Here is a 56,724-nt window from a genome sequence, read left to right as displayed (position 1 = left end):
ACGCCGAGCGCAACGGCCGCAACCCGGAATGGGCCGAGCGCGCGGTGCGCGAGGCAGCCAATCTCGGCGCCGAGGAGGCGCTGTCGCGCAACGTGATCGACGTCGTTGCCACCGATATCGACGATCTGCTGGCCCAGCTCGACGGCCGCGACGTCATGCTGGCCGACGGTGAGCACCGGCTGGCGACGGCGGGGCTCGACCTGACGCGTGAGGGGCCTGCCTGGCGGACCGCGTTGCTCTCTCTCATCGCCAATCCCACCGTGGCCTACGGACTGCTGCTGCTCGGCTTCTATGGGCTGGTGTTCGAGCTTGCCAGCCCCGGCCTGCTGGTGCCCGGGGTGGTGGGCGGCATCAGTCTGATGCTGGGACTTTTTGCCTTCCAGGTGCTGTCACTCGACTTCGCCGGACTGGGGCTGATCCTGCTGGGTCTGGCGATGATTGTTGCCGAGGCGTTCATTCCGAGCTTCGGTGCGCTGGGGGCGGGCGGCATTGCGGCGTTCTCGATCGGCTCCATCATGCTGATGGACGGCGCCGAAAGCTCCCTTGCCTGGCCGCTGGTCGGCGGTACCGCGGCGGTGGCGGCAGGTTTTCTGCTCTGGGGCGTGCTGCGCCTCTATCAGATGGGTCGCCATCTGCCGCGAACCGGCCGCGAGGAGATTATCGGTGCCAGCGCGGAGGCGCTCACCGACTTCACCGGTGGCCGCGGCAAGGTCCTGCTCCACGGCGAGCGCTGGCACGCGCGCAGTGAGGCCCCGGTCGCTCGCGGCGACGCCCTGCGTGTCATCGCCCTCGACGGTCTGGTGGTGACGGTAGCGCCGCCAAAGACGACGCCGGAAGCGGTGCGTCGACGCCGCACGTCCCGCTAGCGGCCCCATCGACACGCAGGCACTGCGTCACACCGGCCCGATGTCAGCCGGTCAACCTGTCAGGAGAAGCGCTCATGTTCGCGTACATCATCCCGGTGGTACTGCTTATTCTGCTGCTGCTCGCCTCGATCCGGATCCTGCCGGAGTATCGGCGCGGGGTCGTGTTCTTTCTCGGTCGGTTCCAGGGGGTGAAGGGGCCCGGGCTCTTCTTCCTGATTCCCGTGGTGCAGAAGATGGAGGTGGTCGATCTGCGCGTGATCACCATGGACGTGCCGGAGCAGGACGTGATCTCTCAGGACAACGTCACGGTACGGGTCAATGCGGTGCTCTATTTTCGCGTCGTCGACCCGGAACGCGCGATCATCCAGGTCGAGAACTTCGTCAACGCCACCAGCCAGCTCGCTCAAACCACGCTGCGCTCGGTGCTGGGCAAGCACGACCTCGACGAGATGCTCTCCGAGCGTGACAAGCTCAATGACGATATCCAGGAGATCATCGATACCCAGACCGAGGCATGGGGCATCAAGGTGGCCAACGTCGAGATCAAGCATGTCGATCTCGATGAGAGCATGATTCGCGCCATCGCCCGCCAGGCGGAAGCCGAGCGCGAGCGACGCGCTAAGGTCATCCATGCCGAGGGCGAGCAGCAGGCCGCGGAGAAACTGGTCGAGGCCGCGGACATCATGGCGCGTAACCCGGCGGCACTGCAGCTGCGCTACCTGCAGACCATGAGCGACATGAGCAACAAGAACGCCTCCACCATCGTCTTTCCCCTGCCGATGGACATCATGGAGGCGTTCAAAACGATGCGCGGATTCGGCACGGGTGCGGATAGCTCGCCCGAGCCGCGCGACACGCCATCCCCTTGATGGGCGATGGGTGAAGGGTGAAGGGTGAAGGGTGAAGGAAGGGTGAAGTAAGGAGACGCATAGCGACGCGAGCGCAGACCTCGGGGCGCCGGCGCGCTATCCTCGGGGTTTTCAGCCACACCGGAGTCTCGCGTGACCCTCGATGACCGCTCGCCCCAGCCACTGCGCACCCCTGCGCCACGCTCTCTCGCTCTTTTCGACCTCGACGACACGCTACTCGACGGGGACTGCACTCACCTCTGGCTCGAGTGGGTGATCGAGTGCGGCTGGGTCGAGGATGGCGAAGCCCTGCTCGAGCGCATGCGCGACCACGACCGCCAGTATCACGCCGGCACCCTCGACATGACCGACCACCTGCGCTTCTCGCTGGCGCCGCTCATCGGGCGCCATCGTGACACCGTGCGCGAGCAGGTCGATGCCTTCGTCGAGAGAGCAGTGGCGCCGCGGCTGATGGCGCCCGGCGTCGAACGGCTGCGCCAGCATGCGCGAGACGGGCACGCGACCCTCGTGATCTCGGCGTCGATGCACCACCTGGTGGCGCCGATCGCCCGTTTCGTGGGGGCCGATGACGCGCTGGCCACGCGACCGGCCTTTGATGCCAATGACTGCTTCACCGGTGAACCCACCGGGATCCAGACCTATCAGCGCGGCAAGCTCGATGCCTTCGCGGCGTGGCTCGACAGTCACGAGACCGGTTTCGCCGAGGGATGGGAAACCTGGGGCTACAGCGACTCCTTCAACGACCTGCCGCTGCTCGAGTTCGTCGACCACCCCCACGCCACCCAGCCCGACGCTCGGTTGCGCGAGACCGCTGACGCCCGTGGATGGCCGGTGCTGCAGTGGCGCTAATTGTCGCGCTGAGCGCTTTCGGGTGCAGAGATGGCATGCCACGAATCGATCCGCTCGATTGAGAAAGCCCATCGGGGATCGCGTTGCGCCTTCGGTAACCTTGGTATATCTTGTAAACCCTAGTTAATTTAGGCGCCGTGGCGCTCACCCGACGGTCGTTGCCGCGCGGGTGTCACGGTGGAATGTTCTCGTTTCGAGAGGTTCCGGTGTCCGACACACTGATCAACTCCTCCCCGGATGACGCGGGCGCGGCGGCCACGGGGCGTCGGCGCTCAGCGTTCCGGCGTTTTCTGCCGTTTTTCGGCCCCGCCATGGTAGCGGCCGTGGCCTACGTCGATCCCGGCAACTTCGCGACCAATATCGAAGCCGGGTCGCGCTACGGCTATCTGCTGTTGTGGGTGGTGCTGTGGGCCAATCTGATGGCGATGCTGATCCAGACGCTCTCCGCTCGACTTGGCGTGGCGACCGGTCGCAATCTGGCGGAAGTCATCCGTGAGCGTTATCCGCGCCCCCTGGTCTGGGCCTACTGGATTCAAGCCGAACTGGTGGCGATCGCTACCGATCTGGCGGAGTTTCTGGGCGCGGCGCTGGCGCTCAATCTGCTCTTCGGTATCTCGATGGTCGAGGGCGCGCTGCTCACCGGCGTGATCACCTACGCCGTGCTACACCTGCAGCGCTATGGATTCCGGCTGGTGGAGATGATCATCGCGGCGATGATCCTGCTCATCGGCGGCGGTTTTCTGATCGAAATCCTCATGGGCCGACCCTCGGTACCCGATGTGCTCTCCGGCATGCTGGTCCCCCAGTTCCCCGACGGTTATGCGGTCTTCCTGGCGGCAGGGATGCTGGGCGCGACTGTGATGCCCCATGTCATCTACCTTCATTCGTCGCTGCTTCAGAATCGTGTGCCCGCCAAAGGCGACGCGCAGCGTCTGCGGGCGATGCGCTACTACCGCTGGGACGTGATCATCGGGATGTCGCTCGCGGGACTGATCAACATGGCAATGCTGGTGGTCGCGGCAGCGGTCTTTCACTACAGCGGCCACGAGGGCGTCGCCACCATCAGCGAGAGCTACAAACTGCTGACGCCACTGATGAACAGCGATGTGGCGAGTCTACTGTTCGGTATCACGCTGCTGCTGGCCGGTATCTCGTCGTCGATCGTGGGTACGCTCTCGGGGCAGGTGGTCATGCAGGGGTTCGTCGGATTCACCATTCCGCTGTGGGCACGACGCCTGCTGACCATGGCGCCGGCGCTGGTGGTGATCATGATGGGGCTGCCCGAACAGCAGGTGCTGGTGGCGAGTCAGGTGGTGCTGAGCTTTGGGATCCCTTTTGCACTGATCCCGCTGATCCAGTTCACGGCACGCCGCGAGCTCATGGGCAACCTGGTCAATCGGCGCTGGGTGACAGCGCTTGGCTGCCTCGCCGCAGCCGTCATCATCTTGCTGAATGGTTATGTGTTGGCCTTCGAGTTGCTGTAGGCTCTGCGTGTCCCGGGCGGCGTTGTCGCTAGTCTCGTCGCTCGGGCCGATCTAGCCCCATTCGTCTCCCCCGAGACAGTCGTCGACGAGAGCGCCATGACAGCACCACCACGTTACGCCCGCTTCGAACGGACGCGTCTTGACCACCAGCAGGAGCTGGTCGAGGACTACGTGGAAGAGATCGCGCAGCTTCACCGCGACCATGGCGAAGCCCGCGCCAGCGATCTCGCCGAACGCTTCGGCGTCAGCGCGGCCGCCGTCTCCAAGGTGATTACCCGCCTCAAACGTGACGGCCTCGCCGAAGCGCGCCCCTATCGCGGTGTCTTTCTCACCGACCAGGGCCGCGACCTCGCCGCCAAAGTCGAAGCGCGCCACCAGCTCGTCCTCTCCACGCTGTTGGCTTTAGGGGTCCCGGCGGATGTCGCCGAAGCCGACTCCGAGGGTATCGAGCACCACTGCAGCGACGCCACCGTCGAGGCGATGAAGCGTTTTTTGGAAACCACCCGCTCCTGAGGCTTTTCGACTCACGTGAATGCTGCGTTTTTCTTCTCTTGTTCCCGCAATACCGACGCGTGTTCACGCGGTCTCGTGCGCCGCTCACTGCTGGCATCCTTACTGGCACTGACGGTAGTCGCCCCCCTCGACGCGCGATCCGACGATGGTGATCGCGTGCTACGCCAATCGATCGAGGCGTTGGATCGTGAGCCCACCGGTGACGCCGAGAACGATCTGGCGTCGGCGATGATGGCGGCGCACGACGGTCCGGCCGTTCACCGGATCGCCGGCCCTGCCGACATTACCCTGGCGGACGGCGTGACGTTCGCGCTGCCCGATGGATACGAGTATCTGGATGGCGGAGATTATGCCGCCATGATGGACGAGGTGGCGGCCGTCGAGCGCGACGAGTTCGATCTCCGCGAAGAGCGACACAGCGCCAGTGACGATAGCGGTCTGTTACGACCGGCCAGCGGAGAATGGATGGCGGCGATCTCGGTGGTCGATTCGCCGCGTATCGTCGAGGGCGACCTCGTCGCCCAGCGCGATCATCTGCTCGAGCGCTATCAGGATTATTTCGACGACGTCATGGATACGCTCGGCCTGCCGGGCGATCAGATGGTCGATCGCTTCGTCCGAAAAGAGCTGATGGGTGGCGCCTGGTACGCCCGCTGGAGTTACCCGCCTGCCTTCGAGACCACGCCGGCGATGCTCTCCTGGGGCGTGACTCGCGCGCCGAAGCGCGGGCCTGACCTGGCGATTGTGATGCGTCTCGGCGCCAGTGAAGTCGTCGGCTTCAACATCAGAACGCTGATCGATTCCGCCGGGGCGATAGGTGACGTGCAGGCGATCGCATCCACGCTCGAGTTCCCCTCCGGGCGCCGCTACGCAGAAGGGAAAGAGGGCGTCTCCGCGACGGCCGTCGTCGACCCCGGGCTCAACGATACCGACCGGGGAATCCAGAGCGCCTACCGCCGACACCTCGCTGAGGAGAAGGCGCGTCTGCACGATCTTTTCGCCCGGGTCATCCGACCCATCGTATCGGTTCGCCGCTGAGTCCAAGAGTGCCGTCTAGGCCTTCGCTGGCCGTCTAGCGAAGGCGCGGTAGGCACGAATGGCAATGATGATCTGGACGAGCCAGTGGATCAGCAGCGCGAGGCCTACCGCGACTGGCGCTAGGGTGAGCCAAGGCGGCGACCAGTAGTATCCCGAATCGATCACCAGGGTGGCCGGGCGCTGGGTCGTGTCCGTCGACACCCACTGGCCGCGGCTCGTCACTTGCCCGCTGTCGGTCAGCGCCAGATCGGCCATCAGGCGTCGCCAAGGGCCTACGTTGTTCAGCGCTATGTCGTTGGGAACGTCGACGCTCAGACGCTGATCGCCTGCCTCGAAGCTCACCATTCTCACGTCGTCGATGTCGCGAATCGTCCAGGTCGACTCACCCTGCGCCTGGCGAATCGTTTGCCACATCTGGCGCAGGTCGCGGCCGAACTCGTAGTCGATCAGGTGCGCCAGCTCGGATTCCAGCTTGCGGCGGTGGCTGTCTCGCAGCAGATGGTCGGGTAGCGGCTCGCCGGCGCGGGCCCGCTCGACGCTCTCCTGCCAGCCGAGATCCTGGGGGCGCAGCAGCGTCTTCAGGGTAATGCACCGATCCGGCTCGGGGCAGAGCGTATCCACCGCCGGCAGCAGTGTCTCCAGGGGCGCGATACGGTAGTCGAGCCAGACGTGGCGGGCGAAACGGCCGTAGCGGTCGCCGCCTACCGAGAGCCGAACCGCCTCGCCGTCAGCGACCTTCTCGGCGACATCGTCGAGATGCGTGATCAGCACGCGTAGGGCATCGAGCTGGCGCTCGCTCAATGTCGATTTCGCCTGTGCGCTGGGCTGACCGACTCTCGCGATGTTGCAGTTCCAGCCGACGTTGAGGTCGTTGGGCCCCCAGTAGTCGAGCGGCAGTGCCTCACAGTCGGCGGGGAGGCCGTCGATGACGAGTTCGTTGTGAAACGTCGAAAGGTAGCGATCGAGATCGGCGACGGTCGAGACCGGCACCTCTCGCTTGCCGCCGAAGGACTCGTCTACCTGTTGCGACCAGCCTTCCCAGTGGCTCATGACCGAGGCGGCGAGCGCAACGGCGACCGTGACGATCACCAGTGCCAGGACCTGCGTGCGAACAGCGACACTGACGTCAGGGATCGGTCGTCGTCTGAACAGAAACCCCGCCGCGACATACAGACCGAGTAGCGCCACCAGTCCGATACCAACGCCGCTTGCATGCGACGCCGACGGGAGCCGTGCCGCGACGATGACGTTCAAGGCGACGATCGATACGACGAGGGGAAAGGCCAGCCGGTAGACAACGGGAAGCGTAGAGGAGACAGAGGGAGAAGACGCACCTGGCATGACGTGGCGTTGGCTCTTTTCGGCGTTGTTGGTTAAGGTCCGCAGCGGTCCCCCGATCGTGCCAACAGAATACACGTCGAGTTCGACATCGATCGGGTCGCCGCCGCGGGACTGGCGCGAAGCGAGTCTATTTCAGCCACGAGCAGAGGGAAACACTGGCGTTGAGTGTCTCGGACCCGCTCGAATTCGACCTCGATAGAGCCGACCTGCGCGGTTGGGTGCCTAGTCGCTTCCAAGAATCGATGATGCAGAGACGAAAAGAGAAATATGGCATACGGGTCGAAGAATCGATTTCAATGTTTCATCGACGAGCGCAGGCATTGTCGAGACAAAGCCTAGCTTAGAATGAATCCGTCACGATGCTCATAGTGTTGGGAACAGTGTCGTTGGGAGCAGTTGTTATTGGGTACAGTATCGCCATCATTCGTGGTCATCATTGTTAAGATTTCCGTGCCGCCAGACACCGTCGACAGAACGCTCACGCGATGAACCCACCTAGTACTTTTTACTACCACCACGACCGCGCCGATCTTCGAGGGGTCGCGCTGATCACGGCGGTACTTGGGCTGGCAGTCGTCTCGGTCCTGTTGCCCCTGCTCACAACTTATCTTCCCAGTTCGTTGGGACTACCCGCCAGCGTGATGCTGATTGTCCTTTGGCTTGGCGTCATCGGTGTCTATGGTGCTCGCGCCCGGCGAGCCAAGGGACGCCAGGAGAAGATAACCATCGATGACACTGGCTTCGACTCACGCCTATATGGCCGCATCGCCTTCGATAACGTGGAGCGTCATCGTCAGGGCCGTGATTCGCGTCTGTGGCGATTCGAAGTGAGCGCGCCGTCGCTGATGTTGGTGCTCACCGATCGCCGACGTGTGCACTTTCATCTGGATAGCCGACACTACACCGCTGAATTGCTGGATTATCTGGGCTGCCTCGAGGCGATCCTGGTCGGGCTGGGGCAGCGTTCCGTCGCGCAGGAAGGCACGTTTCCCAGTCGCAGTGCCATTTACGCTGAGACTCTCGCGTCGGCGCATCCGGCTGGTACGATGAGTCGGGGACTCGATACGCCATCGATGGCCCAAGTCACCGTACCGAATGAGACCGCTCGGGTCGAAAGCAAGGATGAGCCGCGCCCGGGCCGGGCAACCGACAACAGCACTGGCCGCGATGATGACGTCAGTCGCATGAGCAAGGCCAATCGCGCGGCGGATAAACGGGCGACCCAATGGTTCGTCAAACATCGCAAATGGCAGGTGATTGCCGCCTTGCTACTGTCGTTGAGTTATTTCATTCGAGCGTGCGGCCCGGAGATCAAATCGACGTTCACGCCCAATCCGCTCGAAGGCATGCAAGAGACCTCCGTGCACTCGATCGATCTCGCCGTCAGCCGCCTCGAGCGCGCCATCGCTGGCAAAGGACCGGTCTATCTCTGGGGCGAACCGGGCGACGCGAGCGTCAAGCCGGTCCTGCTGCCCAACGTGACTCAAGGAGCGGCGCTGGGCATCGACACGCTCGACCGCCTTAATACCGCTAGCGATATCCGCAAGTTTCTGGACGATGGCGAAGTCGAGGGTTATCAACTTGGTCTGGCCCACGGCGGTGAGTGGGCGCTGCCGCGGACCTCACGAATCTCGACTGCGCCCGTAGAAGGTGAGTATACCCTGTCGTTCTTCCTGCTGATGCCGGAAGGGGTGGCAAAGACTAGCCAGGCACCGATGGATAGTAGCGCCTGGCAACTGCACTACCGGAACTTGGACGAGCTGGCCGAGCGCCTACGTGATGGCCAAGGACAGCAGACGAGTGTTCGCTTGCCGGCAGCGATCGTTGCGCGCTGGCTGCAGATGACGCCAAGCCCGCGTCTCTACGTGGCCGCCTCGGCTTATCAAGGCATGAGCGACGCCGATTTTGCGCAGGCCACCAGAGTGGTGGCGCGTTATTACCGAGAGCAGGGCGTCGATGTGGCGGATTTCGAACGTCGTCGGTTCGAAACGGGCAGCGTCGAGCAAGGTAGCGCCGCGTGGGGAGGTCGCCATGAGTGAAACGTTCTGCTTGAGTGCCGAGTGCCGGCGCCTAGAGCGTATCGAGATCGGTGAAGTGACGCTGTGCCGTCTTCGAACTCGTGGCGGCGTTTACTTCTTCCAGGCTGGGCAGTTCGTCGAACCGCTCACCGCTGCCGGTTTCGTACCAGACGAGCGCCTCGTCATCCATGGACACCGGCTGAGTGACGGCACCGCCTGGGCCGACTGGATCGAGCGTGAAGACGGTACGTTGCATGCGCCTAAGGTCAAAAGTGCGGGCTGGCCGGCGCTGGCCGCCCTGCTGGGGGTGGCGGCCATGGCACCGGCGATCATCTTGGCGATGATCGCCCCAGATGGTGGCGGCTGGCTCTCTTTGGTGAGCAACCTGTTGCTACTGTCGAGTGGCTTCATCCTGCTTCCGGCGCTGTGGTCGGTCGCGGTGCGTCTACATCCGGGCGCACGAGCCATGCGGCGGTCGCTGACTCGCCAGCGTTGCGGCAAGAGCATTATCGCCTCTGAACCCCCTCAGCGCCCTCGCTGTGACGAACTCGCGCTCGGTAACGGCCTTCACGGTGGGGTTGGCGTCGTTCAAGGGCGGGTAGAGAGCGTCAATATCAAGCCCACCGCTCAAGGTATACCGCGCTATCGGGTCTCGCTGGGCGGTGAGGTCTTTACGGTCCCGGTGCATGCAAAGGAAATTGGCGAGGGGGCCGGCCCCTGGTTTCGCCGCGAAACGCCGCTATTCCTGGCGGCCGGTGATCGCGTGGCGCTGATGACACACAGCGGTGACGGCGAGGTTCATGGGGTGCTCGATCTCGACAATGGTGCGGCGCACGTTGCAAAAGCGGGGCGCAGCGGTTCACTCGCCCGCGCCGTGATGCTTTGGATTGTGGGTCTCATGCTACTACTCATCGTCGGCATCATGGCAGCCGTCTCCGTGGGAGACTGGGTAACCCGGGGTATCGCGCCAGACATCTGGGATTGGCGCGAGGCGCTGGGGTTGGTCGGTATCGTGCTACAGATATTCGCTGGCATGGTCGCGTTGATTGGCTTGATCATGGCGTTGGTGTATCGCCGTCTGGCGGTTGGGCGGGCAGCCGCTCCCAGCGAGAAGATCGCAGCCTTGGCGTATCTGTGGCGCATGCGCCATCGGGGCGATGACGTCCTCAACGGATTCTTGAAATGATGGTGCCGACTTGGGTCCGCCCTTGGTTCGCCGTGGCGGTACTGATCTACGTACCGTTCCATCTCTTCTGGAGCCAAACGCAGATGAGCGCGGGCGCGTGGCACGAGGGACTGGCTCGCACTCTCGAGCACGATCTGCGACCCCCGCTAGAGTGGTTTACCCTCTCGGCGACACGCGCCGGCGACGATACGCTCTTGACGCTGGCGTCCAACGGCCGCGATGCCGAGGTAGAGGCGTGCAGCGAAGCGAGAACGTGTCGTCACGACTGCGCAGCTGGCGGTCGTGTCGAGGCCGGTCCCGCCGCGCCCATACTCAACTGCTCGATTCCGCCCTCTGCTGATGCGCATTCGCCCGGCACGGCGAGCCACGGCTTGAGCTATCTGCTGCGAGGTGAGAGCGAACGTCTCACCGTCGTAGCGCGCGCGCAGGGCGACATCAACGGTGTGGGTTGCGGCGAGAGCGGGCACTGCTACCTCTTTGGCAACATGAATGGCCGGCGAGGGCTCACCGGTTTCGTCTCCCACGACGCTGGACATCACTGGCGCTGGATCGAGATGCAGGGGCTAGGCGTTAGCTACGGCGTCGAGGTGTTGGGAATCGAGGGCGAAAGCGCCTGGATCGTCAGTGGGGGAAGTGTTTATTTCACCGAGGACGGCGGGCATCACTGGCGAACAATCGCCTCGGAGCGGACGCTGGTTAGCTACCGCCCGCGCGCTGGTAACGATGCGCTTTACAAGGGATACGTGACCGATCCCACGCAATGGGCCCTCGATGAAACCGGCCGGCTCTATGGTTACCGTGACGATGTCGAGTCCGCGTCGATGGTGCTGTTCCAACTGGATGGCGCGAGTGGCGACATTCTCTCCGTCGACGTCCATTCCGGCCGCTTCGAGTCGCTGGTCGGTCGTCCGGAGATCGGCGTCTACGCCATCCATCGTGATGCGCCACTGGAGCGCTACAGCTTGATTCGACTCAGCGCAGGAGAGTGGCGCACGCATCTCGAGACCGGGAAGGTGCCGCTTTCACAGCTTCATACCAACGGCGAGACGCTGCTGATGAATCGGGGGCGTGGCGACGGCGCGCATATGATGCTGAGCCGCGATGGGGGAGATAGCTTCGAGCGGCGGCGAACGTATTCTCCTAGAGCTGTGACTATTTTCGATCCCGCGACCGGCAACTTCTTGCGTATCGACCCACTAGACGAAACCGGCGATGTCGACTATCGCTGGGTCAGACCGTGAATGTTTGGCCGTTCCATCGCGTGCCGGCCAAGATAGCGGCGCGGTTACGTTGAAAGTGGGGTGGTTACATTGATAGCGGTTTGGTGACATTTTGCGAATGAACGATGCGCTACTGCTTGAGTCCATTGGCTCAATCGGCGCTTCAGGCGCAGGGGCTGCGGGTCGTGAACGCGGCTACCGGCACCGACGGGTCCCGAGTCGTGACTAACGCGAAGCGAGTCTATTTCAGCCAAGAGCAGAGGGAAACACTGGCGTTGAGTGTCTCGGACCCGCTCGAATTCCATCTCGATAGAGCCGACCTGCGCGGTTGGGCGCTACTGGTTTTTGTCGTCGGCCTGGCCGCGCTCTATGTGGGGCTCTCGGTGACGTATCGACGCGTGCCCTCGGAGGGGTGGTGGGGTTGCGGTATCGTTGCGATCGTCGTTCTGCTGGGGGCGGTCGGCGTCTTCTGGCAGCGGGCACGCCGCGGCCTTGGCCTGGCGGAGCACATCACCGTCGATGCCGACGGCTTTCGCTCTCGTCTGCACGGCCGTATCCCTTTCGATGAGATCACCGGCTATCGCAAAGCGCGTGACATAGCGCCGTTTCGCTGGGAACACAACGCGCCGTCGCTGGTGCTCACACTCACCGACGGCCGGCGCCTGCGATATCATCTGGATCGGCGCCACTACGCCGAGGACATTCTCGATTACGTCGGCTTCGTGGACGCGGCGGTTCTTGCCGCGAACGGTCAGGTGGCGCTGCTCGCGGAGACACCGCCTCTCGGCCGGCGGCAGCTGTTCGGCGCGTCTTCGACGGCGGCAGCGACAGAAGCGGCGTCGTCTCTCGATGACACCGACATCGACACCTCTATCCAGGACCGTGCCGGCGGCAAACGCCAGGCGCCATTGGCGTCGCGGGCAGGGCCGGCGCAGGACGCGGCGACGCGTCTCGGGGCCGCCAACAGCGCAGCCGTGCAGCGCAGCACGGCGAAGAAGGACCATCAACGTAAGATCCTCTCCTATGTCGTCCTCGGCCTCTTTGCCTTGCTCGTGATCGTGCGGCTCTTCGGCTCGGAGATCCGCTCGGTGGTCAATCCCAGTCCGTTCGACGGCATGCAAGAGAAAGCGCCGGCGGCCTTCGAACTCAGCAAGCATCGCCTGGCACGAGCCATCGCGGAAAAAGGGCCGGTATTTCTCTGGGGCCGTTCGGCGCCGGTGGCCGTGCGCCCCGTGCTCCTCCCCAACGTCACCGTCTACTCGGGCATCGGCATGCCGGCGCTCGATCTCATGAGCGCCGCGGGTCGAATTTCCGATTTTCTCCTCGGTGGCGAGGCCGAAGGCTACCGGGTCGGTCTGCGGCACGGCGAACTTATCGAGCAAACGCCGCGCACGCGCGTCTCGCAGGCGCCGGTCGAGGGAGAGCGCACGCTCTATCTCTATCTCATGGCGAGTGATGCTCTCGAACCGGAGGCCTCTGCGCGATCGATGCGTACGCTGAGCTGGCGCGTCAATTACCGAGATATCGCAACGCTGCCCGAGCGAATCGAGGAGAGTTTGCAGGCGCGTCCCACACTCCCTCAGGCGATGATCGAGCAGTGGCTGACCATGACGCCGAGCCCCTATCTCTTCGTTACCGCCTCGGCCTACCACGGCATGACCGACGTGGAGTTCAACGCCGTGACCCAGGCGCTCGCCGGGTACTTCGCAGCACGCGGCATGGATACGGCACCGTTCGCCACCCAGCGCTTCGATTCAGGTGTCGTCGATACTGACCAGAGGGCAATTGATGAGCGATAAGTGGATATCGACGGCGTCGTATCGCACGGGCGCCGAGAGGGGCTTTACGTGTCGGTGAGTGCCGCGGCGACTCCGTCCCTGTCTGCATCTTCTCGCGTCATCAGCGGCGAGGTGCGCTGCCTTGCGCTGAAGTGCGACCCGCCAGTCGAGGGCCGTACGCTCTGTCGGCTCTCCACCGACGGTGGCGCTTTCTTCTTCTACCGCGAGCAGTTCGCGGAAATGGAGGACAGCGCACGCGACCCCCACCCCGGGGAGCGTCTGGTGATCGGGGCGTCGCGTCTGCGTGACGGCAGCGGCTGGCTGCACTGGCTTGCACGTGAGGATGGCGGCCTGCTCCGTCGTCCCGAATCGTCCTGGTCCTGGCTATTGCCGATCGGACTGCTGTCGGCGCCGCTGATGGCCTGGTGGATAACGGCGCTACCCAGCGATGGTGTCTGGTGGATGACGCTCCAAGCGCTGCTGGGAATCACGGCAGCCGGCATGCTTGGTCTATCGCTCTACCGACTCGCGATACGCTGGCACCCGACAGAGCGGGCGCTGCAACGTCACCTCACTGACGGGCCTTCGACCCATGGGACGGCGATTCCGCTGTCGTCACTCCCGGCGACGCCGCTCTCGCTCGAGGATGGCGCTCATCACGGCATCGGGCTGGTCCAGGGGCGGGCAGAGCACGTACGTCTCGTCATCGAAACCGAGGGGCGAGGGCGCTATCGGCGTGACTACCGTCGCTATCATTTCCGCTGTGGCGGCGGAGACTTCACGCTGCGTAGCTTCCACGGCGACGTGGGCAAGGTGCTCGATCCGGTCTTCTATCGTCGGGCGCCGCTGTTCATCGGTGAGGGTGATCGGGTCTCGGTTTTGACGCTGGTGGGTGACGGCGAAGTCCATGCCATTCTCGACGGCGAGGACGGCCGAGCTCAGCTCACTTTACAAGGCGCCCCCTACACGCGACTGGGACGCATAGGTGTGCAGTCGTTTCTGGTCTTCCTGTTCGCCTTCATGATGATCACCTTCATCGTGTTTACCCTACAGGACTGGCTGTCGCAGGGCGTTTGGCCGGATGCCTGGGCCGTTCGTGAAGCCGTGTCGCTGTTCGTCGGAGTGAATGTCGTGATGTCAACGCTGATCGCGGGTGTGATCGGGCTGATCGTCGATCGCATCCACAAGTTCTACTACGGCCAGCGCTCTCATCTTCCCTTCGAGCGACTGCTGGGTATCGCCTATCGCTGGCGGCTACACAACGGTCGCTCCGCTCGCCTCGACGAGTTTCGCTGATCATGCTGCCCGTCTGGATTCGCCCCTGGGTCCTCGCCACTTTGGCGATCGTCGGCGTATTCACCCTCGTCTGGCACTTCATGGCCGCGTATGCGTTCGGCTGGCAGCGAGGCGCGGATCAGACACTCGCCCATGCGCTGCGAGAGCCGATCGAGTGGCGCTCGCTGACCGGGACGGCGGCCGGGGAGGAAGCACTGCTGGTGCTCGAATCCCATGGCCGTGATGCCGAAGTGGAAGCATGTGCAGCGGCGGGTGACTGTCGCCCAACGTGCGCGGCCGAGTCGGCGAGCGGGACGCCGACGCTCGAGGCCGGATCGGCACGGCCGATCTTCAACTGTCTGACGCCCCCGGCACCGGATGACGACGTGACGCCGCGCTACCGTGAGCCATCGCTCTACTATCTGCTGCGTAGCGACGGCGAGCGAGTGGAGACGGTGGCCAGGCTACTCGGCGAGATTCTCGATCTGCGCTGCGGTGAAACGACCTGCTATCTCCTTGCCCGCCTGCCGAAAACGCCGGATCAGACCCTGTTCGCCTCCGAAGATCTCGGCCGACACTGGCATCTCGCTGCCCAGCGCGTGCTCGAGCAAGCCGATAGCATGGCCAGTTTCGTAAACGTCGCGAGAGACAACATCTGGCTTGCGGACAGCGATACGCTTTACGCCTCCCGCGACGCCGGCCAGCACTGGAAAACCCTTTCGAGCGCTAAGGCATTGCTTACCTACGATGCCACGCTGGGGGGTGCGCTGCCTCGAGACCCGAGATTCGACTGGGCACTCGACGACGCGGGCGAGATACACGCGTACAGCAGCTACCGGGGGACCGACGGCCGTGGGATGGTGAACTACCGGCTCGATGCCGACAGCGGGCGCATCCTCGAAGCCAATGAAGAGGCAGGGCGGTTCACCGGCATGCTCACGGCGAGAGACGGTTCGCTGCTGGCGCTGCATGAATCCGGCGAGCCGACGCGCTATAGGCTCTATCGCTTGCGTGGCGAGAAGCGCGAGCCGCTGCTGGAGACCGGCGGCGAGCCGCTCAGGCACCTTCAGGGCGGCCGGAATGTGATGCTGCTCGATAGCGGCCGGGGGGATAGAAGCCATCTGCTACTCAGCCGAGACGGCGACGCGTGGATACCGATGGCCAGCCGGTATCGGGGAGAGCGTGCGCTTCTCGATCCTTCCGGCGCGGGAATTCTCGAGTTCGGCTATCCCGGCAACGGTGGACGCTACCCCTACCGCTGGCTGCGACCACCCGAGGGTCGTCTGCCCTGAACGGTTGGGTCGACATGGCGTCGGTGGTAGACTCCGCCGCCTGTAACGATCACTGCCGTCGATTCCGCGCCCTAGGGCCGCGGCGCAACGCCGAGACATCGTCGGTATGCCATCAACCGCCACGAGCGTGACTGTCCGCATGACTCCGCCCTAGCGCATTCTCCCCCGCACGACGCCCGGCGTCGCTGCCTCCGATCGCCCCGGTTCGCCCGGTCGGCGATATTTTTTCGTATCGACTCAATTCGTTACTGGTTTCACCCCTCGCGCTGGCGCGATGTCAGTCGTTGCGCCGACCCGGCCCCTGTCGACTCTCGACCCGGTGTCACCGCGAGTGTGTCATCGTCCGGTGGCGACACTGGCGTTGGGTTTTTGCCTTGCGGCGTACAGGGAGTTCCGCGTTGGACGGCCTGTCCGAAGTGTCGGTCTGGCATAGTGACGCTCAGGGGTGTGGCAGTAATCTCGTTCAACAAGGGAACGCTTCATGTTCGAAATGATAAGACGACACTGGCTCTCCAACATCCGTGGTGACGTGCTCGCCGGTACCGTGGTGGCGCTGGCGCTGATCCCGGAGGCGATCGCCTTCTCGATCATCGCCGGCGTCGATCCCAAGATCGGCCTTTATGCGTCGTTCTCCATGGCGGTGGTGATCGCTTTCGCCGGTGGCCGTCCGGGGATGATCTCCGCTGCGACCGGGGCAACGGCGCTGTTGATGGTCACGCTGGTGCGCGACCACGGCCTGCAGTATCTGCTCGCCGCGACGCTGCTGACCGGCGTCATTCAGATCCTGTTCGGCTATCTCAAGCTCGGGGCGTTGATGCGTTTCGTGTCGCGCTCGGTGGTCACCGGCTTCGTCAATGCGCTGGCGATCCTGATCTTCATGGCGCAGCTGCCCGAGCTCACCAATGTCACCTGGCACGTCTACGCCATGACGGCGGCTGGCCTCGGCATCATCTACCTCTTCCCCTACCTGCCGGTGATCGGCAAGACACTGCCGTCGCCGCTGGTCTGCATCGTGGTGCTGACCGCCGTCTACATGATCACGGGCATGGATATCCGCTCCGTGGGCGACATGGGCGAGCTGCCCGATTCGCTGCCGATCTTTCTGTGGCCGGACGTACCGCTGAACCTCGAGACGCTGTGGATCATTCTGCCGTACTCGCTGGGCATCGCCGTCGTCGGTCTGCTCGAGTCGATGATGACCGCGACCATCGTCGATGAACTCACCGATACGCCGAGCGACAAGAACCGCGAGTGCAAGGGCCAGGGCCTTGCCAATATCGTTACCGGGGCGCTCGGCGGCATGGCCGGCTGCGCGATGATCGGTCAGTCGGTGATCAACGTGAAATCCGGCGGTCGAGGCCGGCTCTCGACGCTGGTCGCCGGTGTCTTCCTGCTGATCCTGGTGGTCTTCCTCGGCGACTGGGTCTCGCAGATTCCCATGGCGGCCTTGGTCGCGGTGATGATCATGGTCTCCATCGGTACGTTCAGCTGGCAGTCGATCCGCGATCTCCGACGTCACCCGCTCTCCACCAACGTGGTCATGCTGGCGACGGTGGTGACCGTGGTCGCCACCCACAACCTGGCGATCGGTGTCCTCGTCGGCGTGCTGCTGGCGTCGCTGTTCTTCGCCAACAAGGTCGGGCAGATTCTCTACATCGGCAGTCGGATGGACGAAAGCGGTCGTACCCGCGAGTATGAGGTTGTCGGTCAGGTGTTCTTTGCCTCCTCGACCCGCTTCACCAACAGCTTCGACTTCAAGGAGGCGGTCGAGCGGGTGACCATCGACCTCTCTCGGGCGCACCTGTGGGACATCACCGGCGTCGAGGCGCTGGACAACGTGGTGGTCAAGTATCGCCGTGAGGGTACCGAGGTCGAGGTGATCGGGCTGAACCGGGCGAGCGCGACGCTGGTCGATCGCTTCGCCGTCCACGACAAGCCGGATGCGGTCGAGAAACTGATGGGGCACTGACACGCCGGCCCAGGATCGGCGCGCCGGCCTTGCGGCTCGGGGCGCCGGGGATCTCTCTTTTCGAGGAAAGCACATGAGCGAACGATACGTACTCGCCTGCATCGACGACTCCAACCACGCCAGCGGCGTCTGTGCCGCGGCGAGCTGGGCCTCGGAGCGGCTCGGTGCGCCGCTCGAGCTGCTGCATGTATTGAGCAAGCCGCGGGACGTCGACAGTACCGATGCCAGTGGCCAGATCGGGCTCGGCAGCCGGGAGAATCTTCGCGCTCAGCTAACCGAGCTCGACGAGCAGCGCGCCACGCTCGCCCAGCAGCACGGCCGCGAACTACTCGGTGCGGCGAAGAGCGAGGCCGAGGCGGTGACATCGAACACGGTGACCACGTCGCTGCGTCATGGCGAGCTGATCGAGTCGCTGGTCGAGCGCGAGTCGCAGGCGCGTCTCATCGTTCTTGGCAAGCTCGGGGAGTCGCAGCGCGAGAGCGCGGCGCATCTTGGCAGCAACCTCGAGCGCGTGGTGCGCACTCTGCATACGCCGATTCTGGTTACCCCGAGTGAGTTCCGCGCGCCGAAGCGCCTGCTGCTTGCTTTCGACGGCAGCCGCACCACAAAGCGTGGCGTGGAGATGATCGCCGAGAGTCCGCTGCTCAACGGCCTCGTCTGCCACGTGGTGATGATCGGGGCCGGCACCGACGATCAGCGTGCCGAGCTCGAGTGGGCGCTGAATCGCCTGCGCGAGGGCCAGATCGAAGCCGAGGGGGATGTGCTGTCGGGAGAAGTCGACGAGGTGCTGGGCGACTACGTCGCGCATGAGGAGATCGACCTGATGATCATGGGCGCCTACGGGCACTCGCGGATTCGTCAGCTGCTGGTCGGCAGCACGACCACCACGATGCTGCGGCACTCGCAGGTGGCCACGCTCATTCTGCGCTAGGCCGCGCCTCGAGTCTCCGGGCTATTCACTGGCGTCCCGCTCGCCGTTCCTTGTCGGCGGCGCGGGGCGGTGACGCAGGAACTGGCCGAGGTGGTCGGGCTGGCACTCGCCGACCCGGCAGAGCTGCCAGGCAATCTCGGCGTAGTGCATCAGCGTCGGCGTCATCAGCCGCTGACGGTGCGGTTCCTGCTCGTGGCGGGCGGCTTCGTCGTCGAGCCACTCGAAGAGCCTTGCCAACCGTGTATAGGTGACGTCGCCGCGCCCGGCATTGCCGCGCAGCGCATCCACCGACAGGCAGCGCATCACGCTGCGCTTGTTGGGGTCCAGGCTCTCCTTGTCCAGCAGGGCTTCGGTATGGCTGATGAACTGCTGCACCAGCTGGGCAAGCTCAGCCGACTCGAGCTGCTCACGCACCGCCTGCTGGCTTTCGCTCAGCGCCTCCTGCTGACGCGCGAGGCCGCGGGTGAGTATCACCAGCTGAATGCAGAGCCAGCCGGCCAGCGTCAGCGCCAGCAGATAGATGCCGAGCGGGGCGAGCGCCTGAGGTGCCAGAGGCCAGGTGAGATCGCTTGCGATCACGCCGCCGGCGGCCAGTGCCAGCAGGGTGACGACCAGTACTACGATGAAGATGCCGAGATGCATGTCGTTGTCCTGTCGATAGAGCTCGCGATGGCGTCTGTTATCGGCGCGCGGCGACAATGCTTGAGCGCGCAACCTCCAACCGTGGCTCGCCCCGCGCCAGTGCCCACCCCGCCCGCCGTGATGCGGCTCGCGCAGGCGAGTGTCAGTGTCCGGTCTAGAACATCCCGCCGTTGACCGCGATCACCTGACGAGTGATATAGGCCGCGTCCGCCGAGCAGAGAAAGCTCACCGTTCCCGCGATCTCCTCGGCCTGACCCGTGCGCTGCATGGGAATCGATCGGCGCATCTCGTCACGTGGCAGCGTCTCGGTCATGTCGGTGTCGATCCACCCGGGTGCGACGCAGTTGACGGTGATGCGTCGCTTGGCGAGCTCGACCGCCAGCGCCTTGGTCGCGCCGATGATGCCGGCCTTGGCGGCACTGTAGTTGACCTGACCGCGGTTGCCCATCATGCCCGAGAGCGACGACAGCGTGACGATCCGCCCTCCCTGTCGGCGCTGGATCATCGGCATCGTCAGCGGCTGCAGCACGTTGTAGAAGCCGTCCAGATTGGTGCGCAGCACGCTGTCCCAGGCGTCGCCGTCGAGTGCCGGAAAGGGCGCATCGGCCGTCACGCCGGCGTTGCAGATCACGCCGTAATAGCAGCCGTGGGCGGCGATGTCCGCCTCCAGCACCTCACGCACCTGTTCGCGTTCGCGAAGATCGAAATGCAGGACTCTCGCGCGTCGGCCCTCGGCCTCGATGTCCGTTTTGACGGCGTCGATCCCGGCGCTTGCGCGTCGGCCGTGGAGCACGATATCGAAGCCATCTCGCGCCAACCGGCGGGCGATGGCGGCACCGAGGCCGCGGTTGGCGCCGGTCACCAGCACGCTGCGCGCTGGCGAAGCGTCGTCGGCGTGCTGACTAGCGGTGTCGAGGGAAGCTGTCTCGAGGCTCATACGGTCTCGCCAGTAGAAGAGGGGAAAAGCGATGGCTCGTCCGTGGCAGCGGCCAGCGGGGAACGGTAGAGCGTCAGCGTGCCGGCGGCGAGGGTGTCGCCGCTCTCGGCGTCGAGGATCTCGCCCTCGATCTGGGTGACGCCGTTGGCGGCGACGAAATCGACCCGAACCGACACCCGAAAGCCCCGCCCGATGGCGAATGCCGGCGTCTCGCTGCGATAGCGCCGACAGCCCAGCAACAGGCCGGGCTGTGGCGCCTCGCCGCTGGCCAGGGCCCGATAGCCCGCCCAGCCGGCGAGCGTCTGGGCGATCCACTCCACCCCGACCCAGGCCGGGATACCGGCATCGTCGGCGAAAAGCGCGTCCCCGCTGGGTGTCACCTCGGCGACGGCGCCGTCATCGTCGATCTGCTGGAGTGTGTCCAGCAGGCACATGCCGCGGGCGTGGGGCACCAGTGGCGCCATCGGGCAGGGCAGTTCGGGTGGCGCGTTCAGCGTCTCGCTCATGGGGCCTCGGCATCGGTGTCGTTGCGCGTCAGCACCAGGCTGGCGTTGCTGCCGCCGAAGGCGAAGCTGTTGCTCAGCGTCGCGCGCAGCGGGCGAGTGGAGCGGGAATTCTCCACCAGCGACAGCGCAGGAATTTCGGGGTCGTAGTCGCCGTCGAAGCGATGCAGCGGCAGCCGGCCGTGCGCCAGTGCCAGCCAGCAGAACGCGGCTTCCAGCGCGCCGGCCGCGCCCAGGGTATGACCGGTCAGCGCTTTGGTCGAACTCGCCGGCGGGAGCGTGTCGAAAAGCGAGTGCACCGCGGCGGCCTCCATGGCGTCGTTGAGTGTCGTCGCAGTGCCGTGGAGGTTGAGGTAGTCGATCGCCGTCGGCGACAGCCCGGCCATCGCCAATGCCTGACACATCGCCTCCCGGGCGCCGCTGCCGTCGGGACGCGGGGCGGAGATATGGTGCGCGTCGCTGCTCTCGCCGATGCCGGCCAGCTGAATGCCACCGGTCTGCGGCGTGACGACGAACAGGGCGGCCGCCTCGCCCAGATTGATCCCCGTGCGGTTGCGCGAGAACGGCAGGCAGGGCATCGGTGACACCGCGTCGAGACTGGCGAAGCCGTTGACCGTCAGCTGGCAGAGGCTGTCCGCCCCGCCGGCGATCACGGCGTCGCACTCGCCGCTTCTCAGCAGCCGACGGGCGCTGGCCAGCGCCCGCGCGCTGGAACTGCAGGCGGTCGAGAGCGCGTAGCAGGGCCCGGTGATTCCCAGCCGCTCGGCGATGAAGCGCGCCGGTGCACCGAGCTCCTGACGGGCGTAGTCGAAGCTCGCCGGCAGCGGCCCCTCGCGGCCGGCGGTGGCGAGCGCGATCTCGGTTTCGGCGATGCCGGAGGTACTGGTGCCGATCACCACGCCGATGCGCGAGGCTGGCGTGCTCTCCAGTAGCCTGGACAGCGGCGCCGCCAGCCCTTCGAGGGCCCGGGCGAGCAGCCGATTGTTGCGGCTGCGGTGGGCCGCGGGCCAGTCGCTGTCGTCGGCTAGCGGCGAGCGCACGCTGCCCAGGGTCTGCACGGTGCCGGGGGAATAGTGGTCGCTCGCCTCGAGGCCACGCTGGCCGGTGAAGAGTGCCTCACTGATGGCGTCGAGCTCGTCGCCGAGAGAGCACACCACACCGGGGCGGGAGAGCTGGCAGGGAACGGGCTGGCTCACGGGGTATCGGCCTCCCTCGGCGTGATGGTCAGACGGTAACCGCCCTCGCGGTCATCGAGTGTCAGGGGCCGGGGGGAACCGGGGCGTGGCGCCGGCGTGATGCGCGCCACCAGGGTGCCGCGGCGACGAATCTCGCGGCGGGTGGCATCCTCGTCGATGGACCACTCGCTCCCGGCGAAGGCCCGCTCCAGCGACTCGCGCGGCCACAGACTCCACTCGAGACGTGAGGCGAGCCAATCAGGCGGTATCGGCAGCGGTGGCTCGCCAGGGGCGTCGCCCGCCTCGAAGCGCGCGCCGTCGGCGTCGCGCACCAGGGTGGTCAGGCGCTGGCCGTAGGGCGTGACGAGCGCGGCACGCAGCGCCGTCGGCGTGATGCGGATGAACGCCATCAACGTACGCTCCGCTCGGGTCTTTGCCGAACTCGGTGTCGGCGTTTCGTCGCGAGTCGACGCGTTCGGGGTCAATGTCAGCCGGCTGGCGAGCGTCTGCTCGCTGGCCGCCGCCGCCAGCGGTGGGGAGGGCGACACCGGCGGTGACAGGCTGCAGCCAGTGAGCGTCAACAGCGCCAGCAGCGTGACGACGGCGATGAGAGGGGGCCCGCGTCTCATGCTGTCACCGTGCCGGGCCCGGCGCGTTCGTGGCCACAGAGCGCGGCGAGGGTGTCGAGATGTTTCGCCGTCTCGCGGGTAAAGGGGTTGTCGTCGTCCCAGGCGTAGCCGGCGAGGATGGCGCTGATTCGCGACTGGATCGAGGGCGGCGCATTCTCGTGAAACACGATCGACTGCAGCCGGCCGTCGTACCAGCCGTCGACGAAGGCGCGAAACGTCGCCATGCCGCGGCGCAGCGGGGCGTCGAACGCGTCGTCCCAGGCCACGGTTTCGCCCGCGAGCTGCCGTGCCACCAGCGGCGCGGCAAGCGACGCCGAGCGCAGCGCCAGCGTCACGCCGGAGGAGAAGACCGGGTCGAGAAAGGCGCCGGCGTTGCCAAGCAGCGCATAGCCCGGGCCGTGCAGGCGCGTCACGTCCGTCGAATAACCCTGTAGCTCGCCCACCTCGCGGCGGTGGGGAGCACCCTCGAGGAGCGCACGAAAGCGCGGCTCGGCGGCGATCAGTGCGGCAAAGCGCGCCGCCGGCGTCTCGCCGAAGGTGGCCATGCGCGCGCGATCGCCGACGACGCCCACCGAGGCGCGCCCGTCGGCCAGCGGAATCAACCAGTACCAGAGGCCGGCATCGTCGGGGTGGACGCCGATCAGAATCTTCTCGCGATCGAACCCGTCGCGGGCCAACGTGGCCTCGTCGACATCGACGTGGGTAAAGAGCGCGCTTCTCGCTGCCTGTCCGGACTCGCACTCGAGCTGTTCGAGCCGCGCCAGTACCCGCCCGGCGCCGCTGGCATCGAGAACGAAGCCGGTCTCCAGCGTCTCCCGGTGGCCGTCGGCGTAGCAAACACTGACCCGGGGGCGGACCGGGTCGGCGTGAAACGCTTCGACGCTGGCACCGAAGGTCACCGCGGCGCCCCGCTCGGCCGCCGCCTCGATCAGGCGACGATCGAAGTCGGCGCGTTCGACTTGAAAGGTGGTACCCCAGCCGGGGGTGGACTTGTCCCGGAAGTCGATGGCCGTCTCCCGGCCGTCGCGGGTGAAGGCCGCGCCGTTCTTCGGCTGGTAGCCGCCGGCGAGCACGGCATCCAGCAGGCCGGCGGCTTCGAGATCCACCATGCAGCGCGGCAGCAGGCTTTCGCCCAGCGAGAAACGCGGGAAGTGCCCGCGCTCGAAGACGTGCACGCGCCAATCCTGGCCGGCGAGCGTCGCCGCCGCGGCAGCGCCGGCGGGGCCGGCACCGATGACGATGACATCGGGGTCAGATGGCGTCATTCGAGCGCTCCTTGATAAGGCGATGGCGGTCGGGTACTGGCGCGTGTGGCCGCGTCGGGTCCGCTGTCCTGCGGGCGCACCCAGGGCACCAGCGCCCACACGCTGGCCAGACCGATCAGGCAGGTCAGGCCCAGATAGTGCAGCGCCGGCGTGGCGCTGAATGACAGCGTACCGAACGCCAGTAGGCTAGTCAGCGTGGATAGCGAGATCGCCAGCCACGTCGAGGGCCGACGGGCATGCTCGACGTTGAAGATACCGGCATCCAGTCCGATGCCCAATACCAGCAGCAGCCCGAGCTGGCTAAACAGGTTGAGCGGCACGCCGGCCAGCGAAAAGAGCGCCAGCACGATCAGAGTCGCGCCGAAGGGGGGCACCATCACTCGCCAGGCGCGGCGGCGGTAACGCCAGGCCAGCGCCAGCGCCATCAGCGCCATGGCTCCGGCTACCCAGACGGCAGTCTGGCGGCGCAGCTCGCCCAGCAGCGCGCCGAGCCGGGAAACCCGATCGACGTAGCGAGTCTGCGGCTCGGCGGCGGCGATGGCTTCCAGCGCGGCACGGGTGTCGCTGTCGCGCGTCCCGTCGATGACGATCATCGCGGCGACATCGCCCGCCGGCGTCTCGCCGAGCCAGAGGCGCTGCCCGAACTCGCCCAGTGGCGTGGCGAGCCAGCCCTCGACATCGAGTATCGGTACGTCATCGAGTCGCGCCCGGGCGGCGTCCGCCGTCGACTCGGGTAGCCCCGCGCGCGCGATCAGCCGGTCCAGTGGGGCGCCGTAGAGCTTGCGCACTCGGGCCAGGTTGGCCTGCTGCACCGCGCGGGGCGGCACCGCGGTTGCCAACGACTGGTAATCGATGCCGAGCCCGCCATCGATCGCCGCGTCCAGCGCGCCATCCAGCCGGTGGAGCCGCCTCAGCAGCGCGTCCTCGTCGGCGGCGCGGACCAGCAGATAGCGGCTGCCGGTATCCTGCTCGAGCAGTGTCTGCACCCGCGCCTCTTCCTGCATCATCGCCGGGGGAGACGGGTTGAGCAGCGCCAGGCTGTCGTCACTCTCGAGCCGGGTGGCGCAGATCGTCACCAGCACCGCGGCGGCGAGAAGTGCCACCCAGGGGCGCGGTCGCCAGCGCGGCTGGCACTGCTGCCACCAGCGCGCGGCGAAGCGGGCGGTGAAGGGGCTCGCCCGCAGACGACAACGCGGTAGCCACAGCACCACCGTCAGCCAGGCGCCGACGAGGCCGAAGGCGGCAAAGGCTGCCATCTGGCGCAGCCCCGGCATCGGCGTCAGCGCCTGGGCGACGTAGGCGACCACGCTGGAGACGAGCCCCAGCGTCAGACTCGGCAGCAGCCGGCGCAGGGTAAAGTCTTGCCCCTCGACGGCGCGGTCACACTGCAGATGCAGCACATAGTCGACGGCGATACCGATGAGACTCGCGCCAAAGGCCAGCGTCAGCAGATGCAGCCGACCGAAGAGTGCGAGCGTCAGCGTCAGTGCGAAAAGCGAGCCGGCGAGCAACGGCAGCGTCAGCTGGACGAGCACCCGCGGCGAGCGGAAGACGAAGCCAATGATCAGCAGCACGCCGAGCAGCGACGCCGCTCCGATGGTGGAGATCTCGCGCTTGGCCTGACGCGCACCGGCGCCGGCGTGGAAGATGAGCCCCGAGCGCAGCAGTTCGGCGTCCGGGTGCGCCTGCTCGAATCGCGTCAGGGTCTCGTGCAATGCGCGCTGGCTCCCCATGGCGTAGGGCGAGCCGGCAAGCTCACCGATCAGTACGCTGAAGCGTTCCCCGTTACCGTCATGCTGGCGATCGGCGTCGAGCGTCAACAGTCCGTCCCGCGCGGTGATCGGGCTCTCGGGCTGACGCGCGAGCCAGGCGTCGGTCATCCCGAAGGGATCCGCCACCGGCTCGGGGCGGGCAGTCGGAGAGAAGAGCCGGCGCAGTGCGGGCGCCACAAGCGTGTCGCCGCCATCGGCGTCGATGGCCTGCTGCCAGGCCGGCGTGAGCAGGCGGTAACGCCACTCGCCCATCCAGTCCCGCGGGTCGCGGTCGGCCAGATCGAGCGCGCGCCAGTCGAGGCTCGCCAGCGTCCCCTTTGCGACTCGCTGTTCGAGCGCGTTACCGAGTGCCTGTGTCGCGGCGACCCGCTCATCGGCGCGCAGCAGAAGGAGAAAACGATCCTCGAAGCCGCGCCCGAGCTGGCGGTCCGCGGCCTCGACCAGCGGCGCCTGGCGGTCGGCGGGGAGCAGTGCGCTAAGGTCCGAATCCGCCGGTAGGCCGTCGCGCAGCATGATGCCCAGCCAGAGAGCACACAGCGCCAGCACACCCAGCCAGAGATGGCCGAGTCGACGGTAGCTCGCGTGGGTCATGGTGCCGGGATCGGCGTCTGGTCGAAGAGGCGGACCCGCAGCCGGTCGCCGTTCGGCGCGTGCATCTCGAGGGTATCGACGGACTCACCACCGCTGAGATGGATCTCGCGGATGCGTCGGGCCAGCGCCTCGGCTTTCGGCGTGAGAGTCACTTGCCAGGCCTCGGCGCTGCCGTCGAGCGCGATCGCGAAGCGCGACTCGAGCGAGGCCCAGTCACCCTCGAGCAGCTCGAGAAAGAGCCTTGCGACCTGCTCGCCGCCCGGCGGGGCACGATCGCCGCTTGCGTTGACGATTGCCTCCGGGGTGAGGGTAATGCGCTCCTCCACCGGCTGCTCGAGCTGCCAGACGACTCGCTCGCCGCGTTCGAAACGAAAGTGGCCACGGCTGGTCATGGTGGCATCGAGGTCGGCAAGTTCGCGTTGCTGCTCGAAGCGCCCCGTCACCGACGGCGCCTGAGTCAGCTCACGCTGCAGTGCGTCGAGATCGAACGCATCGGCGGCAGCCGGCGGAATGACCAGTGCCAGGCCCGCCAGCATGGCGCTCATCAGCATGGCGCTCATCAGCATGGCGCCCATCAGCGTCTCGCTCTTCAGCCTGGCGCTCTTCAGCCTGGCGCTGAACCGCCGGGCGAGGCGTTGCAGAGAGTGTGTTTCTGGGCGCATGGCGTGGGTCCTGTCAAAAGAGGAATGACGCGGCGAGCGACGCCTCACTCGGTCGCCGTGGGCAGGGCGTCGGGGTCGTCGTGCCAGAACGGGAAAAAATTGAACCACTGCAGCGGCGTGGTCTCGCACTGGCGGGTCAGCCAGTCGACATAGCGATCCATGGCCGTATCGATCCAAGCTTCGCGCCCGCGCCGCGACAGCGCGGCGGTATCGTCGAACGCGTCGAACGCCACCCGGTAGCCCGGCGTACCGCGCGACGCGGCGCCGTCGGCGTGGCCGGTCTCGCGGAAGCAGCCGAGGGTGTAGACCGGACAGCGCAGCAGCGTCGAGAGCCAGAAGGGGCCTTCGGGAAACGGCGCCGGGTGACCGAGAAACTCGCGCTGGCGGGCTCGGCCGTCGTCGCTGATGGGCACACGATCGGCGGCGATTACCACGAAACCGCCGTCGGCGATGCGCTGACCGAGGCGCATGGCGGTGGACGGCGTGATCTGGCTGACCTCCACGATCTCCGGCGGGTTGGTGCGATGCGTGGCGCGTGCCAGCACCGAGTCGAACTGCTGGGCGTTGTGAGTGTGCATCAATAGCGTCGCGTGGAACTCTTCACGCAGGTCACTCATCGCGGTGCAGACTTCGATGTTGCCGACGTGGGACACGAGAATGACGCCGCCGCGACCGCTGCCCACCGCCGTCAGAAAGCGCTCCCGCGCTCCCGCCTCGAAGCGCAGCCGGGGGGGAATGCCGCTCCAGGCCTCGATCTTGTCGATCAGACTCTGACCGAAGTGCCAGAAATGGCGCAGTCCGAGCCACGCCAGGTTGCGCGGCGCGCGGCCATGACGATGGCGCCAGAGCCGGCTGAGATAGGTACGCGACGTGCGTCGATGCAGACCGTGGGCCAGGTAGTAGTAGCCGACCACCAGCGCCAGCATCACCTGGAACGGCGCGCGGCCCAGATGGCGACGAATCCACACCATGGTGCGGATGCCAGCGGCGCTGCCGGTCTCGCGGATGCGCGACCAGTGATGCGGGTTGCTGTTGGGGGGGGGCGTCATGGTTTCTCGCCTCGGACAGTTAACAGCCTGGGCAGCCGCAGCAGCATGCCGCCGACCAGGCGCAGATGCATGAAGGCCAGGCGCACGTTGTCCCGTACCAGGGCGAAGTGGGAGACGCCATCGAGGGGATAGCGCACCTGCACCGGCAGATTGCGAACCGCGCCGCCCTGCCAGAGCCAGCGCACCGGCAGCTCGCTGTCGAGTTCCATGCGATCGCCGCAGGCGTGTCGCGCCAGCAGTCGGTTGGTCGCCGCGACCGGGTAGAGCTTGGCGCCGCACATGGTGTCTCTGAGCGTCAGTGACAGCGTGGCGAGCCAGACCAGCGAGTGGGTCAGATAGCGGGCGTAGAAGCGGTGGCGGGGTACGCTGTCGTCAAAGCGGGGATAGCCGATGGTCAGCGTCTCGTCGCCGGCCGTGAGATCGCGGACAAATGCCGGCAGATCCGCCGGCTCGTGCTGACCGTCGGCATCTACCTGCAGCGCGTGAGTCATGCCGCGCTCGGCGGCGTAAGCGAGACCGGCGCGCACCGCCGCGCCCTTGCCGCGATTGCGAGACTGACGAATCAGCGCGACGTCTGGCTGGGTCGCGAGACGTTCGAGCACCGCGGCGCAGGCCAGATCCGACCCGTCGTCGACCAGCAGAATCGGCAGGCCCAGATGCTGGCGCAGCCCCGCCACGGTCTCGCCGATCGCCTCGGCGTGGTTGTAGACGGGGACGATGACGAGCGTACGGGCCGGGGCGTCAGGTGTCATGAGTCTCTCCCGTCAGCGCAATACGGCCGCTGGCGTGTTCGCCGCGCCCCCCTTCGCAGCGCAGGTGCAGCTTCGGCGTCCCCGACCTGCGGGTCAGCGTCATCGTGAAGCGATCCCCGGGCAGCAGCGGCGAGGTGAAGCGCAGCCGCTCGACCCCGGCAAAGGTCATGGGGTCTACAAACAGTCGGTTGGCGAGTGCCATAGCCCAGTGCACCAGCGCGACGCCGGGGAGTACCGGCTGCCCGTCGAAGTGGCCGTCGAGGAACTGGCAGCGCTCCGGGACCTCGAGCGTGACGCGAAAGCCGTCGGCGATGGCTTCTTCGCCGAGCCAGCGTGGTGCGCGGCGGTCGTCCAGATCGGCAAAGAGTCGCTGGCGGATAGCGGCGTCGAGCTTGCCCTGGGCATTGGTTGGCCAGGTCGAAACGAAGCGCCAGTAGCGTGGCAGCAGCGCGGGTTCGAACTCGGCGGCCAGCTGCCGTCGCAGGTCACGCACCAGCGCGCGGTGCTCGGCGTGATGCTGCGGCACGCGTTGGGGGGAGAGCGCGACCACCGCCGCCAGACGCAGCTCGCGGCGCTGCAGAGGCAGGCTCATGGCGCGCTCGATGCCGTCGAGGGCGACGATGGCCTGGTCCATGGCGGTCAGCGACAGTCGTTTGCCGCCGATCTTGGTCACCGGGTCGGCGCGCCCGAGCAGCAGAAAATCGTTGCTATCCGGGAGTCGCTGGATGCGATCCGCCTGGCGCTGCCAGCCGGCAGTGGCGATATGCGGCGAGTCGAGCCACAGCCGCTGCGCCTCGTCGCACTCGATATGCACACCGGGCAGGGGCGTCCAGGCTTCGCCCTGCTGCTGGATGCGCCAGCCGATGCCACCGGTCTCGGAGCTGCCATAGACCTCGTGAATCGGCGTGGCGAGCAGTGCCCGAGCACGGTCGCTGTCGGCGCGGGCAAGCGGTGCGCCAGAGCTGTAGACGTGTCGGAGCGACCGTGCGCCCGGCTGCCAGGCGAGACTCTCCGGCAGCCGGGAGAGCGCCGGCGGAGCGCTGATCACCACCGCCGGCTTCGTGTCCCTGGCACAGGCATCGAGCCAGGCGTTGAGCGTCTCGGGGTAGCGGCAGGTGTCGGCGACGAGAGTGGCGTCCTCGCAGAGCGGGCGCATCAGCGCGAAGAAAAGCCCGTAGATGTGCTGGTGGCTCACCTGGCTGATTACCCGGCATCCCGCCTGTGGCCATAGCTCGGCCTGGGTGGCGAGTTCGGCATCGAGCTGGGCAAACGTCTTGACCAGTCGCTGGGGCGCGCCGGTGGAGCCGGAGGTGAACAGCGTCACGGCGACCTCGGACAGCGGCCGATCCGTCCACTGCGGGTCGCGATCAGCTCCCGCGCGGGGGGCACCGGGGATTTCCCCGAGGGCGGCGCCGTGCTCGGCGAGCCGTCGGACGGTTTCCGGCTGGTTGTCCGCGGGCAGGATCACTGCCTCGCCGCGCTCCCAGATGGCGATTAGCGCGGCACTGAATGCCACCGGATCGGGCTCGAACAGCAGCCAGGCGCCACGGCCGTCATCATGGCGCTCGAGTAGCGCCTGCCAGGCCCCGATGCGCCGATGCCAGGCCGACAGCGCGATCTCGCGCCCCGGCTCGTCGCCGTGGGGCGGACACCAGACCAGCGGTGTCTCGTTGCTGCGGTCGCGCCAGGGGCGGGCGCGAAGTTCGCGAAAGCTCATGCCATCCTCGTCGGGTCGTTGCGACGTTTGACGCGCTGTCGCACGCACCATTCGCCGGCGAAAAGCAGTGCCATCAGGGCGTAGACGATCACCCCGTTGTAAAGGCTCCACAGCGCGAGGTCGGCGTAGAGCGCAGTGACGAGCGCCATTGTGGCGTTGAGCGCGAAAAACAGGCACCAGACCATCGTCACGCCGCGAACGTAGCGCACCGCATGCGGCGGCAGCGCCGGTTCCTGGCGGCGGGCGAGGCGCTCGATTGGGGAGGGCGGATAGCGAAGCCCATAAGCAAAGAGCGCAAGCAGGGCGAGGTTGATCAGCACAGGCCAGAGACGCAGTCCCAGCTCGCCGCCGCCGGTCAGCCACAGCAGGCCGAGCAGCGCGACCAGCCCCCAGCCCCAGCGACGCCGCCCGTCAGGCAGACGCCACCACGCCAGCGCCGTGACCGCGATCAGCAGCGGCCAGGCGCCGTAGCGCGGCAGCAGGGCGTGGGCGAGCAACGGCCAGGCGAGGCCGAGCAGCGCGACCAGTAGCCACAGCAGACGGCGCGAGACGGTCGGGGCAGTCGAGTCGGTCACGCGGCGAGCGCCTGGGTCACTTCACTCGGCGCGCTTCGACCAGCGCGGCCAGACTCTTGAGGTTGGCAAAGTGCTCGCGGGAGGCCTCGCCGTCGGACTCGAGCGTGATGCCGTAGCGCTTCTGCAGGGCCAGCCCCAGCTCCAGCGCATCGATGGAGTCGAGCCCCAGCCCCTCGACGAACAACGGCTCTTCGGGATCGATGTCCTCCGGGGTGACGTCCTCGAGCTCCAGACTCTCGATGATCATCTCCTTGAGTTCCTGTTCCAGCGCGGTGGTCATGGTCTAGCGATCCCTCTCTGAAAGTCTTGGGCAGTAAGGCGGTGGTTTCGTCGGTTCACACCGGGGCGTCGAGCTGCCAGCGGCGGTGCGTCATCGGACAGGCGAGCGCGGTATGCCCGGACATCAGCCAGTCGATCACATCCAGCGGCTGCGGTGGCTGAACCGCGGTGACCGTTTGATCGGCTGTGACGTGCAGCCGGCGCGCGCCCGGCGCGGGGCGTGACCCCAGTCTGAGTGCGACGGCGGCGGACTCGGTCTCCGGGGCATAGTCGGCGAAGCGGGCGGGCACCGGCTGGTCGGCAAAGACGACGAGCACCTCGTTTTCGCCATCGGCGAGATAGCCGCGAGCCTCGATCGTCAGCGCCGCCCACTCCGCGCCGCTGGCGGCGATCGCCTGCTGGCTGCGGCGGCTGTCACTGGCGATGGAGTAGACCCCGACGATGGCGTTGTGCACCGAGAGACCGAACCGAGCCGGCGAAATCGGGTCGTGCTCGGCCAGCGTGTAGAGGAGCTCCAGTGTGCGGTCGCCATCGCCATGGCGGGAGGCGTGAAGCACGACGCGGTTGGCTTGTGGATCGAGCGCCGGGAGCATGTCGCAGACCGCGCGACCGACGAGGTTGAGCCGGCGGCGTAGCATCGCGGGGACGCTGCTGCCGACAGGCTTGGCGGCGCTATCCAGCCGCGTCTCGTCCGGCACCTGGCGCCTCGGCGTCCAGGCACGCCAGTCGTGTAGAAAGAGCTCCGTCATCGCCCGTGTCGAGATTCCATGTCCAAAGGGTTACGTATCATAACGGATAGCCTCACCGGCTCGGTGCAAGCTTTATGCATTTGCGGCGCTGGCATTGTACGCAAACGGATCAGTACTACGAACCGCTCACCATCGGTCACGGTCGTGGTGATGTCGTGTGGCAGGGTGGTCGCCAAGAGACTAGGCGCCGGATCGAGATCCGGCGCACCCGGGAAGGACGATTCCACGGGCGGGGCAAGACTACCGCCATCGCCCTCTCGTGAGACTTAACCTGGGTTAACTTACGGCAAACCTCGCTGTTGGCTCACCGGGGCCAGTTGGCGAATTGTGAAGCGGCCGGCACTGCCCTGTCTCGTCCCAATCGGTGACAGCCATGGTGGGGGAGCGGCGGTGGGCCCGACACGCAGACTGACTAGTCATAGTGCGCGAGCGGCCCCTGCTGCTTGAGATGCACCGTCGCGACCGAGCCTGACGTCTCGGGCTCGCCGATGCCAACGACCGCGAGCGGATAGTGGGGGCCGAGCACATTGATCTCTGGGATGTCGCCATGATGGATCGTGTTCCCGAGAATCGGAACGTGACTCAGGTGGGCCTTGATGGGATCGGGTACGCGCGCTTCCTTGCCGTTCTCGACGCCCCACAACACGATGTCGTACTCGTCCATGCGTTGATCTCCCAGTGTTCGCCCGCCGAATGGTCAGCGGACGCGAAACGGATTCGTCTCCGTCACTGTATCACTCTGCCGCATCGCCGCCGGGTTTGCGCCGCGGTTTCGCCCCGCTCATCGATTTGCCGGCGATTGTCCGTACGCTTCCGGGGCCGGTGCTGCTTGATCGATTCTCGAGCAGGAATCTCAAGTGCAAGGCTCGTCCAGCGGCACGTCGCGAGGCCGGAAGCGGTGGGAGATGGCATCGACGAGCATGTTGAGCCCCGCGGTGATCAGCAGCAGAAAGAGGGCCTGATCGAACACTTGATTAACTTTCATTTAAAATCAAAGTGTTGCAGTTCTAGTTTGGACGTTGGTAGCGACCGCGAACGCCATGGTCACGCCACCGAAAGCCGTACTTGTACGTTGATTCTACTTATTGACTGGCTTAGGTAATTAACGTTACCTTCGGTAACAGCTTGAGCGTCTCGCTCACTCGTGGCAACCGGATTAATAAGCAGTGGCATTGCCTGTTGAAAGGCAGGCGTCTCGAGAGAGGCTAGAGTGGGAGGGGGATGGACCTTGCGCGCGTCTACCCGCACCACCTAAGGATGGTAGACACGGCCAGCAACCTGTGAATGGCTGAGGCCGCTGCTAAACCGGTGTAAGCGACATTCAAAGGTAACCCTATTGGATGGGTGGTCGTGTCTACAAATAACAATCTCTACTTTCAAAAAAACGCAAGCAATTCCATTGGCTCAATCAGTAATCTTGCGAACGCCCTAAATTTAACTGTCAATGAAATCGTGCGTGCAGTTAACTTGCCCAACGAGGTAAAGTATACCGCTAACCCTCAGCAAAAAGCCGATGGGTCTCAGCGTATGGCTTATAATCCTCATCGATATTTGCGCAAGGTTCAGCGCAGGATCAATAAACGAATTTTTGCTGACCCTTCGGTAGTGTCTTGGCCAGATTATATATTTGGTTCTGTTCCAAATACCACTTTGAGTTTGAGCGAAGTAATCAAGAAAGATTATGTTTCTTGTGCGGCGCGTCACTGCCTCGCTAAATCTCTGCTTCGGCTAGATATCAAGGATTTCTTTCCCAATATTGGTGAGCATTTGGTAAGAGCTGTTTTTGAAGACTTTTACCACTTTCCACCAGATGTGTCTGAAATTTTAGTATCTTTGTGCACTAAGGACGGGGGAGTACCTCAAGGCGCATTGACGTCTGGTTATTTAGCTTGCCTGTGCTTGTTCGACGTCGAACCTGAAGTGGTAAGGCGTATCGAGATGAAAGGGCTTACCTATACCAGATATGTGGACGATATAGTTGTATCTTCCAAAGTGCACGATCACAATTTTTCTCTCCAAGAAAAATTGATCTCGTCTATGCTGGAAGATAAAGACCTGCCTGTTAACGACACTAAAACTTTAATTCAACGCTCATCTACAGCGCCATTAATCGTGCATGGTCTTCGCGTCTCCTTTAAAGAGCCCCGGTTGCCATCTGACGAAGTTCGTAGAATTCGTTCGGCTGTAAGAAATCTTGAAAAACAAGCAAGTGAGCCGAATTTTCGTACAACTAGGGTGTTTAGAAGCGCTCATAATCGGTGTGTAGGTAAAGTTAATAAGCTTAAAAGAGTCGGCCACAAACAGCATTCCGAATATCTCCGTAGGCTAAATTTGATTAAGCCGCTCGCTCGTAGAAGTGATGTCGAGCGTGTAGTGAGTATGATCAGAAGATTAGAGAATGATCATGGGTCGATTTCGGATACATATGCTTATCATAAGCGTTATTTTAGAGCGCATGAAAGATTAAATATTATTCAACGCAACTACGAAAATATAGCTTTTAAACTGCGGCAAAGGCTAAAATCGATTCCGTCTAACTATGTTAAATAAAGCTAGAATGGGAGCTGCTATGACTTGGTTAAGTAGGTTCTGGCAGTCCTTGCTTAAAGGCGTGGATAAGAATGATTCGACTTGGTACGTTTTGCAACTTAGTCGAGCTATCGTTTCTCTGGGGAGCTTGCTTTTTTTTATTGTTTTAGTTCTGACTTATTTTTCAGGAGGGGTCTATAATAAGGAGTTGTGCTTCTCCAATCAATGTTTTTTGAATTTGTATGAATCGATGAGTGCTTCGTTCGAGGTTTTGAAATTTTTTGGCGGAGTTTCCTTGGGTTTTTTTGCTTTAGCTTCATTTGGTGTTGCATGTAAGAATTACGTGACAAATAAAACTGCTCACGAAACTGCATCTCACATATCATACTTGAGCATCTTTATTTCTTATGTGTCTTCTGAGATTTCTAAAAAATACAGAGTTAATAAAAAATCTATCGATACAATAGCTTGGTATAATTGCGCTTTTCCTGATTCTAGCAAAGGCGTTTACGAAGTTTCTGAGAATTACTTAAGTATACTTATTGAAATCATGGGGTGTGTTAGTGTATCTAACGAAAACTACGAGTCTGTATCCGATGCCCAATTTGATTATAATGAGCATCAAACTAGGATGAAGGCGGTTTTGTTTAAGCTAGGTATTCATATTGAGCGTATGCCTAGGTCAGATTTTTTCCAAGCTGAAAAAGAAGTCTTAAGCTTCATTTCATCTGTAAATCAATCTTTTTTTAGAATGGCTGACCCCGTCGTTACTTCAGAAACGAGAGCATACGCGTAGCCTAATCTTCTACTATTCTGATTCATTCTATTGAGGGTTTCACAATTGGCAGCGAGAAGTCGTAGATGTCGAATACTTGCCGGCTGCGATGGCCGCTGGCTTCCTGCCGCTCTTCGCGGTTGCCCTGGGTGTCGGTGATACCGCGCCGCTTGAGTGCGTGCAGGCCGAACCGTTCTTCCTCCGTGATGACTCCCTCGTCGAGTGCTCGAGCGGTCATCCGCTGCCAAGCTGGATCGAGTGCATTCCGTGATAGCGCGTCGCCTGATCGTGATACGAAAAGCGGGCGCGACGCGCAGCATTGGCGTCGCACGATCACGCTTCTCCCAGATGCTCGCGCGGTATGCGGCGGCGTCCCATGCCGCTCTGAGACGAGGGGACCAGGCGACGATATTGTCTCGGCTGCCCTTGCGCCGATTCGTCAAGATGCCGTTCTTGAGGGCGTTGGCGTCAGTCAGCGTGATGGTCTCGATCGCCCGTAAACGGCACAGGTACGTGATCTCGATCGGCGACCACAGCTCGACGACTGGACTGCCGGTGGCGAGCCCTATACTTCAGCGCTGCCGAGAAAATGTCGGGAGGCAAGCGAATGCGGTACGTACGGGAACCGGTCGATGGTTTAGCGCCTTCGTTGTCTCGGTGCCGGTGCCTGAACTCATCGAGCATCTGGTCCCAGTCCTTTACCCAGTCCGCGTGAAATCGAAAAATGGTGATCTAACTCACCTTTCGCTTGTTTGCACTGACGGCCTGACAACGAATGCGATCGAAGAGCCGTTTGTAGCGATAAGGTTTTTGCTGTGTTGTCTGTGGCATGTACTCCTCTTGATAAAATGTATATCCACATGCGGCTTTTGCGGGAGAGATTAGGCGATCAACAGTCCAGTTTGTACGTCGAATTGTACGTCTCGACGGCCAATCGTGATGGCTATCACGTGCAAGGTTCATCCAACGGCACGTCGCGAGGCCGGAAACGGCGCGAGACGGCATCGACGAGCATGTTGAGCCCGGCGGTGATCAGCAGCAGGAAGAGGGCCTGATCGAACATCAGGTACTCGAAGCTGGAGTCGATGTAGAACCCCAGCGTGGCGATGCCCAGCATGCCGAGCAGCGCGGTTTCGCGCAGGATGACCTCGGCGCGATAGCAGATCAGCGCGAGCAGGTTGGGGTAGAGTCGCGGCAGCAGTTCGTAGGCGTAGCGCCCGGAGGCGTTGAGGTCCGGCATGCCGAGGCTCAGGCCGTCGGCATGGCGGGCGACGAGAAAGGCGATCAGCGCGCCGTTGTGCAGCGACAGCGCCAGCCACGCCGGCAGCATCGAGGGGCCGAGTAGCAGCAGGAAGATGAAGGCGAGCATCAGCTCGGGGGTCGAGCGCAACATCACCAGCGCCAGTCGCCCCAGGCTGCGCTGCAGGCGCCCGCCGACACCGGGGCCGGCGAAGTGGCGGCTGGCGAGCGGCCAGAGCAGGAGTGCCACGACCAGACTGCCCACCGTGCCCATCAACGCGAGCAGCAGAGTGTTGCCGATCGCCGGCAGCAGATCCGGAATCGAGGCGAGCCAGGCGCCCAGGCCGGCGACGTCCCCCGCAAGCAGCGGCGCGGGCCAGAGATCCTGCGAGACGAAGCGCCACAGCAGCGCGCCATCGACATCGGGTAACGGGCCGAGCCAGAAGAGCGCGGCGAGCATCAGCAGCGGCAGCAGGCGACGATGGCCCCACCAGTGCAGGCTGGCGATCAGTCCGTAGAAGAGCCAGAGCAGGGCCCCCGCCTCGCCAAAGCGACCCTCGCGAAAGGCGCTCTCCAGATAGAAACCCAGCGTGGGTAGGCCGACGAACCCCAGCAGCACGCTGGCGCGCAGGCCGCACTCGAAGCGGTAGCGGGTGTAGCTGGCAAGCCGCCCCCACACCAGCGGCAGCTCCGCATAGAGAAAGCGTGAGGTGCGCCCCGTGCCATGAGGAAGGGCATCCCTGGGGCCCCTCGGGGTGAGCTCGAGGATCTCCGCGTAGACCTTGGCAAAAATGCCGGCGTAGGGAATCGTTAGCGCCGCCAGCGCGGTCACCGCGGACAGGCCGAAGACCTGCAGGAAGAGCAGGGCCCAGAAGAGCTCGTGGATCGCACGGACGAAGGCACAGAACCCGCGCACCCAGCGGGAACGGTGAAAGATCAGCGCCAGTGGGAAGCCCAGCATGGCACCGAGGAAGGTACCCCATAGCGCCACGCTGACGGTCAGCGCAATCGCGTTGAACGGGCTTTCGAGCGCGCCCCATGCCGGCCACACCAGACCCTGCAGCATGCGGCCGAGTTCGGTCCAGGGGTCGGCGGTCAGCAGGCGAAGATCCGCCAGTGGCAACAGCACGATGCAGATCGCCACCAGCGCAAGCGTTCGCCGCGCCAGCGTCAGCCCCGGGCTATCGCCGCGGAGCCAGCCGGGGGCGGCGCTCATGACGCGCCGATCCGCGCTTGGCTGGATGTCTCGCTGCCCGCTTCCGTCTGCGCGGCGTCGGGATAGAGCGCATCGAGGTGGGCGATATCGAGCTTTCGCGTGGGCGCATCGAGAATGACGCCACCGTCGCGCAGCCCGATGACACGATCGAACTCCTGAAGCGCCAGCCGGTGCTGATGGAGCGCAACGATGCTGGTCTCGTGGCGTCGCTTGATGTGCTCGAGCAACCGCAGCGCCTGATGCGGGTCGACGCTGGCGAAAGGTTCGTCGCCGAGGAAAACATGACGCGCCTGATAGAGCGCTCGAGCAATGGCGACGCGCTGTCGCTGGCCGCCGGAGAGCGCCGCCACCGGGCGTCGAATCAGTCCTTCCAGTCCCAGCTCATCGCAGAGTGCTTCGACGACGGGCCAGGCCTGGCGATTCGGATGCAGCAGGTTGAGCAGGTTGGCCAGCGCGGAGTGGCGCTCGAGCCGACCCATGTAGACGTTGTGATAGACCGAGAGCAGCGGTACCAGCCCGTGCCCCTGCGGGCACCAGGCGGCCTGGGAGGCCAGCCGGCGTCGAATCTCACTGAGCAGCGTGGACTTGCCGGCGCCGCTTTGACCGAGCAGGGCGACGTGCTCGCCGGCCTCGAACGACAGCGACAGCTGGGGCAGGACGACCTGGGCACCGTGGCCCAGGTCGAGGTCTTCGAAGCTCAGTAGCGGCATGCCGACTCACCGTCGAGGCCTGACAGGTCCTGCACTCGCGAGTTCCCATCCGGCATCAGCGCAGCACGCCGATCGATTGGCCGACCTCTTCGATGGGCGCGTAGTCGTCGTTGCTGGCGGGAATGAAGCCGGAGCGGGGGAAGCTCTCCAGCAGTTCCGGATCCTTCATGTCGAGCAGCGCCTGGGTCACTTTCTGGGTGAAACCGTCACCGTAGCGATCGTCGGCATCGCCGCGCAGGGTCCACTGGTAGTCGGGGTAGGTCGGCGACTCCCACACGACTTCCACCTTGTCGGTGTCCACGCGACCGTCTTCGACCGCCGCTTCCCAGACGGTGAAGTTCACGGCGCCGATATCGTAAGTGCCGGACTCCACCAGGGCGATGGTGCGCGAGTGATCGCCGGAGAAACCGACGCGGGAGAACACGGCTTCCGGCGCCTCGTCGAAGCGTTCGCGGATGAAGTGCTCCGGCATCAGGCGGCCCGAGGTCGAGGTCTTGGCGCCGAAGGTGAAGGAGTGATCGCGTACCGCGTCAGGCAGCGCGTCCTGCGACTCGGGAATGCCGCTGTCGCGATTGGCGATGAAGTAGCTGCGAAAGGCCGCGTCCTCCTGCCCTTGAGCGATTGCCTGGGAGCCGGGCACCAGCTGGCGCGCCTGTACGCCGGAAAGTCCGCCGAACCAGGCGAGCTGGACCTGGTCGTTGCGGAAAGCGGTGACCGCGGCGCCGTAGGAGGTGACCGGGACGTATTCGACCTCGACGTCGAGTTCATCAGAGAGATAATCGGCGACCTTGGAGAAGCGCTCCACCAGCCGCGACTGGTCCTCGTCGGGGATGGCGGTGAAACGGAACGTTTCGGCCTGGGCGATCGAGCCGACGGTCAAAAGGGCGAACGCAAGGATCCAGCGCATAACGACAACCTCTAGGTGTGGGAGATGACGGACAGGATAAACACTTTTTCTGTAGGGAGCGGCGCCGGGTGGTTGTAGGCGATCGTCGACACCGATCCGACGATCGCCTACATGACCGAACACGCAACCGCCGGATCACGCCATCTGTGGCGTGATGCCGCTCAGGCGTCCGGCGGGAACTTGGTCGGTCGCAGGCTCTCCTTGATCTTCTTCAGGTGCGGCATGAACGACTCGCCGCGTCTCAACGTCACGCCGGTGGCGAGCACATCGATCAGCGCCATGTGAATCATCCGTGAAGACATCGGCATGTAGACTTCGGTGTCTTCCGGCAGGTCCACCGCCAGCACCTCGCTGCAGACCTTGGCCAGTGGCGAGCCTTCACGGGTGAGTCCGATCACCAGTGCGCCGCTGTCGCGGGCGAGCCCGGCGGCTTCGACCAGATCCCGGGTGCGTCCGGTGTAGGAGACCACCACGATGACGTCGCCGGTGTGAGCGGCCGCGGCCGTCATGCGCTGCATCAGCACGTCACTGTGCGCCGTGACCGGCAGGTTGAAGCGAAAGAACTTGTTCTGGGCGTCGAACGCGACGGGGGCCGAGGCGCCGAGTGCAAAGAAGCTGATTTGTCGCGCCTGGGAGAGATGATCCACGATCCGCTCGATGCGTTTGGCATCCAGCGTGCGCCGGGCTTCGTCGAGTGCGGCGATGGTCGCGCCGATGATCTTGTCGGTGTAGGCGCCAGCGTCGTCGTCGCGCTCCACGTTGCGACTGACGTAAGGCGTACCGCCAGCAAGGCTCTGAGCGAGCTGGATCTTGAAGTCCGGATAGCCCTTGGTGTCGAAGTTGCGGCAGAAGCGGTTGACGGTCGGTTCGCTCACCGTGGCAGCCTGTGCCAGAGTGGCTATGCTCATGCCGATCGCGGTATTGGGGTCTTTCAAGATGACCTCGGCGACCTTGCGTTCCGAGCGATTCAGTTCGTCGAGGCGCGAACGAATGCGGGCGATGAGATCGTGATTGGCCATGCGCGGGGGCAAACTCCTGGCGGCGGTCGAACGGCGACGGTGACACAAAGCTTCGCATGCTAGCTGGGGCGCTGTCTCGCGCCAAGTCGAGCTTCCCTCGGCGCCCTTAACAGCAAAGGATGAGTCACTCAATCACGAGGCCACGTACCAGAACGCGCGCGATTGGCGTATTTTATTCGTAAGTTAACTACCTGTATCGACCATCCTGAGGAGCGAGCAATGACTCGAGAGGCAACGCCCAACGTGGATATGGCCCTGTTCGGCGCACTGGGGGATCTGGCGCTACGCAAGCTCTACCCGGCCCTCTACCATCTCGACCGCGACGGCCTGCTCGGCGCCGAAACCCGAATTCTGGGACTCGCCCGTCACGAGCACGATCGCGACAGCTTCCGTGAGCTGGTGCTCGAGCGACTCAAGAAACGCGTCAAGCCCAATGAGCTGGAACAGGGGTGCCTGGACCGGTTCCTCGCCCGGCTCGACTACCGCCGCCTCGACTTCGATACCGTCGAGGGGTATGAAAGCATCCGCGACTGGCACGCCGAGAGCCCTGATAGTGAGTGCCCGCTGACCATCTATCTTGCGGTCCCCGCCAGCATCTATGGCGACATCTGCGCCAACCTGGAGCGCAGCGGCAGTCTCGACGAGCACTCCCGCGTGGTGGTGGAGAAGCCGATCGGCTATGACCTCGAGTCCTCCCACGAGATTAACGACGCCATCGGTGCGGTGTTCCCCGAGTCGCGCATCTACCGTATGGACCACTATCTGGGCAAGGAGACGGTGCAGAACCTGATCGCGCTGCGCTTCGCCAACCCGATGTTCGGCAACCAGTGGAACCAGAGCCAGATCTCCCATGTCGAGATCACCGTTGCCGAGCAGGTCGGCATCGAGGGGCGCTGGGGCTACTTCGACAAGGCGGGACAGCTTCGGGACATGGTTCAGAACCACCTGCTGCAGCTTCTGACCATGCTGGCCATGGACCCGCCGGCCAATCTGGACGCCGACGCCATCCGCGATGAGAAGGTCAAGGTGCTCAAGGCGCTCAAGCCGCTCGAGGGAGAGGCGCTCAACCGTCATGTGGTTCGCGGTCAGTACGTCGCCGGCTCCATCGAAGGGGAGAGCGTGCCGGGCTATCTCGAGGAGGACGAAGCCAATACGTCCAGCACCACCGAAACGTTCGTCGCCATGCGTCTCGAAGTCGCCAACTGGCGCTGGGCAGGGGTGCCGTTCTACCTGCGCACCGGCAAGCGGATGCCGGAAAAACTGTCGCAGATCGTCATCCACTTCCGTCAGCAGCCGCACTACATCTTCGATCCCGATCAGCGCAACCTGGCGGCCAACAAGCTGGTGATCCGGTTGCAGCCGGAAGAGGGGATCGCGCTGCAGGTGCTGACCAAGGACGGCGGGCTCGACAAGGGCATGCGTCTGCGCCCCGGGCCACTGCACCTTGACTTCAACCACGCCTTTCCCAAGGCGCGGATTCCAGACGCCTACGAGCGGCTGCTGCTCGAGGTGATGAAGGGCCAGCAGTACCTCTTCGTGCGCCGCGACGAGGTCGAGTACGCCTGGAAGTGGGTCGACCAGTTGATCGAGGGCTGGAAGCAGCGTGATATCCCCCCGCGGCGATACCCGGCAGGCTCCTGGGGGCCGGTGGCGTCGATCGCCATGATCACTCAGGACGGCCGCTCCTGGTACGAAGATTACTGAAACACGCTGGATGGCGCTCGCAAGCGACGAGCGCCGCGCTCACAAGGAGACCATGATGACCGCTCAACTGCCCGCGTCGCAGACCGATCGTGTCGATGCCATCTGCCGCTCGACGGCGATCATTCCCGTGCTGGTGATCGAGCGCCTCGATCACGCCGTGCCGCTGGCGAAAGCGCTCGTCGAGGGCGGCTTGAACGTGCTCGAGGTCACGCTGCGCACGGAGGCTGCCGTAGAGGCGATCCGGCACATTCGCGAGGCCCTGCCTGAGGTGGTGCTGGGCGCGGGAACGGTGCTCAGCGTCGAGCAGTACCAGGTCTGCGAGGCGCTCGGCGTGGACTTCGTCGTCACGCCCGGCACGACGCCGACGCTGTTCGAGTACGGCGCCGCGAGTGACGTCCCGCTGCTGCCGGGTGTGGCCACGGTGTCGGAGGTGGTCACGGGCTGGGAGTACGGCTATCGCCGCTTCAAGTTCTTCCCCGCCGAGGCCAACGGCGGCGCCCCGGCGCTCAAGTCGTTCGCCGGACCGCTGCCGGAGGCACAGTTCTGTCCGACGGGGGGAGTGACCGTGGACAACGCCGAGGCGTATCTGGCGCTACCCAATGTCATGTGTGTCGGCGGGTCGTGGATGGTGGCGAAGTCGCTGGTCGACGCCGAGGACTGGGCCGGCATCACGCAGCTGACGCGGGAGGCGACGCAGCGCTATCCGCGCTGACGGCAAGGGCCTGACGGGGGCGCCGTGTCGCCCCGGGTCGAGCGGCTGACGCGAATGACCCGGGGCTGCCAGAAAAGTGCCCCCGAGCCGAAGCGGCTCGGGGGCACTGGTGTGTCGGCGGGTCACGGCGCGCGGCTCAGTCGTCGTAGTCCTCGATTCGCGCCAGCAGGCGCTGACCGCGACGAGAGCGACGGGTGCGGCGCATGCCGGCAGAGGCGATCTTCCAGCCGACGATGCGGGCCATGCCCACGGCCATGCCGGAGGCGGCGCCCCAGATCAGCGCCTGACGCCACTCGACATCATCGGCGTCGGGATTGACCGGCGGCTCGAACACGCCATGACGGAAGCTCTGCTTGATGCTCTGGCGTGCCAGCACGCCGCTGATGACGGCCGTGCCGGTGCCGACGATGGTCCAGAGTGTCTGAGGTTTCACGATAGCGCTCCCTGCGTCGTTGAAAGAGATCTCCAGCTAGTCTGGTCGATGCGCGAGGATCCCACCAGTCGCGCGTGAAACGGGTGCCCGGTTCGCACGGTGCGACGCGCTGTGGTGCGTTCAGCCTCGCTCGAGGGCGGTTGCGACCCCCTGCCCACCGCCGATGCAGAGCGTGGCCAGGCCGCGCTTGGCGTGACGGCGCTGCATCTCATGCAGCAGGGTGACCAGTATCCGCGCGCCGGAGGCGCCGATGGGGTGGCCCAGCGCGATGGCGCCGCCGTTGACGTTGACCCGCTCACTGGGCCAACCGAGGTCGTGGGCGACGGCGAGAGACTGCGCGGCGAAGGCTTCGTTGGCCTCGATCAGGTCGAGCTCATCCAGTGACCATCCGGCGCGCTTGAGACAGCGGCGTGTCGCCGGGACCGGGCCAATGCCCATGATCGCCGGGTCGACGGCGGCATTGGCGTAGCCGCGAATCGTCGCCATCACCGCCAGGCCGAGCTTGGCGGCGCGCTCGGCGCTCATGACCAGCAGGGCGGCGGCGCCGTCGTTGAGCGAGGAGGCGTTGCCGGCGGTGACGGAGCCGGTTCTGGCGAAGGCAGGCTTGAGCTTGGAAAGCGACTCCGCCGTCACGCCGTCGCGGGGCTGCTCATCGCGCTCGACGATGACCGGCTCGCCGCGGCGCTGGGGCACGCTGACCGGGGTGATTTCGGCGTCGAACCTGCCTGAATCCCGCGCCGTCGCCGCCCGCCGCTGGCTCTCGGCGGCGTAGGCGTCCTGCGACTCACGCGTAATCCCATACTGCTCGGCCAGATTCTCGGCGGTCACCCCCATGTGATAGTCGTTGAAGGCGTCCCACAGCCCGTCGTTGATCATGCTATCAACCAGCTCGGCGTTGCCCATGCGCAGACCGGTGCGTGCCTTCGGCAGCACGTAGGGCGCCAGGCTCATGCTCTCCATGCCGCCGGCAACGATCGTCTCCGCGTCTCCACAGCGGATCGCCTGCACCGCGAGATGCAAGGCCTTCATGCCCGAGCCACAGACCTTATCGAGCGTCATGGCGGGGATGTGTTCGGGCATGCCGGCTTCGATCGCCGCCTGACGGGCGGTATTCTGACCGAGCCCGGCACGCAGCACATGGCCCATGATCACCTCGTCGACGCCGGTGGGGTCGATGCCCTGAAGCAGGTGGCGGATCGCCGTGGCGCCAAGGGTGACGGCGGGTACGCTGGCAAGCCCACCCTGAAAGGTGCCGATCGGGGTGCGAGTGGCAGCGACGATGACGACATCACGCATCGAGAAGACTCCTGTCCATGGTGAAGATGCTTGTCGGTATGGCGCGAGCGTGCCGATCGGCACGCTCGCCCGGGGCCGTGTTCGACGACAAGCCGGTCAGATGGAAACCGCTCGGCGGGCGTCGACCAGCTCGCAGCCGGTCGCTTCTTGAATCGCATCGAAGGTGACGTCGGGGGCCAGTTCCACCAGCGCGAGGCCGTCGTCGGTGACGTCCATCACGCCGAGATCGGTGATGATACGGTTCACCACGCCAACGCCGGTCAGCGGTAGCGAGCAGGACTCGAGAATCTTGTGCTCGCCCTTGGCGGTGTGAGTCATCAGCACCACGACCCGCTGCACGCCCGCCACCAGGTCCATGGCCCCGCCCATGCCCTTGACCATCTTGCCGGGGATCATCCAGTTGGCGAGATCACCGCTGCGCGAGACCTGCATGGCGCCGAGGATCGCCAGGTCGATGTGGCCGCCGCGAATCATCGCGAACGACTCGGCGTTGTCGAAAAAGCTCGAGCCGGGCAGGGCGGTGACGGTCTGCTTGCCGGCGTTGATCAGATCCGGGTCGACCGTCTCCTCGGTGGGGAAGGGGCCGATGCCGAGCAGGCCGTTCTCGGACTGCAGCCAGACGTCCATGCCGTCGGGGATGTAGTTGGCGACCAGGGTGGGCTGGCCGATGCCGAGGTTGACGTAGAAGCCGTCCTCGAGCTCGGCGGCCGCACGCTCGGCCATCTGTTCCTTGTTCCAGGGCATCTTAGGAAGTCTCCCGTAGCGTGCGCTTTTCGATGCGCTTTTCCGGCGTGGGGTTGTGCACGATGCGGTGCACGAAGATGCCCGGCAGGTGAATGTCGTCTGGATCGATCTGGCCCGTTTCGACGATCTCCTCGACCTCCACCACGCAGACACGCCCGGCCATCGCTGCCAGCGGGTTGAAGTTGCGCGCGGTCTTGTTGAAGCGCAGGTTGCCGGCGCGATCGGCGGTCTGTGCCTTGATCAGCGCCACGTCGACCTTGAGGCCGCGCTCCATCACGTAGTGCTCGCCATCGAACTCGCGAACCTCCTTGCCCTCGGCGATCTGGGTGCCGTAGCCGGTTCGGGTAAAGAACGCCGCAATGCCCGCCCCGCCCGCGCGCAGCCGCTCGGCGAGCGTCCCCTGGGGGCAGAATTCGAGCTCCAGCTCGCCGGAGAGGTACTGGCGTTCGAACGTCTTGTTCTCGCCAACGTAGGAAGAGAGCATCTTGCGAATCTGGCGGGATTCGAGCAGCAGACCCAGGCCGAAGCCGTCGACGCCGGCATTGTTGCTGGCAACGGTCAGCTCGCGCTTACCGGTGTCGCGAAGCGCGACGATGAGGGCCTCGGGGATGCCGCAGAGGCCAAAGCCACCGACGGCGAGTGAGGCACCGTCTTTGACCAGCCCGTCCAGCGCTTCGTCAGCGCTGGCGTAGAGTTTGTTCATTGTTGGATCCTGAAAGCGGGGTTGCCAGCGAACTCAGGCGTTGCCATTGATCCGGCGCTCTACGAGCGATGGCGCCCTGGAGTTCGACACCTGACACTAGCATCGGAGAGGGGGGCGCGAGCCGGACATGCGACGATGGTCGAAGTTCGCGGCGGGGCGGCAGGCGCAGGGCGGGGGTGAGCGCGGGTAGCGAGAAGGTGAGGCGCCGAAAACGCCGGCGCCACGATGTTACCCCGGCAGGTGGTCCAGATCCTCGGACCCCGGCAGCGAGACGAACGAGCCGGCGCGGGTCGCGGCGAAGGCCCCGCAGCGGCTGGCGAACGCCAGTGCCTCGGACAGCGCCTGCTCGTCGGTGAGCCAGTCGCCGAACGTCTCGCAGGTGACGTCGGCACGCGACAGCGACGCGAGCAGGCCGCCGATGAAGGCATCCCCCGCTGCGGTGGTGTCGATAGCCTGCACACTCGGCGGTGTCACCTGCAGCCGCTGCTCGGCGAGGTAGGCAACGACCGGATTGGGGCCGTCGGTGACCACGATCATCCGGGCCCGGTTGGCCAGCTGCGCGGTGATCCAGCTCTCCGCGCTCTCTTCACCTCGCAGCGCATCCAGCTCCTCGGTGGAGAGTTTGATCAGATGCGCCCGCTCTAGCAGCCGGTGAACCCTGTCGGTATCCACTGTCGCATTCGGCCAGAGCGCCGGGCGAAGGTTGACGTCGACACTGATCAGACAGCCGCCGCGACGGGCGATACTCGCCAGATCCAGCGTTGTTTCAGCGATCGCTTCATCGGTGAGACTGTTGCTGCACAGGTGCACCAGCGCCGGCTCGATGAAGATGCCCGGTGGGAGGTGCTCGCGCCGATAGAGGAGGTCCGCTGCCGGTGGGCGGTAGAAGTCGAAGCGCCGCTCGCCGTTGGCATCTCGCGAGACGAAGGCCAGCGCCGTTCGGGCCTCGGCGGTGCGGGTGACGTGCTGGGTATCGACGCCGTGAGCCTCGAGTTCAGCGACGAGGAAGTCCCCGAAACGATCTTCGCCGATCATGCCGAGAAAGCAGCTCGGGAGTCCCTGGCGTGCGCAGGCGACAGCGGCGTTGGCGGGCGCGCCGCCGGCGTAGGGCGTGAAGCTCTCCGGGCCGGCGGCATCGCCGAGTCGGCTGGAGAGCATGTCAACGAGGGCTTCACCGAAAGCGATGATGGGGGTCATGGTGTTGTTGTCTCTCTTCTCCATCGAAGGACGGCATCAACGCCGGCCACGAGGCCGACGTCGCTGCCATTCAGGGCACGCGGTGGCTACGCGCCTCCTCGAGCAGTGCGAACCAGGTCGCGCGGTCGAGATCGAGATTACCGCTATGCACCAGATGATCAATGCGCTTTTCATTGAGCGTACCGATCACCGGCACCGGACTGCCCGGAAGCCGCCGCAGCCAGGCCAGCGCCAGCCCGGCAGTCGTCGAGTCAAGCTGCTCGGCGAGTCGCGAGAGTGCCGTGCCGAGCACGTCCTCGAAGACCGAGCCGCCGCCGAGCGGCGACCATGCCAGCGGCGCCATGCCATCGGCCAGGATGGCATCGTAGAAACCGTCGAAGAGGGCGTCCGGCCGCGCCAGTGACAGCTCGAGCTGGTGGACGCTGAGTCGATGCGTCATTGCAGCCTGCAGTCGGCGCCACTGCTCCGGTAGGAAGTTGGAAACGCCGACCGCGCCGATCTTGCCCGCATCGATGGCGTCGTCCAGGGCGCGGGCCGTGTCCTCGGCATCCATCAGCGGGTCGGGCCGGTGGAGCAGAAAGTGCTCCAGACGTTCGACGCCCAGGCGCTCGAGTGAGCGGTCGATGACGTCGGTCAGGTAGCGCGCCGAACTGTTGTAGTGCTTGACCCCGAACGGCGACGGGTCGTGACCCGGCAACACGATATTGCCCTTGGTCACGACGCGAACCCGCGATTTCAGACTGGGGCGGCGTGCCAGGGCGGCGCCGAAGCGCGCCTCGCCGAGGTGGTTGGCGTAGCTGTCGGCATGGTCGAACCAGTGAAGGCCCTGATCCACGCGCGCCTCGAGCCAGTCGGCGAAGCGCTCCGGGTCGTCGAATTCGGGGCGTTCGTGCAGTCGCATCATGCCAAGAATGACGGGGGAGTCGAAGGTCAGATCATCGCTCACGGCTGGGTGACCTCCTTGACGATCGTGGTGGCCAGGAGGTGCTGGCCGTCCGGCACCAGCCACACCGGGTCGACTCGGGTACAGGCGGCCTCGACGCAGAGAAAACGCTGGCCGGCCTCGGCGGGCGTGTCGCCGGGCAGCTCGCTACCGGGATGCCAGACAACGGTGGAGTCGCTGCCCTGCTTGGTGATCTGCAGACGACGCTCGCCGTCGTCGAGTATCACCGGACGATTGGACTGATAAATGCGGTCGAGCGCGCCGCGGATGCCCAGTTCACCCTGCTGTTCTTTCTCGGCAAAGCGTTCGAGCTTGTCGAGGTAGCGCGCGCCGGAGAGACCTTCGACGCGGCAGCGATGGGTATCGGCCACGGCGAAGTAGGTGTGCAGCGCGCCGGTCAGTTTCACCGGTGTGCTACCGGTATGACGCGTGAAGAGTTCGACACTGAGTTGGCGCTCGTTAGCGTGGACCACGGCGCTGGGAGTGAGCTCGTCATGGAGAGACTCGACCGGCGAGAGATGGATCTCGACGCCGTGGCCCGAAATGTCCGGATCGACCGCCTCGACCCGCCACTCGGCCGTGCGCGCCGGGCCGTGCATGGGCCCCTTGCCGTCCGGTGACTCATCGGCGAACCACGGCCAGCACAGCGGAATGCCGCCGCGAATCGCGCCGGGTAGCGCCTGTGGCGTGGGGGTGACCCAGAGCCAGCCGCGCGCGTCGCCGGCCGGCCGATAATGCAGGACCTGCGCCCCCTGCAGCGAGATGGCAAGCTCGCCCCATTCGGCGTTGATCAAGAGGACCCGACGGTTCTCCCATTCGGTCTCCCGCTGACCGTCGGTCGCTGCAATCAGCGTCTCGAGCGTTTCGGGAATCATGTGACTTCCTCGTTGTGCAAAGCTTCCGCCGCGCCGAGTAGGCCGGTCCACGGCGCTGTGACTACCCAGGTGGGAATGCCGGCATTGTAAGCGCTCAAGCGCCCCTTGTCGGCGAAGGCGCGGCGAAAGTCACTACGGGGGAGCCAATCGGTCAGGCGGGGGACGATACCGCCGCAGAGATACACCCCCCCCAGCGCACCGAGCGTGAGGGCGGCGTCACCGCAGGCGTCACCGAGGATCTTCAGGAAACGCAGCAGCGCCTCGCGGGCGATGCTGTCGCCGGCACGCGCGGCACCGGTCACTTCGGCAGGGGTGTTGTAGTGGGCGGTGACGCCGAAGAGTGCCGCATGGGCGAGATACAGATCCAGCAGACCCTGTCCGCAAAGCAGACGCTCGAGCGAGACCCGGCCGTAGCGAGCGGTGAAGTAGTCCAGCAGTTCGCGCTCACGGGCATCGGTGGGGGCGAAGGTGGCGTGGCCGCCCTCGGTACTGAGCGGAATCCAGTGGTGTCGGCTGGGCACGAGCCCTGCCATGCCGAGTCCGGTACCGGGGCCCATGACCAGCCGGGGCCTGCGGGGTTCGGCCTCGCCCTCGCCGATCGCCACCAGCTCGTCGGCGTTGACGTGGGGAATCCCCAGCGCCTGCGCGGTGAAATCGTTGATCACCTTGAAGGTGGAGAGGCCTAGCGTTTCGGCGACCGCCTGCTTGGAGAATGCCCAGTCGTTATTGGTCATCTTGACCCAGTCCTCATGGACCGGGCAGGCGAAGGCCAGGCAGGACTCCGCCGGGGCTGGCGCGCCGACCTGACGCAAATAGTCCTGGATCGCCTCGGTGAGACCGGCGTAGCGAGCACAGGGCAGCGTTTCGATCGAGTGAAGATCGAACCCGCCGGGCTCGACGAGCGCAAAGCGGGCGTTGGTACCACCGATGTCGCCGACCAAGGCGGGAGTCGTCATGTGTGCCCTCCGGGCAGATCGGCGGCGTCGAAACCGCCGAAAGTCGCCGCACCCTCCTCGGCACCGCCGACTTGCTGACGAAATCCGGCGAAGAGTTCGCGCCCCATGCCGTGATGATAGTGAGTCAGGTCGCTGGTCGCCGGCTGTCGTGACGCCCAGACGTCGGCCGCCACCAGCGCTTCGAGGGCACCGCTGTCCGGATCGAGCCGAACGATGTCGCCATCGCGCAGGTAGGCGATCGGGCCGGCATCGATGGCTTCCGGCGTGATGTGAATCGCCGCCGGCACTTTGCCCGAGGCGCCGGACATGCGCCCGTCGGTGACCAGGGCGACCTTGTGGCCGCGATCCTGCAGCACGCCGAGGAAAGGCGTCAACTGATGGAGCTCGGGCATGCCGTTGGCTCTGGGGCCCTGAAAGCGCACGACCACGATGATATCGCGGTCGAGTTCGCCGCTCTCGAAGGCCGCGCGAACCTGGCTCTGATCGTCGAAGATGCGCACCGGCGCTTCCACCAGGCGCATCTCGGGTTTCACGGCAGAGACCTTGATCACGCCGCGGCCGAGGTTGCCGTCGAGCACGGCCAGCCCGCCGGTGGGGGAGAAGGGGCGAGAGACCGGACGCAGCACGTCCTCGTCGAGGCTCTGTCCGGTCCCCTCGCGCCAGATGAGGCGCCCCTCCTCGAGAAAAGGCTCCTGGGTATAGGCGGTCATGTCGGTGCCGAAGGCGGTCTCCACGTCCGGGTGCAGGAGCCCGGCGCCCAGCAGCTCGCGGACCAGGAAACTCACGCCGCCGGCGGCGTGGAAATGGTTCACGTCCGCCTGGCCGTTGGGATAGATCCGGGTCAGGCTTGGGATGACCGCCGAGAGTTCGGCAAAGTCGTCCCAGGTCAGCGTCACGCCGACCGAGGCCGCCATCGCGACCAGGTGTAGCGTGTGATTGGTCGAGCCGCCTGAGGCGAGCAGTCCGATCAGGGCATTGACGACCGCCTTGGCGGTTACCTGACGGTAGAAGGGGCGATAGCTGCCGCCCTGGTCGCTGTTGCGGATGACCTGTTCGGTGGCGTAACGGGTGATGGCGTCGCGCAGCGGCGTGCCCGGATTGACGAAGGAGGTACCCGGTAGATGCAGGCCCATCATCTCCATCATTAATTGGTTGGAGTTGGCGGTGCCGTAGAAGGTGCAGGTGCCGGGACTATGGTAGGACTCCGACTCGGCTTCCAGCAGCGCATCCCGGCCCACCTTGCCTTCGGCATAGAGTTGTCGAATGCGTGACTTTTCATTGTTAGGCAACCCGCTCGGCATCGGCCCGGCGGGCACGAAGATCGCCGGCAGGTGACCAAAACGTGCCGCACCGATGAAAAGCCCCGGCACGATCTTGTCGCAGACGCCGAGATAGACCGCGCTGTCGAACATGTTGTGAGAGAGCGCGACCGCCGTGGACATGGCAATCACGTCTCGCGAAAAGAGCGACAGTTCCATCCCGGGCTGGCCCTGGGTCACACCATCGCACATCGCTGGCACGCCGCCGGCGAACTGCGCGGTGCTGCCCATGCCCCGCGCGGCTTCGCGAATCGCTTCCGGAAAGTGCTCGAACGGCTGGTGGGCCGATAGCATGTCGTTGTAGGAGGAGACGATGCCGACGTTGGTGGCATTCATCAGCTTGAGGCTGTTCTTGTCGGCGGCATTGCAGGCAGCGAAGCCGTGAGCGAGGTTGCCACAGGAGAGCTCGCCACGGTGAACGCCGCGACGGTGCTGCGCTTCCATGCGAGATTCATAGAGTCGGCGTCGCTCGGCGGAGCGCATCTCGATGCGCTGGGTCACTCGGTCGACGGTAGCGTGAAGTGCCATGGTCTGCCTCATCGAATGGTCAGGTTATGTTGGTAAACTTACCAAAGAATAAGGCCGCTAACGCCCGCTTTGGCGAGCGATTTTGGCTTTCTACGTAATATTCTTTCTTTATATGATGTTCTAGACTGTCATCAGACTCGCGACTCTGGCGCCATGCGTGTCACGTCGTCGCGACACCGAAACGTGCAATCAGGTCATCCAAGGAGAGCCCTATGACTCTGCGTGTCGCCATCAACGGATTCGGTCGTATCGGCCGCAACGTACTTCGCGCCCTTTACGAGAACGGTTACCGAGATCGCGTCGAGGTCGTTGCTATTAACGATCTGGGCGATCCGGCCCTCAACGCCCATCTGCTGCGTCACGATACTGTCCACGGCCGCTTCGGCTTCGAGGTCAGTCATGACGACAATACGTTGAGCGTAGACGGTGACAGCATTCGCATCCTCTCCGAGCGGGAGCCAGCAGCGCTGCCCTGGCAATCGATGAACGTCGATCTGGTGATGGAGTGCACGGGGCTTTTCACCAAGCGTGATGCGGCGGCCAAGCATCTTGAAGCGGGCGCCAGGCGAGTTCTGATCTCCGCGCCGAGCCCGGATGCCGATGCCACCATCGTGTTCGGCGTCAACGAGTCCGTCCTGCAGGCCGATCACAAGGTGGTCTCCAACGCCTCCTGCACCACCAATTGCCTGGCGCCGGTCGCTCAGGCGCTGCAGGAGAGCGTGGGTATCGAGAATGGATTGATGACGACCGTCCACGCCTACACCAACGATCAGAATCTTTCCGACGTTTACCACAAGGACCCGTACCGGGCGCGTAGCGCGACGCACTCGATGATCCCGACCAAGACCGGTGCCGCGGCGGCAGTGGGGCTGGTGTTGCCGGAGCTGGATGGCAAGCTCGATGGCCTGGCCGTTCGGGTGCCGGTGATCAACGTGTCGCTGGTGGATCTCACCTTCACCGCGAGCCGTGATACCAGCAAGGAAGAGATCAACCGTATCGTCGAAAAAGCGGCCGAGACGTCGCCGGTGCTGGCGGTCAATGCCGAGCCGCTGGTGTCGATCGACTTCAATCACGATGCCAACTCATCGACGTTCGACGCCAACCACACCCGTGTCAACGGCCGTCTGGTCAAGGTCATGGCGTGGTATGACAACGAGTGGGGCTTCTCCAATCGTATGCTCGACACTGCACTCGCGATGCAGGCGACTGCATAAGGCCAAATGGCGATTCACGGCAGCGGATGCCGGCCCGAGAGGCCGGTCTGAAGCGTCGAAAGGCGATGCCCTGTGGGTGTCGCCTTTTTTTATGGCGATGCCGGCTTTCTATGACGATACTCTTGGGTATCACACCGCTACGCTGGCGCCCTGTCAGCATTGCTGCCACTGTCCGGCTCAACGTCCGGGCGGACCGGAGGAGTGGTCCTCGAGAAGGGATCATCTTCTCAACTTTCTTCTATCGACCGAAATATCGATTCCAAGATCAAGTCGGCGGGAGCGGCTGCCGATACCCACACCGTCGGTAGGAAAAACATGGTCAATGCGGGCTAAGGGCTTGGTTTAGTGGGTTCTACGCTCTAAGGTGTAGACCATTCCACTATCCATCCACTCTATTGAGGTTGACGCCGTCATGGACAAGACGCGCATCAACGCCCATCGCTTGATCGGCGAGTCAGTGCGTGAACCCGGCCAGGAACGCTGCGGGCGTATCGTTGGCGTAGACCAGTCGCGTGCCACGCCGGTTGTATTCGTCATCTGGCAGGAGCAGGAAGGTATCCACCGAGTGGAACTCACCTTCGATGAGCTGCGCCAGCTGGCAGGTGCCTGCGAACGTCGCGATCCAATGTCCCCGCCGGCTGACGATGCTGCCACTGACGTATCGGCGTTGGCCGAACCTACCGATTATCGCCGCCGAGTTGGGTCACACTAACGCGGAATTCGTCGTCCCGCCGTTTAACGGGCGGCCTGAAGAGAGCGCAACATGCAACCACCGCAGGCGCCGGGCGGCGAGATCGATGGCCTTAACGACCAGACCCGCGACTGGCTAAGCACACTTCCAACGACGCTCTACGTTACCGGCCCCTCTTGGTGGCTGGGGCATGCGCATTTCGTCTCCGAGTCGATCATGGAGTTGAGCGGCCGCCCTGCTGCGGATTACCTGTCCAATCCGCAACTCTGGCTGACGGCCATGCCGGAGAACGAGCGGCGACGTATCCTCGAGCAATTACAGGCGGCTTTCGACCATGGTGAAGTCCGCCTGACCCTCGACTACAGCGTCATCAACCGGGATGGCACCCTTTGCCGTATCGAGGACACGCTGAGCATTCAGCGAAACGAGAGCGGGGAGGTGGTTGCGCTTTCCGGTGTGCTCCAGCGCTCGGAGCAGGATGAGGTTGACAGCGTCTTTGCCAATGGGCTCATCAACCACGCCGGGGATCTGCTGATCGAGTTGGGCGAGGAGTTCGAGTGTCTCAATGCCGGCGGCGATGTCGAGAACCTGCTGGGCGTCACTGCTTCCCGGCTCGAGGGCGAGTCGCTGCTTGCCCTCATGTCGCCGGAGGAGGCGCCCAAGATTCAGCGGTCGCTGGAGGCGTGCGCCCACGAGGGCACCGGCTCCCTGCTCGAGCTGCGACTGCACCATGCCATATTGGGTTATCGCTGGTTCGAGGTGCAGTTCTCACCCCGCCAGCGTGGCGTGGGAGGCTGGTATGCCATCGCCCGCGACATTACCGAGCGGCGCCGACAGACGCTGCAGTGGGAGAGCTACACGGCGACCGATGAACTCACCTCGGCGCTCCACCGCAACGCCTTCATGGGACTTCTGCGTCAGGTGTGCCTGGCCGGCGACCCTTATGCCCGCTTGACCCTGATCGTGTTTGATATCGATCATCTTGCGAAGATCAACGACGACTGGGGCCGTTACGGCGGCGATCTGGTGCTGAGCTGCATCGGTGAAATTTGCCAGGCGACGCTGCGCGAGCGGTTCAGCTTCGGACGTCTGGGTGAAGACGATTTTGCGCTGTTGCTCAGCGGCAAGACACTGCAGGAAACCGCGGCGATCGCCGAGCGCCTGCGCGCTCGTCTCTCCTCGACACGAATCGAGTTCCATGGTCACTGGCTGGCTTTCTCGGTTAGTCTTGGGGTCGCCGAACACCACGACGATGAGCCTGCCGAAACGTTTCTCGAACGCGCCGGCAAGGGGTTGGAGCAGGCGAGAGCGCTGGGGCGCGATCGGGTCCAGCAGGCTCTCTGACTGCTCGCCATAGCGGCTTTCCGTCAACCAGAAAAACCGTTAGCGCCATGCGTTTCATGGTCAGAAGAATCAAGCGTGGCGCTGCTTCAGCGAGCGTCGCGACCAGACACAAGGAGAACGATGATGGGACGACTGCTACTGGTCGCGCTGCTCTGCCTGATCGCCACCGGCGCGTGGGCGGATGAAGTGGAAGGGCCGCACGTGCAGGGGGAGACCTTCGAATACAGCACGGGTGGCAACACCTACGAGGGCTATCTTGCCTACAATGCCGCCGACGATGAGCCGCGCCCCGGCGTACTGCTGGTGCATGAGTGGTGGGGGCTCAATGACACCATCAAGCACCGTGCCGACCAGCTCGCTGCACTCGGTTTCGTGGCGCTGGCGGTCGACATGTACGGCGATGGCAAGGTGGCTGAGCATCCCGATCAGGCCAAGGCGTTCTCGAGTCAGGTCATGCAGGACTGGCCAGCCGCTCGCTCGCGGTTGGAGGCGGCAATGGCTGCGTTGCGCCAGCACCCCGCGGTTCGCGGCGACAGCATTGCCGCCCTCGGTTACTGCTTCGGCGGAGGGGTGGTGATGAACATGGCGCTTGCCGGCATGCCGATCGATGCCGCCATTAGCTTTCACGGCAGCCCCACCCAGGCCGTCAGCCAGCCGCAGGCATTCGACGGGGTGGTGCGGATCTATAATGGCGAACAGGACCCGCTGGTCGATCCGGCGGCACTCGACAGCATGGCGGCGACGCTCGAGGAGAACGGTGCCGACGTGCGCGTGGTGCAGTACCCCGGCGCCACGCATGCGTTCACCAATCCCGATGCCGATCGCCTGGCCGCCGAGTTCGACCTGCCGCTGGGCTACAACGCGGCGGCTGATGCGGCGTCCTGGCAGGCGGCGCTGCTAGCGCTGGATCAGGCGCTGAACGAGTAGCCGCCGGGGCCGCCAACGCCCGTCGTGGCAATTCGCCGGGCCGACAAGACGAAAAGGCCACGAACTCTGGGTTCGTGGCCTTTTTTGCAGGCGTCGCGCCGGTCGATGGCCTCCCGGGGCGTTATTCGCTGGGGCGGCTGAGGGCGAGTACGCGCTTGGCCAGCGCAATCATCTCCGGGTCGCCGGTATGCTTGTCCGGAATGTCCGACAGCTTGACCACCGGTAGCCAGTGCTGCCCCTCGGGGCGCGCCTCGACCATCTTGATCACCATGTTCATCGGCTCGACGCCGACGTCGTTGGTGAAGTTGGTGCCGATACCGAATGCCATGCCGATGCGGTCCTGACAGAACGCCTGGATGCGCTCGACTCTCTCCGGCGTCAGTGCATCGGAGAAGATGATCGTCTTGCTGCGTGGGTCGACCCCGAGACGCTCGTAGTGGGCGATGGTTGCGGCGGCGAAGTCGACGGGATCGCCACTGTCGTGGCGCACGCCATCGAAGAGCTTGGCAAACTTCTTGTCGAAGCTTTCGAAGAAGGCGTGAGAGGTGAAGGTGTCCGTCAGGGCGATCCCCAGATCCCCTCGGTAGACATCGACCCAGTGCTCCAGCGCCAGGCTGTTGGCCATCTTGAAACCGAAGCGCGCGCCGTGAAACATGAACCACTCGTGGGCATGAGTGCCGATTGGCTTGACGTCGTGGCGCATCGCCAGGAGCACATTGCTCGAGCCGGTAAAACTCTCGCCGCCGTAGCGCTTGAGCGCGCCGACCACACGGTCGTGGACGTCAAAGGCGAAGCGCCGACGCGTGCCGAATTCGGC

54 protein-coding genes (2 of these 54 running past the window's edge) are annotated in these 56,724 nt (G+C 64.7%); 22 read left to right on the top strand and 32 right to left on the bottom strand.

Annotated elements, in window-relative coordinates; all coding sequences use genetic code 11:
• From DOM41_RS03345 to DOM41_RS03320, 6 genes are all read left to right on the top strand, one after another.
• Nucleotides 1-866: the 3' portion of an NfeD family protein gene (locus DOM41_RS03345; protein ID WP_245391722.1), read on the top strand. It extends 478 nt beyond the left edge of the window; the window shows 866 of its 1,344 coding nt (coding positions 479-1,344); the start codon falls outside the window, past its left edge; its stop codon occupies nt 864-866.
• Nucleotides 867-940: 74 nt separating this feature from the next.
• Nucleotides 941-1,735, top strand: a complete 795-nt coding sequence (locus tag DOM41_RS03340; protein ID WP_110685437.1) for a slipin family protein — start codon at nt 941-943, stop codon at nt 1,733-1,735.
• A 132-nt stretch (nt 1,736-1,867) separates the two neighbouring features.
• Nucleotides 1,868-2,584, top strand: coding sequence for an HAD family hydrolase (locus DOM41_RS03335; protein WP_110685436.1), 717 nt, complete (start codon nt 1,868-1,870; stop codon nt 2,582-2,584).
• A 206-nt stretch (nt 2,585-2,790) separates the two neighbouring features.
• Nucleotides 2,791-4,068 carry an Nramp family divalent metal transporter gene (locus tag DOM41_RS03330; RefSeq protein ID WP_245391721.1) on the top strand — a complete coding sequence of 426 codons (1,278 nt, stop codon included), beginning with the start codon at nt 2,791-2,793 and terminating at the stop codon, nt 4,066-4,068.
• A gap of 96 nt (nt 4,069-4,164) precedes the next feature.
• Nucleotides 4,165-4,581: a manganese-binding transcriptional regulator MntR gene (mntR, locus tag DOM41_RS03325; protein WP_110685434.1), complete on the top strand. Its 417-nt coding sequence runs from the start codon at nt 4,165-4,167 to the stop codon at nt 4,579-4,581.
• Nucleotides 4,582-4,656: 75 nt separating this feature from the next.
• Nucleotides 4,657-5,619, top strand: coding sequence for a hypothetical protein (locus DOM41_RS03320; RefSeq protein WP_157956834.1), 963 nt, complete (start codon nt 4,657-4,659; stop codon nt 5,617-5,619).
• 15 nt (nt 5,620-5,634) lie between these two features.
• Here DOM41_RS03320 and DOM41_RS03315 read toward each other — a convergent pair whose 3' ends face one another.
• On the bottom strand, nt 5,635-6,960 hold the full coding sequence (locus DOM41_RS03315; protein ID WP_157956833.1) for a hypothetical protein: 1,326 nt from the start codon (nt 6,958-6,960) through the stop codon (nt 5,635-5,637).
• 485 nt (nt 6,961-7,445) lie between these two features.
• Between DOM41_RS03315 and DOM41_RS03310 the strand changes: the two genes are divergently transcribed.
• From DOM41_RS03310 to DOM41_RS03275, 8 genes are all read left to right on the top strand, one after another.
• Nucleotides 7,446-8,999 (top strand): hypothetical protein, encoded by a 1,554-nt coding sequence (locus DOM41_RS03310; RefSeq protein WP_110685431.1) that lies wholly within the window; start codon nt 7,446-7,448, stop codon nt 8,997-8,999.
• Nucleotides 8,992-10,164, top strand: coding sequence for an Asp23/Gls24 family envelope stress response protein (locus tag DOM41_RS03305; RefSeq protein WP_110685430.1), 1,173 nt, complete (start codon nt 8,992-8,994; stop codon nt 10,162-10,164). The genes DOM41_RS03310 and DOM41_RS03305 overlap by 8 nt, the downstream gene beginning before the upstream one ends.
• On the top strand, nt 10,161-11,405 hold the full coding sequence (locus DOM41_RS03300) for a hypothetical protein (protein WP_110685429.1): 1,245 nt from the start codon (nt 10,161-10,163) through the stop codon (nt 11,403-11,405). Before DOM41_RS03305 ends, DOM41_RS03300 begins: the two co-directional genes overlap by 4 nt.
• Before the next feature lie 254 nt (nt 11,406-11,659).
• Nucleotides 11,660-13,183, top strand: coding sequence for a hypothetical protein (locus DOM41_RS03295; RefSeq protein ID WP_110685428.1), 1,524 nt, complete (start codon nt 11,660-11,662; stop codon nt 13,181-13,183).
• Entirely contained in the window at nt 13,184-14,458 is a 1,275-nt protein-coding gene (locus tag DOM41_RS03290; RefSeq protein WP_110685427.1) for a hypothetical protein, read from the top strand.
• 2 nt (nt 14,459-14,460) lie between these two features.
• A complete protein-coding gene (locus tag DOM41_RS03285; protein WP_110685426.1) occupies nt 14,461-15,729 on the top strand; it encodes a beta propeller repeat protein in 1,269 nt (422 codons plus the stop codon).
• A 481-nt stretch (nt 15,730-16,210) separates the two neighbouring features.
• Nucleotides 16,211-17,698 carry a SulP family inorganic anion transporter gene (locus DOM41_RS03280; protein WP_110685425.1) on the top strand — a complete coding sequence of 496 codons (1,488 nt, stop codon included), beginning with the start codon at nt 16,211-16,213 and terminating at the stop codon, nt 17,696-17,698.
• Nucleotides 17,699-17,771: 73 nt separating this feature from the next.
• Nucleotides 17,772-18,629, top strand: coding sequence for a universal stress protein (locus DOM41_RS03275; RefSeq protein WP_110685424.1), 858 nt, complete (start codon nt 17,772-17,774; stop codon nt 18,627-18,629).
• Nucleotides 18,630-18,650: 21 nt separating this feature from the next.
• Here the strand turns inward: DOM41_RS03275 and DOM41_RS03270 are convergent, their stop codons facing one another.
• From DOM41_RS03270 to DOM41_RS17855, 16 genes are all read right to left on the bottom strand, one after another.
• Complete coding sequence (locus DOM41_RS03270; RefSeq protein WP_157956832.1) at nt 18,651-19,271, bottom strand: hypothetical protein; 621 nt, start codon at nt 19,269-19,271, stop codon at nt 18,651-18,653.
• Between the two features lie 154 nt (nt 19,272-19,425).
• On the bottom strand, nt 19,426-20,208 hold the full coding sequence (fabG, locus tag DOM41_RS03265) for a 3-oxoacyl-ACP reductase FabG (protein ID WP_110685422.1): 783 nt from the start codon (nt 20,206-20,208) through the stop codon (nt 19,426-19,428).
• Entirely contained in the window at nt 20,205-20,714 is a 510-nt protein-coding gene (locus tag DOM41_RS03260) for a hotdog family protein (protein WP_188112351.1), read from the bottom strand. The genes fabG and DOM41_RS03260 overlap by 4 nt, the downstream gene beginning before the upstream one ends.
• A complete protein-coding gene (locus DOM41_RS03255) occupies nt 20,711-21,907 on the bottom strand; it encodes a beta-ketoacyl-ACP synthase (RefSeq protein ID WP_110685421.1) in 1,197 nt (398 codons plus the stop codon). Before DOM41_RS03255 ends, DOM41_RS03260 begins: the two co-directional genes overlap by 4 nt.
• Nucleotides 21,904-22,515 carry a DUF3261 domain-containing protein gene (locus tag DOM41_RS03250; protein WP_110685420.1) on the bottom strand — a complete coding sequence of 204 codons (612 nt, stop codon included), beginning with the start codon at nt 22,513-22,515 and terminating at the stop codon, nt 21,904-21,906. The genes DOM41_RS03255 and DOM41_RS03250 overlap by 4 nt, the downstream gene beginning before the upstream one ends.
• Nucleotides 22,512-23,780, bottom strand: a complete 1,269-nt coding sequence (locus tag DOM41_RS03245; RefSeq protein WP_110685419.1) for an NAD(P)/FAD-dependent oxidoreductase — start codon at nt 23,778-23,780, stop codon at nt 22,512-22,514. The genes DOM41_RS03250 and DOM41_RS03245 overlap by 4 nt, the downstream gene beginning before the upstream one ends.
• Entirely contained in the window at nt 23,777-26,143 is a 2,367-nt protein-coding gene (locus DOM41_RS03240; RefSeq protein WP_188112350.1) for an MMPL family transporter, read from the bottom strand. The genes DOM41_RS03245 and DOM41_RS03240 overlap by 4 nt, the downstream gene beginning before the upstream one ends.
• Nucleotides 26,140-26,805 (bottom strand): LolA family protein, encoded by a 666-nt coding sequence (locus DOM41_RS03235; protein WP_157956831.1) that lies wholly within the window; start codon nt 26,803-26,805, stop codon nt 26,140-26,142. The genes DOM41_RS03240 and DOM41_RS03235 overlap by 4 nt, the downstream gene beginning before the upstream one ends.
• 44 nt (nt 26,806-26,849) lie before the next feature.
• Complete coding sequence (locus tag DOM41_RS03230; protein WP_110685417.1) at nt 26,850-27,854, bottom strand: lysophospholipid acyltransferase family protein; 1,005 nt, start codon at nt 27,852-27,854, stop codon at nt 26,850-26,852.
• Nucleotides 27,851-28,606 (bottom strand): glycosyltransferase family 2 protein, encoded by a 756-nt coding sequence (locus DOM41_RS03225; protein ID WP_110685416.1) that lies wholly within the window; start codon nt 28,604-28,606, stop codon nt 27,851-27,853. Before DOM41_RS03225 ends, DOM41_RS03230 begins: the two co-directional genes overlap by 4 nt.
• Nucleotides 28,596-30,323, bottom strand: a complete 1,728-nt coding sequence (locus tag DOM41_RS03220; RefSeq protein ID WP_157956830.1) for an ApeI family dehydratase — start codon at nt 30,321-30,323, stop codon at nt 28,596-28,598. The genes DOM41_RS03225 and DOM41_RS03220 overlap by 11 nt, the downstream gene beginning before the upstream one ends.
• On the bottom strand, nt 30,320-30,898 hold the full coding sequence (locus DOM41_RS03215; protein ID WP_110685414.1) for a COG4648 family protein: 579 nt from the start codon (nt 30,896-30,898) through the stop codon (nt 30,320-30,322). Before DOM41_RS03215 ends, DOM41_RS03220 begins: the two co-directional genes overlap by 4 nt.
• A 16-nt stretch (nt 30,899-30,914) precedes the next feature.
• Nucleotides 30,915-31,178: a phosphopantetheine-binding protein gene (locus tag DOM41_RS03210; protein WP_110685413.1), complete on the bottom strand. Its 264-nt coding sequence runs from the start codon at nt 31,176-31,178 to the stop codon at nt 30,915-30,917.
• Nucleotides 31,179-31,233: 55 nt separating this feature from the next.
• Entirely contained in the window at nt 31,234-31,926 is a 693-nt protein-coding gene (locus DOM41_RS03205) for a beta-ketoacyl synthase chain length factor (protein WP_110685412.1), read from the bottom strand.
• Between the two features lie 412 nt (nt 31,927-32,338).
• Nucleotides 32,339-32,590 (bottom strand): hypothetical protein, encoded by a 252-nt coding sequence (locus DOM41_RS03200; RefSeq protein WP_110685411.1) that lies wholly within the window; start codon nt 32,588-32,590, stop codon nt 32,339-32,341.
• A gap of 189 nt (nt 32,591-32,779) precedes the next feature.
• Nucleotides 32,780-32,911 (bottom strand): hypothetical protein, encoded by a 132-nt coding sequence (locus DOM41_RS17855; protein ID WP_280951208.1) that lies wholly within the window; start codon nt 32,909-32,911, stop codon nt 32,780-32,782.
• A gap of 365 nt (nt 32,912-33,276) precedes the next feature.
• Here DOM41_RS17855 and DOM41_RS03195 point away from each other — a divergent pair, with 365 nt between their 5' ends.
• Nucleotides 33,277-34,476 (top strand): reverse transcriptase family protein, encoded by a 1,200-nt coding sequence (locus DOM41_RS03195; RefSeq protein WP_110685410.1) that lies wholly within the window; start codon nt 33,277-33,279, stop codon nt 34,474-34,476.
• 19 nt (nt 34,477-34,495) lie between these two features.
• On the top strand, nt 34,496-35,251 hold the full coding sequence (locus tag DOM41_RS17355; protein WP_157956829.1) for a retron Ec48 family effector membrane protein: 756 nt from the start codon (nt 34,496-34,498) through the stop codon (nt 35,249-35,251).
• Nucleotides 35,252-35,273: 22 nt separating this feature from the next.
• Here the strand turns inward: DOM41_RS17355 and DOM41_RS17675 are convergent, their stop codons facing one another.
• The 5 genes from DOM41_RS17675 to hexR form a co-directional block, all read right to left on the bottom strand.
• On the bottom strand, nt 35,274-35,567 hold the full coding sequence (locus DOM41_RS17675) for a site-specific integrase (protein ID WP_245391720.1): 294 nt from the start codon (nt 35,565-35,567) through the stop codon (nt 35,274-35,276).
• 609 nt (nt 35,568-36,176) lie between these two features.
• The gene (locus DOM41_RS03185; protein ID WP_110685409.1) at nt 36,177-37,685 is read right to left on the bottom strand and encodes a PhnE/PtxC family ABC transporter permease; all 1,509 of its coding nucleotides are present in this window, start codon (nt 37,683-37,685) and stop codon (nt 36,177-36,179) included.
• Nucleotides 37,682-38,395, bottom strand: coding sequence for an ATP-binding cassette domain-containing protein (locus DOM41_RS03180; protein ID WP_110685408.1), 714 nt, complete (start codon nt 38,393-38,395; stop codon nt 37,682-37,684). The genes DOM41_RS03185 and DOM41_RS03180 overlap by 4 nt, the downstream gene beginning before the upstream one ends.
• A 55-nt stretch (nt 38,396-38,450) precedes the next feature.
• Nucleotides 38,451-39,302 (bottom strand): putative selenate ABC transporter substrate-binding protein, encoded by an 852-nt coding sequence (locus DOM41_RS03175; RefSeq protein WP_110685407.1) that lies wholly within the window; start codon nt 39,300-39,302, stop codon nt 38,451-38,453.
• 161 nt (nt 39,303-39,463) lie between these two features.
• Nucleotides 39,464-40,321: a transcriptional regulator HexR gene (gene hexR, locus DOM41_RS03170; protein ID WP_110685406.1), complete on the bottom strand. Its 858-nt coding sequence runs from the start codon at nt 40,319-40,321 to the stop codon at nt 39,464-39,466.
• Between the two features lie 219 nt (nt 40,322-40,540).
• Here hexR and zwf point away from each other — a divergent pair, with 219 nt between their 5' ends.
• Nucleotides 40,541-42,025 carry a glucose-6-phosphate dehydrogenase gene (gene zwf, locus DOM41_RS03165; RefSeq protein ID WP_110685405.1) on the top strand — a complete coding sequence of 495 codons (1,485 nt, stop codon included), beginning with the start codon at nt 40,541-40,543 and terminating at the stop codon, nt 42,023-42,025.
• Nucleotides 42,026-42,077: 52 nt separating this feature from the next.
• A complete protein-coding gene (locus tag DOM41_RS03160; RefSeq protein WP_110685544.1) occupies nt 42,078-42,737 on the top strand; it encodes a bifunctional 4-hydroxy-2-oxoglutarate aldolase/2-dehydro-3-deoxy-phosphogluconate aldolase in 660 nt (219 codons plus the stop codon).
• Nucleotides 42,738-42,873: 136 nt separating this feature from the next.
• Here DOM41_RS03160 and DOM41_RS03155 read toward each other — a convergent pair whose 3' ends face one another.
• From DOM41_RS03155 to edd, 9 genes are all read right to left on the bottom strand, one after another.
• Nucleotides 42,874-43,170: a DUF4235 domain-containing protein gene (locus tag DOM41_RS03155; protein ID WP_157956828.1), complete on the bottom strand. Its 297-nt coding sequence runs from the start codon at nt 43,168-43,170 to the stop codon at nt 42,874-42,876.
• Nucleotides 43,171-43,290: 120 nt separating this feature from the next.
• Entirely contained in the window at nt 43,291-44,466 is a 1,176-nt protein-coding gene (locus DOM41_RS03150) for an acetyl-CoA C-acetyltransferase (RefSeq protein WP_110685403.1), read from the bottom strand.
• 96 nt (nt 44,467-44,562) lie between these two features.
• The gene (locus DOM41_RS03145; RefSeq protein ID WP_110685402.1) at nt 44,563-45,210 is read right to left on the bottom strand and encodes a CoA transferase subunit B; all 648 of its coding nucleotides are present in this window, start codon (nt 45,208-45,210) and stop codon (nt 44,563-44,565) included.
• 1 nt (nt 45,211) lies between these two features.
• Nucleotides 45,212-45,913: a CoA transferase subunit A gene (locus DOM41_RS03140; protein ID WP_110685401.1), complete on the bottom strand. Its 702-nt coding sequence runs from the start codon at nt 45,911-45,913 to the stop codon at nt 45,212-45,214.
• Between the two features lie 228 nt (nt 45,914-46,141).
• Complete coding sequence (locus DOM41_RS03135; protein ID WP_110685400.1) at nt 46,142-47,110, bottom strand: carbohydrate kinase family protein; 969 nt, start codon at nt 47,108-47,110, stop codon at nt 46,142-46,144.
• Nucleotides 47,111-47,180: 70 nt separating this feature from the next.
• Nucleotides 47,181-48,056, bottom strand: coding sequence for an aldo/keto reductase (locus DOM41_RS03130; RefSeq protein ID WP_245391719.1), 876 nt, complete (start codon nt 48,054-48,056; stop codon nt 47,181-47,183).
• Entirely contained in the window at nt 48,053-48,928 is an 876-nt protein-coding gene (locus tag DOM41_RS03125; RefSeq protein ID WP_110685399.1) for a D-hexose-6-phosphate mutarotase, read from the bottom strand. The genes DOM41_RS03130 and DOM41_RS03125 overlap by 4 nt, the downstream gene beginning before the upstream one ends.
• Nucleotides 48,925-49,884 carry a glucokinase gene (gene glk / locus DOM41_RS03120; RefSeq protein ID WP_110685398.1) on the bottom strand — a complete coding sequence of 320 codons (960 nt, stop codon included), beginning with the start codon at nt 49,882-49,884 and terminating at the stop codon, nt 48,925-48,927. The genes DOM41_RS03125 and glk overlap by 4 nt, the downstream gene beginning before the upstream one ends.
• Nucleotides 49,881-51,731 carry a phosphogluconate dehydratase gene (edd, locus tag DOM41_RS03115; protein WP_110685397.1) on the bottom strand — a complete coding sequence of 617 codons (1,851 nt, stop codon included), beginning with the start codon at nt 51,729-51,731 and terminating at the stop codon, nt 49,881-49,883. Before edd ends, glk begins: the two co-directional genes overlap by 4 nt.
• 212 nt (nt 51,732-51,943) lie before the next feature.
• Between edd and gap the strand changes: the two genes are divergently transcribed.
• The 4 genes from gap to DOM41_RS03095 all read left to right on the top strand — a co-directional run bounded on the left by gap (nt 51,944) and on the right by DOM41_RS03095 (nt 55,907).
• A complete protein-coding gene (gene gap, locus DOM41_RS03110; protein WP_110685396.1) occupies nt 51,944-52,945 on the top strand; it encodes a type I glyceraldehyde-3-phosphate dehydrogenase in 1,002 nt (333 codons plus the stop codon).
• 412 nt (nt 52,946-53,357) lie between these two features.
• A complete protein-coding gene (locus tag DOM41_RS03105) occupies nt 53,358-53,657 on the top strand; it encodes a hypothetical protein (protein ID WP_110685395.1) in 300 nt (99 codons plus the stop codon).
• Between the two features lie 51 nt (nt 53,658-53,708).
• Nucleotides 53,709-54,980 (top strand): sensor domain-containing diguanylate cyclase, encoded by a 1,272-nt coding sequence (locus DOM41_RS03100; protein WP_110685394.1) that lies wholly within the window; start codon nt 53,709-53,711, stop codon nt 54,978-54,980.
• 120 nt (nt 54,981-55,100) lie between these two features.
• Nucleotides 55,101-55,907, top strand: a complete 807-nt coding sequence (locus DOM41_RS03095; RefSeq protein ID WP_110685393.1) for a dienelactone hydrolase family protein — start codon at nt 55,101-55,103, stop codon at nt 55,905-55,907.
• Nucleotides 55,908-56,028: 121 nt separating this feature from the next.
• Here the strand turns inward: DOM41_RS03095 and pncB are convergent, their stop codons facing one another.
• Nucleotides 56,029-56,724, bottom strand: the 3' portion of a protein-coding gene (pncB, locus tag DOM41_RS03090; protein ID WP_110685392.1) for a nicotinate phosphoribosyltransferase. It continues 480 nt past the right edge of the window; 696 of the gene's 1,176 nt are visible here — the last part of the coding sequence; its start codon lies off the right edge, out of view — the gene reads right to left on this strand; it ends in the stop codon at nt 56,029-56,031.

The sequence above is a fragment of the Salinicola aestuarinus genome (genome assembly GCF_003206645.1).
Lineage (GTDB): Bacteria > Pseudomonadota > Gammaproteobacteria > Pseudomonadales > Halomonadaceae > Salinicola > Salinicola aestuarinus.
Note: the sequence above shows the minus strand (reverse complement) of the source record. Positions and strands in the feature narration are given on the sequence as shown.

Excerpts from the sequence above, each read along its gene's own strand:
- DOM41_RS03340 (WP_110685437.1), top strand. The coding sequence starts at position 941 with ATGTTCGCGTACATCATCCCGGTGGTACTGCTTATTCTGCTGCTGCTC.
- mntR (WP_110685434.1), top strand. The coding sequence starts at position 4,165 with ATGACAGCACCACCACGTTACGCCCGCTTCGAACGGACGCGTCTTGAC.
- DOM41_RS03315 (WP_157956833.1), bottom strand. The coding sequence starts at position 6,960 with ATGCCAGGTGCGTCTTCTCCCTCTGTCTCCTCTACGCTTCCCGTTGTC.
- DOM41_RS03310 (WP_110685431.1), top strand. The coding sequence starts at position 7,446 with ATGAACCCACCTAGTACTTTTTACTACCACCACGACCGCGCCGATCTT.
- DOM41_RS03305 (WP_110685430.1), top strand. The coding sequence starts at position 8,992 with ATGAGTGAAACGTTCTGCTTGAGTGCCGAGTGCCGGCGCCTAGAGCGT.
- DOM41_RS03300 (WP_110685429.1), top strand. The coding sequence starts at position 10,161 with ATGATGGTGCCGACTTGGGTCCGCCCTTGGTTCGCCGTGGCGGTACTG.
- DOM41_RS03285 (WP_110685426.1), top strand. The coding sequence starts at position 14,461 with ATGCTGCCCGTCTGGATTCGCCCCTGGGTCCTCGCCACTTTGGCGATC.
- DOM41_RS03280 (WP_110685425.1), top strand. The coding sequence starts at position 16,211 with ATGTTCGAAATGATAAGACGACACTGGCTCTCCAACATCCGTGGTGAC.
- DOM41_RS03275 (WP_110685424.1), top strand. The coding sequence starts at position 17,772 with ATGAGCGAACGATACGTACTCGCCTGCATCGACGACTCCAACCACGCC.
- DOM41_RS03270 (WP_157956832.1), bottom strand. The coding sequence starts at position 19,271 with ATGCATCTCGGCATCTTCATCGTAGTACTGGTCGTCACCCTGCTGGCA.
- fabG (WP_110685422.1), bottom strand. The coding sequence starts at position 20,208 with ATGAGCCTCGAGACAGCTTCCCTCGACACCGCTAGTCAGCACGCCGAC.
- DOM41_RS03260 (WP_188112351.1), bottom strand. The coding sequence starts at position 20,714 with ATGAGCGAGACGCTGAACGCGCCACCCGAACTGCCCTGCCCGATGGCG.
- DOM41_RS03250 (WP_110685420.1), bottom strand. The coding sequence starts at position 22,515 with ATGAGACGCGGGCCCCCTCTCATCGCCGTCGTCACGCTGCTGGCGCTG.
- DOM41_RS03245 (WP_110685419.1), bottom strand. The coding sequence starts at position 23,780 with ATGACGCCATCTGACCCCGATGTCATCGTCATCGGTGCCGGCCCCGCC.
- DOM41_RS03240 (WP_188112350.1), bottom strand. The coding sequence starts at position 26,143 with ATGACCCACGCGAGCTACCGTCGACTCGGCCATCTCTGGCTGGGTGTG.
- DOM41_RS03235 (WP_157956831.1), bottom strand. The coding sequence starts at position 26,805 with ATGCGCCCAGAAACACACTCTCTGCAACGCCTCGCCCGGCGGTTCAGC.
- DOM41_RS03230 (WP_110685417.1), bottom strand. The coding sequence starts at position 27,854 with ATGACGCCCCCCCCCAACAGCAACCCGCATCACTGGTCGCGCATCCGC.
- DOM41_RS03225 (WP_110685416.1), bottom strand. The coding sequence starts at position 28,606 with ATGACACCTGACGCCCCGGCCCGTACGCTCGTCATCGTCCCCGTCTAC.
- DOM41_RS03220 (WP_157956830.1), bottom strand. The coding sequence starts at position 30,323 with ATGAGCTTTCGCGAACTTCGCGCCCGCCCCTGGCGCGACCGCAGCAAC.
- DOM41_RS03210 (WP_110685413.1), bottom strand. The coding sequence starts at position 31,178 with ATGACCACCGCGCTGGAACAGGAACTCAAGGAGATGATCATCGAGAGT.
- DOM41_RS03205 (WP_110685412.1), bottom strand. The coding sequence starts at position 31,926 with ATGACGGAGCTCTTTCTACACGACTGGCGTGCCTGGACGCCGAGGCGC.
- DOM41_RS03200 (WP_110685411.1), bottom strand. The coding sequence starts at position 32,590 with ATGGACGAGTACGACATCGTGTTGTGGGGCGTCGAGAACGGCAAGGAA.
- DOM41_RS17855 (WP_280951208.1), bottom strand. The coding sequence starts at position 32,911 with ATGAAAGTTAATCAAGTGTTCGATCAGGCCCTCTTTCTGCTGCTGATC.
- DOM41_RS17355 (WP_157956829.1), top strand. The coding sequence starts at position 34,496 with ATGACTTGGTTAAGTAGGTTCTGGCAGTCCTTGCTTAAAGGCGTGGAT.
- DOM41_RS03185 (WP_110685409.1), bottom strand. The coding sequence starts at position 37,685 with ATGAGCGCCGCCCCCGGCTGGCTCCGCGGCGATAGCCCGGGGCTGACG.
- DOM41_RS03180 (WP_110685408.1), bottom strand. The coding sequence starts at position 38,395 with ATGCCGCTACTGAGCTTCGAAGACCTCGACCTGGGCCACGGTGCCCAG.
- DOM41_RS03175 (WP_110685407.1), bottom strand. The coding sequence starts at position 39,302 with ATGCGCTGGATCCTTGCGTTCGCCCTTTTGACCGTCGGCTCGATCGCC.
- hexR (WP_110685406.1), bottom strand. The coding sequence starts at position 40,321 with ATGGCCAATCACGATCTCATCGCCCGCATTCGTTCGCGCCTCGACGAA.
- zwf (WP_110685405.1), top strand. The coding sequence starts at position 40,541 with ATGACTCGAGAGGCAACGCCCAACGTGGATATGGCCCTGTTCGGCGCA.
- DOM41_RS03160 (WP_110685544.1), top strand. The coding sequence starts at position 42,078 with ATGATGACCGCTCAACTGCCCGCGTCGCAGACCGATCGTGTCGATGCC.
- DOM41_RS03150 (WP_110685403.1), bottom strand. The coding sequence starts at position 44,466 with ATGCGTGATGTCGTCATCGTCGCTGCCACTCGCACCCCGATCGGCACC.
- DOM41_RS03145 (WP_110685402.1), bottom strand. The coding sequence starts at position 45,210 with ATGCCCTGGAACAAGGAACAGATGGCCGAGCGTGCGGCCGCCGAGCTC.
- DOM41_RS03140 (WP_110685401.1), bottom strand. The coding sequence starts at position 45,913 with ATGAACAAACTCTACGCCAGCGCTGACGAAGCGCTGGACGGGCTGGTC.
- DOM41_RS03135 (WP_110685400.1), bottom strand. The coding sequence starts at position 47,110 with ATGACCCCCATCATCGCTTTCGGTGAAGCCCTCGTTGACATGCTCTCC.
- DOM41_RS03125 (WP_110685399.1), bottom strand. The coding sequence starts at position 48,928 with ATGATTCCCGAAACGCTCGAGACGCTGATTGCAGCGACCGACGGTCAG.
- glk (WP_110685398.1), bottom strand. The coding sequence starts at position 49,884 with ATGACGACTCCCGCCTTGGTCGGCGACATCGGTGGTACCAACGCCCGC.
- edd (WP_110685397.1), bottom strand. The coding sequence starts at position 51,731 with ATGGCACTTCACGCTACCGTCGACCGAGTGACCCAGCGCATCGAGATG.
- gap (WP_110685396.1), top strand. The coding sequence starts at position 51,944 with ATGACTCTGCGTGTCGCCATCAACGGATTCGGTCGTATCGGCCGCAAC.
- DOM41_RS03105 (WP_110685395.1), top strand. The coding sequence starts at position 53,358 with ATGGACAAGACGCGCATCAACGCCCATCGCTTGATCGGCGAGTCAGTG.
- DOM41_RS03100 (WP_110685394.1), top strand. The coding sequence starts at position 53,709 with ATGCAACCACCGCAGGCGCCGGGCGGCGAGATCGATGGCCTTAACGAC.
- DOM41_RS03095 (WP_110685393.1), top strand. The coding sequence starts at position 55,101 with ATGATGGGACGACTGCTACTGGTCGCGCTGCTCTGCCTGATCGCCACC.